Here is a 57,384-nt window from a genome sequence, read left to right on the forward strand (position 1 = left end):
TTCAGCGGCTCCGGAAAAACCTATCACATGCTGATGGAAGGGCAGTCGCTCAAGGAAGAAGGAATCGATGTCGTCATCTGCGCCGTTTCGACGATGCAGCGTCCGGAGACGGTCGAGCAGATCGGCAATCTGGAGCGGATCCCGAGCATCCACTGGTTCAAGGACGGCATGGAGAAAAAAGACTTGAACCTGGAGGCTCTGGTTAGCCGCAATCCGGAAGTGGTGCTGGTTGACGGGCTGGCTCACCGAAACCGCGAGGGGGCGAAATTCCCGACGCGTCTGGAGGACATTCATTTTTTGCTCGGGCATGGCATAAGCGTGATTACCACGGTGAATGTCTATGAGCTTGAGGGCGTGAACGAGCTTGCTCAGGAGCTAACCGGGATCAAGGTAAGCGAAGCGATTCCGGCGAATACGCTGGAGCTGGCCGACGAAGTGCGGCTGATCGACGTGACGCCGGAGACTCTGCTCGAGCGTTTGTCCAAAGGGCGGCTGCACAGCTCCAATCAGGAGATGTTCAAGCGCGGGAATCTGGGCAAGCTGCGAGAGTTGGCCCTCCGCCTGGTTGCCGAAGGCGTGAATGAATCGCTGGAAAAACACCGTGAAGAACAGGGGCTTTTCGGTCCGTCCGGGGCCGGGGAACGTATTCTGGTGACGGTCCAGTACCATTGGAACGGCTCGATTTATGTTCGCCGCGGACAACAGGTAGCCAAACGGCTTGGCGGCGACCTTATGGTTGCTTCCTTTGTGAGCGAACACCGACCGTTGTCCAAGGAAGCCGCCGCTTTCAAGCGTTCTATCGTTAAGCTTGTCGAAAAGGTCGGGGGAACCTTCGTGGAGCTGCCGCTTCACTCCCGCAGAGCGCTTCCGTATCAGCTTGTCCATTACGCGACCAAACACAATGTCACCCGGATCGTAATGGGACATTCTCGCCAAAGTCTATGGCAGGAATTGTGGAAGGGTTCTGTCTTGGGTGTGCTGCTCAAAAAAATGAAAAATATCGATTTGCTGCTTGTCGCCGACCGTGCGGAGCAGGAGGGAGAACGGATTCTGCCGACGCGCAGGCAGGATGAAGAAGAAAACGACCCTTATCATCGGCTTAGCGCTTTGGAGATGAAAAAGGAAGTGGCCCGAATCAAACGCGGCAAGCTGAAGGTTTATATCGGCGCCGCTCCGGGCGTGGGCAAGACGTATACGATGCTGCGCGAAGGCAACGACCTGCTCAAAAGCGGTGTCGACGTTGTGATCGGCCTTCTGGAAACGCATGGCCGAAAAGAAACGCTCGCTCAGGTGTGTTCGCTCGAAACCATCCCCCGCCGTAAAATCCGTTATCAAAATACGGAGCTCGAAGAAATGGACGTCGATGCGATTTTACGGCGCAACCCGGAACTTGTGCTGGTGGATGAGCTGGCCCATACGAATATACCCGGGAGTGAAAATACCAAGAGGTATGAAGATGTGCTGAAGATTCTGGACGCCGGAATCTCCGTCATATCTACGATGAACGTGCAGCATCTGGAAAGCTTGAACGACTCCGTCGAGCAAATCACGGGCATCCGTGTGCGGGAGACGGTTCCCGACCGGGTGATGCGCCTCGCGGACGAAGTGCAGCTGATCGACGTAGCGCCCAAATCGTTGCAGCAGCGGATGCGGGAGGGTAAAATATACGCATCCAATAAAGTAGATCAGGCACTGAACCATTTTTTCAAAATGGGCAATCTGATCGCGCTTCGCGAGCTTGCCTTGCGGGAAATCGCCGATGACGTCGACGATCGGCTGGAAGCGTGGGACCGCCGCGAATCGCTTCGAGGACCATGGCGGCGGGAGGAGCTTATTTTCGTCGGAGTTTCGCTCAGTCCCAATGCCGAACGGCTTATCCGCAGAGGTTTTCGTATCGCCTTCCGCCTCAAAGCGAAATGGGTCGTGAGCTATGTCCATGCGGGCTCCGCGATCCCGGAAGCTTTGCAGCCGCGGCTCAAACAGCTGGAGACGCTGACGGTACGGCTTGGCGGAAAGTTTGAGGTTCAGCGAACGGGGCGCTATAACGAGATCGCCGATCTTCTGGTCGATCAAGCTAATAAATTTAAAGGAACCCAGATGATTATCGGACAATCCGAGCGAAGCTACTGGGAGAAATTGTGCCGAGGATCGGTGGCTAAAAAAATTCTCCGGCTTGCCCGGCACATGGACGTGCTCGTAGTGGCCGATTACGATCCCAATGTCAAACTTCCGGGGGAAATATAAGTAGGAGGCTTGTGGAGCTCTCCAACGCAACATCATTTTATTATTGGAGGGATGACATGGACGTTTTTGCGGAATATTTGGCGCAAATCGATAACCCGCAGCAGCGGACCCGAATGGAGGAGATTTTTGTTTGGGTCATGGAAAAATTTCCGCATCTAACCCCTAAAATCGCGTGGAACCAGCCTATGTTTACCGATCACGGCACATTTATTATCGGCTTTAGCTCAGCCAAGCACCATTTGGCGGTCGCCCCCGAAAAAACGGTAATCCATCGTTTTTCCAATGAAATTGTACAGTCCGGCTATGATCACACCCAGCAGCTCCTGCGTATCCGTTGGGACAGCCCGGTTGATTATTCATTACTTGAGACAATAATCGAGTTTAATATTGCGGATAAAGCGAATTGTTCAACGTTTTGGCGGAAGTGAGAAATCGGAAGGTCATTTTATAAGGCCAACGCTGTGCTCGGCTGTGGCCCAAAAAACTTAGTTGTAAGAACCATTTTGAATGGATTCTTAAGCTAAGTTTTTTTATTTTTATACTTTTTTTAGATTTCGTTTAGAAGGTTTTTAGACGCAGCGGTTAAGCTTGAATATAGAAAGCTCGCTATACTGGCTTTCGGCATGCCCGTTCTTAAGAATAGGGCAAAAATCTAAAAAGAAGGGAAGAAAAAGATGAACAAGAAGTGGTTAAAGCTGGGAACGGTATTCGGCATTGGCGCCGCCATGCTGCTGGCCAGCGGATTGTCCGCCATGGCGGGGACGTCGGCTTACGATACTTATGCGGACGCACTGCAAAAAACGTCGACGGTATCCAGCCTGGCGGACACGGGCAAGATTGTCGTCACGGACAACGGGAAAGTGATTCTAAGCGCCGATCTCAGCTCGAAAATGAACCGGGACAAGGATGCCATGAGCGCACAGGTAGCGCTTGCCGGAGGTACCGAACAGCATGCTGTTCAGGTGTTCAAGCAAGGGGACAAAATGATTTTCTCCGAAGATGCCTCCGAGGCGTACAAGGTGCTTGAGTTGGGCGAAGAACAGTTCCATCAAGGCACTCCCGATCCTAACGAGATTAAGCAAGTGAAGCAGATTTTCGAAGCGCTGCTCGGCAATTTGAAAGAGCTGGCGACCGTAGAAGATTTGCCTTCGGGCGGGGAACGCGCGTCGCTGCACTTGACCGGGAGCCAAATTCCCGCCATCGTGCAGGCCGTGGGTTCCATCGCGGCTTCCCACATGGCCGATCAGGATAAATGGAGCGGACATGAAGGTTTGACGGGAAATCCGCATCCGTTTGACATTGCACTGCCGAAGCTGACCGATAACGTAGCTGTAACCGACATTTCGGTGGCTGCCGACATCAACGCCGACCGTTACATCGAGCATCAAACCGGGAAAGTAACGATTAAGGGAACCGATGAAACCGGCCAAAGCCATGAGATCGTCATTTCCGGCGATCTGCAGTTGTCGGGCTATAATCAAACTACGCCGGATACCGTAGATTTGACCGGCAAAAAAGTTGAAACTATCGAGCGGGACGCTCACGCACCGGCTTGGCATCATTAATCGGTAAGTCAAACAGGCCGGGCATCCCTGCCCGGTCTGACTTCCTAAAAAGGAGATGAAGACAAGACCATGGAACCCGTATTGGAGGTCCAAGACATCACCAAGCTTTTTCGGAACGGCCGCGGTATTCGCGGAATCAGCTTTTCGGCGAACGCCGGAGACATCGTAGGCTTGTTCGGCCAAAACGGAGCCGGCAAAACGACGCTGCTCAAAACGATCACCGGTCTTATCCGCCCGGATCAGGGAGCGGTGAGGATGTTCGGCTTCAGCACCGAGAACCAGTTCGAGCTCGCGATGAGACGCGTCGGCTGCGTAATCGAAGCGGCCGATGCGTACGATTACATGACGGCCCGGGAAAATTTGCGCCAGGTGGCTCGCTTTTATCCGGACCTGCCGAAGACAAGGATTGACCAGGTGCTGGATCAGGTCGGTTTATTGCCGTATAAAAAGGAACGCGCCAAAAACTTCTCGCTTGGCATGAAGCAAAGGTTGGCGCTCGCCGCCGCGCTGCTTCCAGATCCCAAGCTGATTCTGCTTGATGAACCGACCAATGGACTCGATATCGAAGGGATGGTCGAAATCCGCGAGACAATGCAGCGGCTCGCGCGTGAGCAGAACATCGCTTTTCTGGTTTCCAGCCATATGCTGAGCCATCTGGAATCGATCGTGACCCGGGTCGGCATCATCCGTCAAGGCGAGCTCGTATGCTACGGGGAGAAGAAAGAAATGGTGTCGTCCGGGATCAGTCTGGAGAATTTTTATCTGGCCCAAATTCACCAAAAGAAAGGGGACGGCTCCCATGAACAGTTTGCTCGCGAACTGGCGTAACGAATTGGAGAAGCTCTGGGTCCGCAAACGGACGAAAGCTTTTTGGCTGCTGACCGCACTCGTTCCCGTCATCATTGCTTTGATGCTGCGGTTCCTGAATGCGTCCATCGGACTGACCACGAGTGTCGGGAATCAGGTTTCGATGCTGTCCCTCAGCGCTTTTACCGCAATTCTGCTGCCGCTATTTATGTTTATTACCGCAGTGGATCTTTTTACAGGGGAAGCCTCGGCCCGTACCTTGAAGCTGGTTTTGGTCCGCCCGATTACGCGTTCCAAAGTTTTCGCCTCTAAAGTATTGGCGCTCGCCACGGCGCTCGCCGTTTTGCTTGCGACGGCTTGGCTGATCTCGGGCATTTGCGGCATGTTTCTGTACAGCGCCGATCCGCTCCGCGAATGGGGAGAAAATACGGCCGTTTACGCAGCCGCCTTTGTCCCAATGCTGGCGATTGCGCTGGTCGCCGTATGGATAACGCAGTATTTTTCGGGCAGTATTATCGCGCTGGGGTGCATCGTTTTGGTTTACGTGATTTGCAAGCTGGTACCGTTCGTTTATCCTCCGTTTGCTATCTGGTCCGTGTTTTCCTATACCGATTGGCATACGCTATGGGCGGGTGGCGGAGCATCGGCGGGGAAACTGTTTCAGACGTTTGTCATTCTGCTTGCTTATAGTATGATGGCATATGTAGGCAGCCTGGCCAGTTTCGAGCGGAAATCGTTCTAACGGTCTTTACAAACGGGAAGGAGTACGTGAGATTATGTCGATTCGAATGAGGCTGATCGTTTCTTATATTGCCATGGTGCTCGTGCCGCTCGTCTTGCTGTGCGTGATCGGCATTATTTTGACGCACCTGTTTTTCGGCGGAACGCCGGCCGAGGGACAGGAAGGGCGCCGGATTCATGGCATGCGGATTTCCGCGTTCTGGGAATCGATCGATCAACGGGAGCACATCATCAACGGGGTCAAATTCGTTGCTGAACGCGCTCCGCAGCTTCTGAGTGACAATGATTTTCTCGCGCAAACCGATCGCGACCTCGGTGAGCATGAGTCCGGCATGATGCTGGTCAAAGACGGCCGGGTCGTTTACGCCTCTTCCGTAGTGAGCCGCGAAGGTCTTGAAGAAAAGCTGAAGCAGGTCGAAAAAGAGACGGATCACAAAATCGTAGTTCATAGCGGTGGCGGCGATAAGGGCCGCTATAACGCGGAGCGGTTCGACTTTTCTTTTCCCGATCAAAGTCAAGGATCATTATTCTTCCTGTATGATATGGATCCGATTTTCAATAAAATGATTCAGTTTATCCCGCTTTTGTTCTTGTCGGTCCTGCTCGCCGTGGGCTTGACCAACGGGCTGCTGACGTTTTTCGTCTCCCGCAGCATGATTCGTCCGCTCTATACCCTGAAGCATGCGGCCGAACAAATCAAGGAAGGCGAGCTGAATCATCCGCTGGACCTGCAGCGCAAGGACGAATTCGGCAAAGTGGGCGAAGCTTTTGAAGAAATGAGAAAACGTCTGAAGTCTTCGATTCAACTGCAGCTTCAATATGAGGAGAATCGCAAGGAATTGATTTCGAACATTTCCCATGACCTCAAAACGCCGATTACCGGCATTCGGGCTTGCGTGGAAGGGCTGCGCGACGGCATTGCGGATACGGAGGAGAAGCGGAATAAATACATCAGCATGATCGACCAGAAAACGGCGGATATGGACCGGATGATCGAGGAGTTGTTCCTGTTCTCCAAGCTGGATTTGAGACGGCTGCCGTTTCAGTTTGAAAAAGTGGATATTTGCGGCTATTTGCGCGACTGTGTAGCGGAGCTGCAGGCGGATCCCCGGTTTAAGGGCGTTGTCATGTCATTCGAGACTGATGTGACGGGGCCGTTATACGTTACGGCGGATCGCGAGAAGCTGAAGCGGGTCATGATGAACATTGCCGAGAACAGCTTGAAATATATGAATAAACCGGAGAAAAGATTGCAAATCGAACTGGAAATGGGCAGCAGGAATGTGCGCGTCAGTGTGAAGGACAACGGCTCCGGAATCGACCCGGAGGCGATTAGCCGCGTGTTTGAACGGTTTTACCGGGCGGAACCGTCGCGGAACCCGCTGACCGGAGGCAGCGGCTTGGGTCTTGCCATCGTCAAGCATATTGTCGAAGAGCACGGCGGAACCGCTCAGGCGGAAAGCGCGATCGGGGAAGGAACGACCATTTCGTTTATCCTTCCATGGCAAAGGCCGAAACAATCGGAGGGTGGTGAAGAGGCGTGAAACGCATTTTGATTATCGAGGATGATCCGGTGATCGCAGAGGTGGAAAGAGATTATCTCGTTGCGGGCGGTTATGGGGCGGATATCGAAAGCAGCGGCGATGCCGGGCTGCAGCTTGCGCTCTCCGAGGACTTTGATCTGATCATTTTGGATTTGATGCTGCCGAAGGTGGACGGGTTCGAAATCTGCAAGCGGGTGCGCGAGGTCAAGGATATCCCGATCCTGATGGTCTCCGCCAAAAAAGAGGACATTGATAAAATCCGCGGTCTGGGACTTGGCGCGGACGATTATATCATCAAGCCGTTCAGTCTCGGCGAGCTGATGGCGCGGGTCAGAGCGCATTTATCCCGTTACGACCGGCTGACCCACCGCACCCAGCAGCCTCGCGATGAGCTGAGCATCCGCGGCATCCATATCGACAAGCTGTCGCGGAAGGTGAGCGTAAACGGGGAGGAGCTGAATCTGACCTCCAAGGAATTTGATTTGCTGCTTTTTTTGGCGCTGCATCCCAACCGGGTGTTCGCGAAGGAAGATTTATACGAAAAAATTTGGGGTATGGATTCGCTGGGGGATTTGGCATCCGTTACCGTTTATATCAGCAAATTAAGGGAGAAAATCGAGCGCGATCCCTCGAAGCCTCAATATATCGAGACCATTTGGGGCGTAGGGTACCGTTTTAATTTATAAGTTTCGGGGCTGGTGCTTTTATAGAAGTTACTATATAATTTTTAGCGGACTAAAAACTATAAAGGCGAGGTACAACATGGCAGCCATAGAAGTACGAGATTTGCGCAAAACGTTTAAAGTGCAGAAAAACCGGGAAGGCCTGAAAGGCGCTTTTCTCGATTTGTTTAAACGGGAATACAATGAAGTGGCCGCCGTGAAAGATATTTCGTTCAGCATTCCGCAGGGGGAAATCTGCGGATATATCGGCGAGAACGGGGCCGGGAAGTCCACGACGATCAAAATGCTGACGGGCATTCTTGTTCCGACCTCGGGGCATTTGTCCGTCGGCGGTTTTGTCCCTTATGCCGAGCGCGAGAAATTCGTGCAGCACATCGGCGTGGTCTTCGGTCAGCGCAGCCAGCTGTGGTGGGACATCGGCGTGATCGAGTCGTTCCAACTGCTGCGCAAGGTGTATAAAGTGTCGGAGCAGGATTACAAGCGTCGCCTGGACGAGCTGGTGGAGCGGCTGCAGCTGCAGGACCTGCTTAACCGTCCGGTACGCAAGCTGAGTCTGGGACAGCGGATGCGCTGCGAGCTTGTGGCCGCGCTGCTGCATAATCCTTCGATCGTTTTCCTCGACGAACCGACGATTGGCCTTGACATCGTGGTGAAATCGGAAATCCGTGAATTTCTGAAGGACATGAACCGCGAGTACGGGACGACAATCCTGCTGACGACCCATGATTTGCAGGATATCGAAGCGTTGTGCTCCCGGGTGATCATGCTGGATGACGGTCAGATCATCTATGACGGCGGGCTCGAAGAGCTCAAAAACCGTTGGGGCACGGGCCGGGAGGTGCTGTTCCAGTTCGGCACGGCCACAAAGCTTCCGCTGCTTCAGTCCTGGACGGGCGATCTGCCTGTGATCTGGACGGCGGAGAACGACCTCAACGCCAAGGTGTGGATTCCGCTGGAAATCGGCGTTTCCGACGTATTGAGCCAAGTCGTGGGAAAAGCGGATATTACGGATATCAAAATCGTCGAGACGAACACGGACGAAATCGTACGCAGCATCTACCAGTCCGGCTCGGCCGACAACAAGGCCGCAGAAGAGGAAGGCGCGGACAGCGGGGAAGCGGTGATCCATGTCTAGCAGGGCAGGGGCTTACCTTGATTTCATTCGCATCCGATTCCTGACCATGCTTGCGTATCGGGTGAACTATTACTCGGGGATTTTAATCTATACGTTGAATATCGGCGTGTATTATTTTACATGGAGGGCGATTTACGGCGGCAGCGGCGAGCTTGGCGGATTTACGGCTTCGCAGATGACGACTTATCTGGCCGTCTCTTGGATGGCCCGGGCGTTTTACTTCAACAACTTGGACCGTGAAATCTCCACGGATATCCGCGACGGCAGCATTGCCATCCAGTTTATCCGTCCGTACAATTATTTGTTCGTCAAAATGATGCAGGGCTTCGGCGAGGGCTTATTCCGCTTCATGCTGTTCATGATCCCGGGCATGGCGATCGCGCTGCTGCTGTTTCCCGTCAAGCTCCCGACTTCGGTGACGGCATGGTCGGGTTTTCTCGTGATGCTGTTCTTCAGCTTTCTGATTAACTCGCAGCTTAACATTATTACCGGTCTCATGGCCTTTTTCGTGGAAAACAACGAAGGCTTCATGCGGATGAAAAGGGTCGTCGTCGATCTTTTCTCCGGCCTGATCATTCCGATCAGTTTGTTTCCTTCCTGGCTTGCCGGAATCATGACTTTCCTGCCGTTTCAGGCGATTACGTATCTTCCGGGCTCCGTGTTTACGGGCCGGATTCAAGGCGTAGGCATCTGGAACGTGCTGGGCATTCAAGTCGTCTGGTTCGTGATACTGCTCGTGCCGATGATTTGGCTGTACCGGGCGTCCCGGCAGAGACTGTTCGTACAGGGAGGTTGAGAAGGCGTGTATTATTTGGGCCTAATCGGCGAATATTTGAAAAATTACGTGAAAACGCGGCTCACTTACCGCGCCGATTTTTGGGTGGAGGTGATCTCCGACCTGCTGTTTCAGGCGACGAATCTGATTTTCATCTTCGTCATCTTTATGCATACCGACAGTCTGGGCGGATGGAGCGAAAACGAAGTCGTGTTTGTTTATGGTTTTTTTATGGTGCCGTTTGGCGTATTCAGCTGTTTCATTAACTTATGGGGTTTTAGCGAACGGTATATCACCAAGGGTGAAATGGACCGGATCATGACCCGGCCGGCGTACAACTTGTTTCAAATTTTTCTGGAAAACGTTGATCCGCCGTCATTGGTCGGTTCGTTTATCGGGGCAATCATTATGGCGATCAGCGGCTCGCAGCTGGATTTGGTCTGGGAATGGTGGACCATCCCCGCTTTGATCCTGCTGACCATCAGCGCAGTTGCGATTTATACCGGCATTTACACGACGCTGACCTCGATATCGTTTTATTCGGACGCGCCGACCGGCATTCTGCCGCTGATGTACAACATCCAGGGCTACGGCCGATACCCGGTGACGATTTATAACCGCGCGATTCAGGTGCTTTTAACGTGGATCGTACCATTTGCGTTTGTCGGCATTTACCCGGCGGCCTTGTTTTTGCAAAGGGACGAGTTCAAGACAATGGCTCTGCTGACTCCGCTTATGGGGGCGATCTTCTTGGCCATCGGCCTCACGGCCTGGAATTACGGGGTCAAGCGTTATCGGGGAGCGGGCTCGTAGAAAGGGCCTTGAAAAGCTCGGCGGTACTGCGGAACCGTAAGCAGCAGGGACTAGTAAGTTTGGGGGACAGCGGAACCGTAGGCAGGAACTAGTAAGTTTGGCGTGACTGTTGAACCGTAGGCAGAAACTTGAAATGTTTTGGCGGGACAGCGGACCGAATGGCGGCACATGAACCGGAAAAGACAGCACGTGGCTGAGTAGATGGAACGCTGGAGTTGAATTTCGTTTTTCTACTGATGTGGCGAATTTATCCATCTATTCTATATGCCCCTTGCAATGCCGTTTGGCCCCTTAATTCCGGAGTCCCGCCCTACAAGATTCTGCTGTCGCAGGTTTGGAGGCCAGTCTAGGAAATGTTGTATTTCATACAACAATTGGGGGATGAATCGAGTGAAACAGCCGAAATGTTGTATTTTATGCAGCATTTTTGGCCCTTTTGCCCATTTCTCAACCGATTTACAGGGAAATGTTGCAGCTTTTACAACATTTACTTGCACTAGCCATCCAGCCCACTCAAAATGTTGCACATTATGCAACAATTCATACGGTGGACTTCAGTTTAATTATGGGGACAAGCCCATACTGCTGAATTAACCGCATAATTTTCCGTTATTTTATGGCGGAACGCAAAAAAAGCCGATCTCCCGTTGCCGGGGATCGGCTTTCTTGCTAACGGCAATCCCTGATTAGAGGACGGCTTATTGATGGGCAGCGACTCGGTTTTATTGCTTCGGTCTGGCAAACCGCCCGAGAATTTCTGTGGACTGAACCACGTTCATAAAGGCGTGGGGATCCGTCTGGGCGACGGTTTTGCGAACGGCTGCAAGCTCGTAACGGGTGGTTACGGTCATCAGCGTATAATTCTCTTCTTCGCTGTACCCGCCTTCGGAGTGGAGGCAGGTAATGCCGTGGTGAAGCTTGCGCATCTGGCAGAGCATCTGGTCTTTTTTCTTCGTAATGATGAAGCAGGTAACTTTGATATGACCGACATGGATCATATCGACGACTTTGCCTTTGACGAACGTGGACAGCATAGAGTATAGCGCCAGATCCCAGCTTTTGAAAAAGCCGAGCGAGAGGATGACCACGCCGTTCAAAACAAACAATATATTGCCGATCGGCACGTCGTGCCGGCGAGTGACGATCGATCCAAGGATGTCGAAGCCGCCGGTGGAGCCGCCCACCCGAAGCGAGAAGCCGATTCCCGCCGCGGAGATAATCCCGCCGAATACGGCGGCCAGAATCGGATCTTTGGTAACCTGAATGGGGGGAATAATAGCCATAAACCAGGTGGTGCTGACAACGGAAATGCAACTGAGAATTATGTATCGTCTTCCTACGGCTTTCCAGCCCCAAATAATCAGAGGAACGTTCAATAGAAAATAAAAGATGGAAATATTCCAGCCCGTCAGATAGCCAACGATCGATGCTACGCCGGTTACGCCGCCTGATAATAGCTGGTGGGGAACCAGGAACAAATTAAGTCCGATCGCGAGCAGCAATGCCGATACGAGAATCACGCCAACCTCCTGTGCGGGCTTCAGCGTAGCCTTAATCGGTTTGCTAATCATGGGCGAATACTTGTCCAAATTCATGTCAGAGCCTTCTTTTCTAAAATGGTGTGTTATAAAACATTATTATCGGCTTAAATTATCTTTTCTATCAGTATACCAAACTATGATTAATATCACGATATGCGGGGTAAACTTTAATTTGCTCGCACTCATTAAATGTGCTATAATTTGCACATTAAAACATCCCCCAAAAGGAGGCCGCTTTCGCGGACGGTTATGGCACAAGTAAAACGTTTTGGATTCGGCCTGCAGGCTTTGTTGGTACTCGCAAAACACACGGAGCAATGCTCCAGCGGAGAGATTGCCGAATATCTTCAATGCGAACCGACCGCGCTGCGCAAAATTTTGTCCCAGCTCTCCGAAGCGGGCCTGGTGGACGCGAAGCAGGGAAGAACCGGAGGATATCGGCTTGCCAAACGGCCGGAAGACATCCGATTGTCCGAGGTGTACCGGTCTGTATTTGAGGAAGAACCTTTGTGGGGACGATTGCTGGACTATTCCGGGAACGGTCTGTTTGGGAAAAAATCGCTTGCGGCGTTTGACGGCATCATGACGGATATTAATAGACAAGTGGACAAAACGTTGGACAGCTATACGATTGCCGATCTGTTGGAATGAGCTTTTTTTACGTTAAACTGTGCAAAAATTTGCACAAAAATAGAACTGCAGAAAGGATGTTCACTTATGAAGCTGAAATGGTTTGGACAATCCGCTTTTCATTTGATTTCGCAGGAGGGCGTTTCGATTTTGATCGATCCTTACGATCATTTTCTCGGGTACAGAATGCCCCGCGTGGAGGCGGACATCGTAGCGGTGACTCACGATCACAAGGATCATAATCAGATTCAGGTCGCTACGGGAAATTATTTGCTCGCGAACGAGCCAAAGGAGTATCTTAAAGACGGCGTTGCCATTAAAGGCGCAAAGACCTTTCACGACAACCAAAACGGCGCGAAAAGGGGCGACAACATCGTATTTGTTTTCGAAATTGACGGGTTAACCGTTTGCCACTGCGGCGATTTGGGGCATTTGCTGAAGGAAGAGCAGCTTCGTGAAATCGGACATGTGGATATTCTCCTGGTTCCCGTTGGCGGCACCCGACTCCTTCCCGTGCTGGACGGTGAGCGGGCGGCTCGGGTCATGCGGCAGTTGAAGCCGGCGATTACGATTCCGATGCATTATCGGACGAAAGCGCTGGGATTGGCGCGCCCGTTGTTCGGGAAGCTGGGGACGTTTCTCGCGGCTGCGGATCAGGGGAGCACGACCATCAAAGAATTGGATGTGACCAAAGAAAAACTGGCCGAAATAAACGGGATTGTGGTTATGCAGTATGAATAAAGGAAACAAAAGCGGGTCCTACGCAGCCCGGGTAGCCTTGACCTTTGTGACGGCTGTGATCGGAGGGGCGGTATTCGAACTGCTGCATTTGCCGATTCCATGGCTGCTTGGCCCTATGATCGCGAACCTGATCGGCTCTAATATTTGGAAGGAAAGCTACGCTTGGCCTCCGCAGGCGAGAAATGCCGGGATGATCATTGTGGGATATACGATTGGACTGTCCATGACGGGTACCGCTCTTCGGTCGATGTCTCATCAGCTTCCCTTTATGCTGCTGATGACGACGCTGCTGATGCTGCTTTGCGCCGGAATTGCGTATGCCGTAGCCAAGCTGTCGAAGACTAATTATAAGACCGTATTAATGGGGAGTATTCCCGGAGGCTTGACCCAAATGCTGACCTTGGCGGAAGAAACGAAAGGGGTCAACCTGACCGTCGTCACGGTCATTCAGGTTGTCCGGCTCATGATCATTATCATCAGCGTGCCGCTGCTTGTGTTTAGCCCGATCCTTGGCCAACAGCATGACGCGGCTGCGGCTGCGCTTGCCGCGGTCCGCTCTCCCGGATGGGACGGACTTTTTCACAATCTGCTTATTTTCGCGGCCGTATCCATCGTTTGCGCCTGGGGAGGAAACCGGATCAAATTTCCGACCGCTTATTTGCTTGGCCCCGCGATCGGCACCGCCATTCTGATGGCCTGCGGTCTTCATGGCCCGGCGCTGCCGAGCCTGTTCACGAATGCCGCCCAGTTCCTGATCGGCTCCTATGTGGGGCTGCTTCTCAAACCGGGAAGCCTGCCGAATAAATGGCGCACGATTTCGCTCGCGATTGCCAGCGCGGTTGTGCTCGTCATCGGTGCGCTTGGCCTAGGCGCGCTGCTGACTCTCTTCCAGCCGGTTTCACGATCGACGGCCTTGCTGAGCCTGGCTCCGGGAGGCATGGACCAAATGGGCATCATCGCGCATGAAATCAACGCCGATTTGGCTATGGTGGCAGGTTACCAGCTGTTTCGCACCTTTTTTATCTTTTTCCTGATCCCGCCGCTGCTGCGGCTGCTTTTTAGAATGGGAGATAAACAAAAAAAGCGGCAGACTGAAGCTTAGTCCGCCGCTTTTTTTGCTTATTCCATGAATTTCACGCCGGTCAATTCTTCGCTGAGCTGCCATAAGCGTTCGGCGAAGTCCTGGTCGATCGCCCACGGAAGCACTCCCGTCAGCACCTGGGCGACGCCATCCAATGAGAAGGCGGGCTCGGCTTCCGCAATATCCGCATCCTGGCAATAAACGCCGCCTTTTCCGGATAACTGGGTATTCGCCGCGCACCAAACGCTTGTCGCCGCTCCTTGCTCTACGGTTTTGTATCCGGCGGGAGTGGCGGCAATACGTTGCCCCTGTTCGTCGAAAGCGCCCATGGCCTGCAGCTCGTCATCCGACATAAAACGGGCCAAATCGGTCAGAATTCTCCCCGGATGAACGGAGAAAGCACGAACTCCGCTGGCATAACCGCGCTTATCGAGGCCGACCGCAAACAGCGCGTTAGCGGATTTGGCCTGCCCGTAAGCCTTCCACTTGTCATATTCCTTGCGTTCGAAGTTGGGATCGTCAAAATCGACGCCTCCAAAGCGAATTCCGGCGGAGGAGAGAGAAACGACTCTGGCGTCTCCGGATTGTTTTAATGACGGCCACAGCCGTACCGTCAATTGAAAATGGCCCAGATGGTTGGTGGCGAATTGGGATTCGTAGCCGCGCGCGTCCCGCGTTAACGGGGCGGCCATAATGCCGGCATTATTGACGAGGATGTCCAGCGAACGGCCGGAATCCAAAAAACGCTGTGCAAAGGCATCGATTGACGCGGGGTCGATCAGGTCGAGCGCTTCCAGTTCGACCCGCGGGATGCCGGCAAGCGCGGCCCGGGCCTTCTCCGGAGTACGCGCGGGTACGATTACCGCCGCGCCGGCTTCCGCCAGCACACGGGTTGTCTCCAAGCCGATGCCGGAATACCCGCCGGTCACGATTGCGGTTTTTCCGCTCAGATCGCGTCCGCCAAGGGCCTCCTGCGCGGTTGTTTGCGGGCCGAAGCCCGAAGGGATCGGATTTTGGGGTGTTATTTGATAATCATGGTTTGTGTTCAATGTTTCATCTCCTCCGTAATTTTCAGGGTAATTTCGTTTCAAATGCATCCTAACACCTGGAGTTTGCTCCATGTCAATAGCTCGAATAATAGAAAACTCAAAGTTTTATTATGATCTCACAAACCGGCTGCTATCATTATGCGAATGGAATATCTCCTCTTCGGGGAACTTAGAAACAGGCCATGATGAAAGGAGTGGGCGGCATGTCCAGAAAAAGATCGCGGAGTTCGGCTTCCCCGGGAGGGTCGGATCTGAGCGGCTTCAAAGCGAAGGTGATGCAAAACGAAGGTTATAAAGTGGATCCGAGGCATCCGGACGACGTCAAATACGAGGTGGCGAAGTCGCTGGGGGTTCCGCTGAAACCCGGAGACAACGGGGAGCTGAAATCGGAGGATGCCGGAAAAATCGGCGGCGCTATCGGCGGTTCGATGGTCCGCGAGATGATCCGGCTTACCAAGCAGCGCCTTACGGAACGGCAGTAATCATTACTGCCGTTCTCTTTTTTGGCGGATAAGGTATAATGATTGTTGGCTGGGGGAGATACATATTTTCGAGTTTTTTTATAATAAATCGTGCATCGCTCTTATATAAACTTTCATTTTGAATCGGTACTATAGGAGATGCAAACAGATATTTACGATTCAGAAGGAGGTTTACACAATGTTTGGTTGGAAGCGTTTACTAAAGGTAGCAGTAACAGCTTCACTGGTAGGTTCGTTGGCCGCGTGCGGCGGCGGGGGAGGAAATTCGGCGGATAATGCTCAGGCCGGAAACTCCGGCAACACCGGAAAAACCGAAAACGCGGCGGCAAATACCGGCAGCAACGAACCAGTTAAGCTTCGCATTATGTGGTGGGGGTCGCAGGATCGTCATGAGGCTACACTGGCTGCGCTGGACTTGTACACAAAAAATCATCCTAACGTAACTTTTGAACCGGAATATTCCGGGATGGACGGTTATCTGGACAAGTTGTCCACGCAAGCCGCGGCTAAAAATGCGCCGGACATCGTTCAGCTTGATCCAGGCTGGGCGCCGGACTGGGCAAGCCGGAGTCAATTGGCTCCATTAACGGATGTGGACGTATCCAAAATCGATCCGAAGCTGCTGGCAGGCGGGCAGTTTGAAGCAACCCAATACGCGGTACCGCTTGGTTCGGTTGCTTTCGGTATGATTTATGATAAGGCGGCCATGGATAAACTCGGCATTCAAAATCCTGCCAACGGCTGGACATGGGACGATTTCTTCGCTTTGGCCGAAGCGTCCAAAGCCAAATTGCCGAAAGGCCAATATTTCACGAAAGATTACGCGGCCAACTACTTCATGTACTCGGCTTATCAATACGCTAAAGGCAAAGGCATGGTTATTACGGAAGACGGTCATTTCAATATCGACCGCGACACCTTCCTTGACTGGACGAACCATTTTGACAAGCTCCGCAAGGATGGTCTAGTGCCTCCGGCAGACGTGAACTCTTCCGATAAAGAGTTCGATCCGCAAATGGACTTGATGGTAGCCGGCAAAATCCTGTTCCGCTACAGCTTCTCGAATAACTACGGTTCCTGGGACAGCATGAAGAAAGGCGCTTACGCGCTTGTCACCATGCCTCGTGCGGATCAAGCAGGCGGCTGGCTCAAGCCTTCCATGTACCTGTCGGTTTCCGAGAACTCCAAGTATCAAAAAGAAGCTACCGAGTTCGTCAACTGGTTCGTTAACGATCCGGAGGCCGCTAAAATTTTGGGTACCTCGCGCGGTATCCCGGCCAACAGCGACAGCGCGAAGCTTCTGGAATCCAGCATGAGCGACACTGATAAAATCGGTTTGGAAATGTACAATGCTTCCGCTCCGGATGCACAAACCTGGACGGCAGGCGCAGGCGGCTGGACCAACTTTATCGATAAGGACTTCCCTTATGTTCACGACCAGCTCAGCTTCGGCAAAATCACGCCGGAACAAGCCTTCGATCAATTGAAGGATGCTTCCACAGCTTACGAAAACTAATCTTGAAATAGGAAAAAGCCCGGAACAACGTCCTTGTTCCGGGTATTATATTATCCGCTTCAGGGATAGAAGGGATAGAAACCATGCCGATTCGAATCAAGGATGTCATTCGTGAACTCATCAAGCCGGTGGGTTCGCTTGAAACGACGGTGGATGTGCTTGAATTCGGAGACCCGTCCGCGGAAGTCAAAGGAATTGCCACGGCGTTTGTGGCCACGCATGACGTGATTCGTCAGGCCGCCGAGCTGGGGGCGAATTTGCTGATCAGCCACGAGGGAATCTTTTTCAGCCATCATCCTAACGAAGAAGCTATTCAAAACGATCCCGTCGCCCAAGAGAAACGGAAATGGATCGAAGAGACGGGACTGGCGATTTTCAGGTTCCATGATTATTGGCATCGATACCGGCCCGACGGCATCATGGTTGGACTTATCGAGCAGCTTGGCTGGCAAATGTACATTGCGGAGTATCATCCGGCATCAGCCATCGCAAGCATCCCGGCGGCAAGCGTCCGTGAAATTGCGGAACATCTAAAAAGCAAGCTCGGGATACCTTATGTCCGTGTCGTTGGCGATCCGTCCATGGCGTGTACGCGAATCGGCCTGCTCGCAGGCTACCGAGGCGGCGGCTCCATGGCGATTCCGCTTTTTGACCGGGAAAACTTGGATTTGATTATATTGGGAGAAGGACCGGAGTGGGAGACTCCAGAATATGTAAGAGATGCCGTCAATCAGGGCAAACGCAAGGCCATAATTGCACTCGGTCACGCACAAAGCGAGGAGCCTGGCATGAACTATTTGGCCAGTGTACTGAAAGCCCGCTATCCTGGCCTTCCCGTTCATTTTATTGCTGAAAAGCCTCTTTTCCAAATTATTTGACAGGAGAGTCATTGATGAGTCATACACCATTATTCGCAAAAAATACGGGTTATCAAGCCTGGCTCGGGTACAACCGTTTGGCCTCCGGCAAACGGCTTGAACCGCACGCCGATTATCGCCGCATTGTCGTTACGGAGAAGAACGAAGTCATCGATTCCGCCGTGACCGAGCTTGTCAGCGGTCTGGAGGGCATGCTGGGGCAAAAAGCCGAAGCTGCCCCGACGTGGGACGGGCTTTGCGGCATCGTCCTCGGGACCTTTGGCGGCAATCCGCAACTGCAGGAATTCATTGATGCGGGAACCGCCTCCACAATCGGACCGGAGGGATATGCCATCCAAAGCGACCCGTCCACCGGCCGCATCGCCGTCGGCGCGGCATCTTCCGCCGGCGTGCTGTACGGCGTTTTCCACCTGCTGCGGCTGATCGGCACAGGGAGTCCCGTCAGCGGCTTGCACATTGTAGAAAACCCCGTCAATCAGCTGCGCATGATCAATCAATGGGACAACATCGACGGGAGCATCGAACGCGGATACGCGGGTAAGTCGATTTTCTATAATGATGATCGGATTACGACCGATATGACGCGAATCCGGGATTACGCGAGACTGCTCGCTTCGTCGGGAATCAATGCCATTTCCATCAATAACGTCAACGTGCATCAATGGGAAACGATGTTCATTACGGAGCGGTATTTGCCGGATGTGGCAAGAATCGCCGATGTATTCCGGGCTTACGGAATCAAGCTGTTCCTCAGCGTGAACTTTGCGAGCCCGATCGAAATCGGAGGCATGAATACGGCCGATCCATTGGAGCCTGCGGTACGCGAATGGTGGCAGGCCCGCGCAGCGGATATTCACCAAGCGATCCCGGACTTTGGCGGCTTCCTTGTGAAAGCCGACTCCGAAAATCGTCCGGGGCCGTTCACTTACGGCCGCGATCATGCGGACGGCGCCAATATGCTGGCCGAAGCGTTGAAGCCCTACGGCGGCATCGTTATCTGGCGCTGCTTCGTGTACAACTGCAAGCAGGACTGGCGCGACAGGAAAACGGATCGGGCCCGCGCGGCCTACGATCATTTCAAGCCGCTGGACGGCCGGTTCATGGACAATGTCGTGCTGCAAGTGAAAAACGGTCCGATCGACTTCCAGGTTCGCGAGCCGGTCTCGCCGCTGATCGGCGCCATGCCGTCGACCAATCAAATGATCGAGTTCCAGGTTACGCAGGAATATACCGGCCAGCAGCGCCATGTATGTTATCTGGTGCCGCAGTGGAAAGAAACGCTTGAATTCGAAACCTATCTCAAGGGCGCAGGCACACCGGTTAAACGGATCGTCGACGGTTCGGCGCACGGCAACCGGTACAGCGGGTTTGCCGCCGTATCCAATATCGGGGACAATGCGAACTGGACGGGACATCTTTTGGCTGGGGTCAATCTTTACGGCTACGGCCGGCTTGCTTGGAATCCGGAGCAGACCGCCGAAGAGATCGCCGAGCAGTGGATTCGCTTAACCTTTGGCGGCAGCGAACAGCTGGTTTCGGTGGTCAAGCGAATTCTGCTCGACTCCTGGAGCGTGTACGAATCCTATACCGCCCCGCTTGGCGTTGGTTTCATGGTCAATCCCGACCATCATTACGGACCCAACGTGGACGGCTACGAATATTCGATGTGGGGGACATATCATTTTGCCGATTGCCACGGTATCGGCGTAGACCGTACCCAAGCGACGGGAACCGGTTATGCCGGGCAGTATGCGGGAGCTAACGTCAATTTATACGACTCTTTGGCAGCCTGTCCCGACGAGCTTTTACTGTTTTTCCACCATGTTCCTTATACGCATGTCCTTCATTCCGGCAAAACGGTCATTCAGCATATTTACGACACCCATTTTGAAGGCGTAGAACGGGCGAAAGGGCTGCAGGCGGCATGGAATACGCTGGACGGAAGCATGGATCCGGGGCTGCACAAGCAAGTGGCGGAACGCCTGGCTGAGCAAGCGGAGCATTCCAAAGAATGGCGCGACCGCATCAACACGTATTTTTACCGGAAGAGCGGGATTCCGGACCAGCAAGGCAGACGGATTTACTAATATATAAGTTGAACAACAGAAAGTGAACCGGCAAGAGTGTGAGATGATCTGGAAGAAGCTAAAAGCTTTCTGAATGAAAGCTGCATCGGAAGTATAGGCTTCGTTCGCCTTTGTGATCGGAAGAACATTTCACACGGCTGCCACTGCACGCTCGATCATTAGTTCAACTTATATAGAGGTGCGCACTTATAAATATTCAAGCGGAGAGGAGCGGCGGCAAGCCGCTCTTTTTTCGTGATATTTTAAAAGAAATCGAGGATTACCCTCATTTAACCGCCTCTGGGACACATCTATACTTAAGCTATTAGACAAACTACAGAGGTGATCGCATATGAATCGTTCTACACCCGTAGCCGTCAGTCAGGAGAGGATCGCGAAAAAGAAGCGTTCTTCTTTGAAAAGATGGAATGATCCCGTCGCCGGCTACTTGTTTATTTCGCCTTGGCTGATCGGATTTATCGGACTCACGGCGTATCCGTTATTATTATCGCTGTACTATTCGTTTACGAATTACACGCTGCTTAGACCCATCGAATGGGTAGGCGCCAAGAACTACGTCAACATCTTTACCTCGGATCCGAAATTCGAGCAATCCTTACGCGTGACGTTCCAATATGTTATCGCCTCGGTTCCATTAAAATTGATCGCGGCGCTGCTCGTCGCCGTGCTGCTGAATAAAGCGGTTCGCGGGATTGGCCTCTACCGCACGGCGATTTACTTTCCATCGCTGATCGGCGGCAGCATCGCCGTGTCTATGCTGTGGCGGAACATTTTCGGCGTAGACGGCATCTTCAACAAAATTATCGGCGTCTTCGGCTTTGAAGGCAAAGGCTGGATCACAAGTCCGGATACCGCGATGGGAACGCTCGTCCTGCTCACGGTTTGGCAATTCGGTTCCTCGATGGTTATTTTCCTGGCGGGACTCAAGCAAATTCCAAACGATTTGTACGAGGCTTCTTCCGTCGACGGGGCCAATAAATTCGTGCAGTTTTTCCGGATTACGCTCCCGATGCTGTCGCCGATTTTTTACTTCAATCTAATCATGGGCGTTATCAACGCGTTCCAAATGTTTACCTCGGCCTTTATCGTTACCAACGGCGGACCGATGAACTCCACTTACGTGTACGCCCTGTATCTGTACGAACGAGCGTTTAGTCGGTATCAATTGGGTTATTCCTCGGCGCTCGCCTGGATCATGCTGGTTATCATCGTTGCCGCCACATTGATCATCGCCGGAACATCGAAATACTGGGTGTTCTATGAAACCGAAGCGGAAGGGAGCAAGAAACGCAAATGACGACTAAAACGAAATCCTACATCCGGCATATTTGCATGATTCTTTTCAGCTTCCTGATGGTATACCCCGTGCTTTGGTGGATTGGCGCATCGCTGAAATCCAATACCGAGCTGGGCTCGCCGAATATTTTTCCGAAGGTCCCGCTCTGGAGCAATTTCTCAAAAGGCTGGAATTCGGTTCCAGGCCATACATTTACGGACTTTTATCTTAATACGTTCAGTCTGGAGCTTGGCGTACTGATCGCAACCTTGATCTCCAGCACGCTGGTCGCCTTTGGCTTCGGCAGACTGAATTTTCCGCTGAAAGGTTTTTGGTTCTCCCTGTTTATGCTAACCTTGATGATGCCGGGCCAAGTATTGATCATTCCGCAATATGCCTTGTTCCACCAACTGGGTTGGGTAAACACGTACTTGCCGTTTATCATTCCTCACTTGGTAGCGGCGGGTTCGGGCGGCACGTTCTTTGTCTTCCTGCTGATCCAATTCGTGCGGGGCATTCCGAAGGAACTGGACGAATCGGCCAAAATCGACGGCTGCTCCTGGTTTGGCATTTATTGGCGAATCGTCATGCCGCTCACCAAACCGGCGGTCGTTACCGTACTGATATTCTGCTTCCTCTGGAATTGGGACGATTTCCTCGGCCATTTGCTGTATATCAATTCGGTTGACAAGTACACGGTCAGCTTGGCGCTGCGGATGATCAACGATTCCCAGTCCGCCCAGGAATGGGGCCAATTGCTCGCCATGTCGCTCGTCTCTATTTTACCGGCAACACTGGTCTTTATGTTCCTGCAAAAATACTTTGTAGAAGGAATTGCCACAACCGGAATAAAGGGATAAGACTGGTCGATCACAAATATATAACGGTAGAGCTTTGTCGAAACGAATCGCTTTCGCAGCTTTACCGTTTTTTCTCCTTAAGTATCTGAAGGGGGCACCCAGAGAATGATCAGTCCTTTTAAAAAATTCCGCGTCGACACCTTGTTTTTTCGCAGTTTTGCCGTAATCATCGTGATCGTTGTCGCCTGCATTGCTTGGGCCAGTTATATTATCTCGTCCAACGCGCTCGTCAAGACCAGTTCCCTTTATCAACAGCGGCTGCTGGATGAGCTGAACAATGAGATCACCACACAATTAGTCATGATTGAGCAGATTTCACTGTCTACCTCGCGCGACAACGAGGTCATCAATTTTCTTAAGGATCGGCAGGACAAATTTAAAACTTACCGCGGATCGGTCAACGTGGTATATGCGCTGGCCAACCTGACCTATTCGATCCCGCTGATTCAAGGCATTGATTTATATATGGATAACCCGCTCCCCCGGGATGAGGACAGCTATATTCAGTTTCGGGATCTGAGCAAGCTGAACCAGCAGGCTTGGGCCAGCACGCTTGTGAACAATGATTTTGCCTGGTCGACCGAGCACGAAATCAACAGCTTCCAGGGAGACGTTCCCGTGCTCAGCTTTGGCCGTAAAATCATGTATAACGATAAATATCTCGGCGTGCTGATTATTCATATCAAATCCAAAGAAATCGAGAAGATGCTGGCGGGACATACCTCGAGCGCCAATCGGCTGATGGTGGATTCCCAAGGCCGGGAATTCGTGAAAACCGGCCAAATTCTGGATCATACGGAATTGTCCGAATGGGCGGATGTGAAGGAAGGGGAATCCGGTTATGTCCGAATCCGCGGGAACGCCAAATTGGGGGATTCTCTGCTCGTTTATTCCAAAATGCGCGATTCTGACTGGACCTTGGTGGAGTTCTCCTCCTGGAAGCAAATCACCGAGGGCAGCTTTACGCTGGCCATGGTGATTGGGCTCATCGGCCTCGCCGCGATTTTGCTGGTGCTCCTGATGACCCATTATCTCAGCAGCCAGTTTACGAAGCCGATCAAGCAGCTCGTTACGGCGATGCGGTTATATTTCGTGGAAGGCAACAAAGTGGAGCTGCCCGGCGATTACGAGAACGAATTCGGGTACCTGTTCGCCGGTTACCGCAAGCAGAACGAGCGGATCGAAGAATTGTACCGTTCGCTCAAGAAGCGCTACGAGCAGCAGCGCAAAGCAGAAATCGAAGCGCTCCAGGCCAACATAAACCCTCACTTTCTCTATAACATGCTCGACCAGCTGAACTGGATGGCGATCGAAGCGGGACAGGATGAGCTCAGCCGCATTCTCGAACTGATGGGCCGCATGTTCCGCATCGGCTTGTCGAACGGCAACAGTTTCATTTCGGTCGCAGAAGAGTTGGAGCATATTACATGCTACTTGGAGATCCAGCAGCTTCGCTGGGGAGAAGGGCTTGAATACGAGATTAAGGCTCCTCCGGAGCTGCGTGAATTGTTCGTTCCGAAGCTCACGCTGCAGCCGTTCGTGGAAAATTCCATCGTTCACGGCTTTAATGCCCGAAACCACGGCTTTATCCACATCCGGCTTGAAGAGAAAGCCGATCAGCTGCAAATTACGATTGAGGATGACGGGACCGGCTTAAACCGGGAGGCAGACAAGAAACAGCATCGCCGCACCGGCGGGTACGGAATGCGTAATGTCAAGGAAAGAATCGCCGGCTACTTCGATAGCCGCTATGGCGTCAAGCTGTCGGAGCGGGAAGAAGGCGGAACGCGCGTCATGATCGATTTGCCCCGCCTGACGGAGCCTCCGGTGATAACGGAGAAGGAACCGTCTTAAAAGCACTGGTCATCGGGATTAAGTAAGACGTTAAGGAGGACTTCAAAATGTGGAAAATTGCCATCGTTGATGATGAACGTCAGGTGCTGCAGGGGATGAAGCGGGCAATTCCATGGGATCAACTCGGCGCCGAATGGGTGGGGGACGCCATGAACGGAGCCGACGGATTGGAGATGATCCGCGAGACCGAGCCCGACATCGTGATCACGGATATCTATATGCCGTCCATGAACGGCCTCGACATGATCGAACAGCTGAGAAAAGAAGGATATAACGGCAAAGTCATTATTTTGAGCGGGTATTCCGACTTCGAGCACGCGAGGCAAGCGTTAAGATATAACGTAAGCGATTATGTGTCCAAACCGATCAGCGTTCCGACGCTGAAAACCATCTTATCGAAGGTCATCGGTGAGCTTGCGGAAGAGGAAGAGAAGCGCTTCAAACAGGGCGAGGCCGAGCAAAAGCTCAGACTTTACGAGCCTTTTATCGAAAAAGAATGGGTAAGATCGGCGGTGGTCGGAACGCTGGACAGCTCCTACCGCTCTCCCGAAAGCCTGCCGCATCCGTACCGCTACTGGTCGAAATGCAACCATGTCGTAATCGGCATCGATACCGTCCGGGATGTCCGGGCAAACCAATTTACGCTAACCGACTGGAACCTGTTCCGGTTTGCCGTCAGCAATATTGCCTGCGAGGTTGCGCGCAAAACATTCGCAAGCATCGAATACACCGAGCTGCATAGCTCAAGAGCCGTGCTCATTGTTCATCCCGATCCGGAGGAGAATCCCGGGCAGCTGGAAGATCGGCTGAGAGAGCTTGGCACGAAGCTGATCGATAATGTCAAAAGCTATTTGAAGCTCCAAATCCGGCTTGGAATCGGGGGATTGAAACAGGAATGGCTGCGTATTCCGGATTCGACCGAAGAAGCGTTCCGCGCCATAGATTCGAGAAACCTGCGGATTACCGCGCCTTATGAGCTGTACAAGTACGAGAAAGCAGGCAAAGAGAGCGACAATCAGACCGCTGTTGCGCTGTTCCCGGTGAAATTTTACGTCGAGCTCGCAGGCGCGATCAAATCCTCGAAGGAAGATGAAGCGAAAGAACTGGTTTCCGGGCAAATGAAAGCGCTTGAGGAGCAAAAAGCGATCACGCCGGAATATATCCAGATGCAGGCCGGCGAAGTTTGGGGAGTATTTACGTACAGCCTTTATGAAGCCGGAATTTTGCTGGACGATATTTTTCCGAGCGATCTCGTCGCCCAGGAGCTTCTTTTGTTGACCGACCCGATGCAGCTCGGCGAATGGCTCTCCTCCAAGATATCCATGATCTGCAGCAGCCGCCAGCTTCGCGGCAACAGCAAACACCGGCAGGTCGTCGATTTCATGACCCATTATATCCATGAGCATTACGCCGAAGAAATTACATTAGCCGAGCTTTCGGACAAAATCTTTATTTCCCGAAACCATCTATCGATCATTTTTAAGAACATCACCGGGGAAACCTTCAACAATTATCTGACCCGCGTCAGAATCGAGAAGGCCCGGGAGCTGCTAATGGAACGAAACATGCTGGTCTATGAAGTGGCGGAGCGGGTTGGTTACAAGAATGTGCCGTATTTCAGCACGTTGTTCAAAAAGATTACGGGGCTGAACCCGACGGATCTGATCAAATAAAAATATGAGTATTCAGCAAGGAGTGGACTTGATGATATATGTAGCCGTAATCGGTACGGGTTCGATCGCAAATGCGCATCTGGAGGCGTATGCCCGGTTTGGGGACCGCTGCAAGGTGATCGCACTGGTGGATAGCCAATTGGAAAAGGCGGGTTTGCTGAAAGACAAGTTTCAACTGGACTGCGAGCTGCAGCAGGATTACCGGCAGTTGCTCCAAAACGAGCAGCTGGATATGGTTTCGATATGCACGCCGCCGCACACGCACGAGTCGATCGCTTCCGATTTTCTAAAAGCGGATAAGCATGTCCTCGTCGAAAAGCCGATGGCCATGTCGCTGGAGGAATGCGACCGGATGCTGGAAGCGGCGGCTGCGTCAAAGGGAATATTGTCGGTTGTCGGTCAGAATCGGTTCTATGACGGGGTGCAGCAGGTGAAGCATGCCGTGGATTCCGGGCTGCCGGGTAAAATCGTTCACGCCGAGGCCTCTTCCCTGTGGTGGCGGGGCCACAGCTATTACGACAAATGGTGGAGAGGCACCTGGGAAAAAGAAGGCGGAGGGTGCGTGCTGAATCACGCCGTCCATCATATCGACATGCTGCAGTGGATCATGGGCATGCCTCAAACCATCCAGGCCGTTACGACGAATACGTCCCATAACAACTCCGAGGTGGAGGATTTGTCCGTTGCGATATTTACCTATCCGAACGGAAGCCTGGCGCAGGTCACCAGCTCTGTCGTACATCATGGCCAGGAGCAGCGGCTGATCTTTCAAGGGGAACAAGCCAGCGTGGCATCCCCCTGGAAGGTACTTGCGTCCACCGAACTACCGGACGGGTTTCCCGAACGCAATCCCGAGTTAGAGAAAGAGATCGAACAGCATTGCGCCGGATTCCAGCCGCTGCAGCATACGGGACATGCCGGACAAATTGACGATATTTTTGGAGCGATCGAAAGCGGCTCCAAGCAGGTACTGATTGATGGTGTTGAAGGCAGAAAAACGCTTGAGCTTATCATGGCGATTTACGAAGCGTCGCTCACCGGGAAACCTGTGGAGCTGCCGCTTGCAAAAAACAGCACGTTTTATTCGCGGGAGGGTATTCTTGCCGGAGCGCCGCGTTTTTTTACGAAATAAAGTCATTTTTGTTCCGAAAACCACAAAAAAATCACTTGGTTTATTCATTGAATTTGCCGATAATTAATGTGAAATAAGAAAATAAGGTGGGAAAATGGGCATGCCGGTAAAATTCAGCATTGTTGGCGGAGCGGGCTTCCGGGCCCAATATTATTTAAGAATTGCCAGAGAGCTGCCGGAACAGTTTGAGGTCAGCGGACTGGTTGTGAGAGACGAAGCGAAGGGCAAAGCGATGGAGGAGAAGTGGGGTGTTCGCACTTACCGTGCGGTAGAAGATCTGTTAAGTCACGAATCTCCCGATTTTGTGGTTCTGTCGGTCAACGTATCGGACAATCCGGGTTATATTTTGAAGCTTGCGGAAGCGGGCGTTCCGGCGCTGTCGGAGACGCCTCCGGCCACGGATATCCAGGGGCTTGAGCTGCTTCACGAGAAGCTTTCCGCTTCGGGTGCGCGCGTTCAGGTGGCGGAGCAATATCACCTTCATCCCGTGCAGCAGGCTCGGCTTAAGCTGATCGAATCTGGAAGACTCGGCAAGATTACGGAAACGAGCGTTTCGATTTCACATTTCTATCATGGCGTCAGCCTGATCCGGAAAATGCTGGGCATATCTTTTGAAGAGGTGCGGATTGTGGCCAAGCGCTTCGGGTCCCAGTGGGTTCAAGGACCGACGCGCAGCGGCCCCCCGACGGAGGACAAGTTGGTTCCCTTGAAAAGAGATATAGCGTGGCTGGATTTTGGCGGCCAGCTCGGAATTTACGATTTTACCTGGGATCAGCACCGTTCCTGGACCCGATCCAATCATTTAAATGTCCGGGGGGAACGCGGCGAAATTTTTGATAACCGCGTCATCATTCAGCAAGAGAACCTGGTGCCCCTTCAACTTGACCTCAAGCGGGTCAACAAAGGGGAATGGGAAAACGCCGAAGGGTATTTTCTGCAGGGGATTTTGTGCGGGAACGAGTGGGTTTACGAGAATCCTTTTGCACCCGGCAGATTGTATGACGACGAGATCGCCATCGCCGACTGCCTGTGGAAGATGGGCCAATACGCCAAAGGCGGGCCGGATTTCTACAGTCTCCGGGAAGCGTCTCAGGATCATTATATCGGCATGATGATCGAAAAAGCTCTTACAACCGGCGAAACAGTAGTTGCAAAGCCGCCAATCTGGGCTTGATCCGTCAGGGGATCGCAAATAACTGCATAAAGAGAAATGCGGTGTGTTATAACTAAAGATTACAAAACCTAATGAACCGTTCCGCTATCGCTTTTTGATTTCGGGACGGTTTTTTGTGAAGAAAAAATGATTTGACCTTCACGTTACGGCAAGGTGTAGAGTGAGGTTGTCAGGAGGCGAAGAACATGGAATACACCGTACAGAAGCTGGGACGGCTGGCCGGAATCAGCACCCGAACGCTGCGTTACTACGACGAGATTGGCATTCTTAAGCCGGCAAGAATGAGTTCGTCGGGGTACCGGATTTACGGCCAACGGGAAGTGGATCGGCTGCAGCAGATTTTGTTCTACCGGGAGCTGGGTCTGAGCCTCGATAACATCAAAGCGATCGTCACCGATCCGGACTTTGACGGAGTCCATGCGCTTCGGGAGCACCGCGAGCAGCTTCTCGACAAGAGACAGCAGCTCGACATCCTGATCGCCAACGTGGAAAAAACGATTGCCGTAAACGAAGGGAGAACGACGATGAGCGATAAAGAGAAATTTACAGGCTTTAAACAAAGCATGATTGACGAAAACGAACGGAAATACGGGAAGGAAATCCGCGAGAAATACGGTGATGAGACCGTAGACAAGTCCAATAAGAAACTGAAGAACATGACGCCCGAACAATACGAAGAGGTGACCCGGCTGGCGAATGAAGTGCAGTCCACGCTGGCGGAAGCTTTCCGAACGGGCGACCCGGCAGGGGAACTGGCGCAAAAAGCCGCGGACTTGCATAAACGCTGGCTCACGTTTTATTGGGACGAATACAGCAAAGAAGCGCATGCCGGTCTTGCCCAAATGTATGTGGATGATGAGCGTTTCAAGGCCTACTACGATAAAGATCAGCCGGGTGTGGCCGAATTTTTAAGAGATGCGATCCGGATTTACACCGGTGTGCCGAAAACGCCGTAAGCTTTTGGTAGCCATGATGCGCAGCAAATAGGTCGGCGTGCGGTTCGGCCTTGCCGGCAGTTTGGCTAGCCGGAGCGAGCTTAGCATCGGGGATGGCAGCCGATATGCCGCCGAGTTCAGCCCTATCGGGTCGGGCCCGGCGGCATGCTGTGCTTTTGCCGTGCAGAGGAGGCGGGCGCTGAACGGGCTCGTCCTAGTCCTGTCTGGGGTCAACTATAACCGGCGATTCTTTAAATGATTTCTCGAATAGCGCCACAAAATGGTCTTATTTCACTCCAAAACTGCATTTTCCTGAAAATAGCGGCGCAAAAGGGCCCTATTTTCGGGCAAACGTCCAATACCGGGGAAAAAGGAACCCATCCGAAGAAATAAGGCCATAAAACGGCGCTATTCATTCAGGTTGAGCCTTCTCCAGTGGAATAAGGCCCTTAATGGCCGCTAATTTAAGTGTCGAAGGATGCGGGGGATGTGGTATCATGGTGACGCCGTTGACGGGAGCAGCCCAGCCCCTTTGTTCTGACTCGTTCTGACTTGTTCTGACGCAAATCCTCGAAGTCGATTTTGGTAGACCTGGCAGTGATCTAATTGGGGTTTCGTCGTCAAGTCCTGATTTCTAGTTTGAGCCCTATTTATGATAAGTTTTAGAGGGTGCCTATTGTCAGAGCGGCTTATTCATACCTAAAGGGATGTGGTGGAATTGATGAATCAAGCAGCGGTTTTACCGGAATTTATAGCCGATTATTTGAAGCGAATCGAATACAAAGACGAGATATGCGCCGATCTGGTTACTCTACGCAAACTGCATGCGCAGCATCTGACCCATGTACCGTTTGAAAATTTGGACATCATGGCGGGGAAAGCACTGCGGCTGGACACGGATTCTTTATACGAAAAAATAGTTCGAAAAAAGCGTGGAGGAATCTGCTATGAGCTTAACGGCCTATTTGGGGAACTGCTGAGAACAATAGGTTATGACGCCGTTTATATATCGGCAGCGGTTCCCGGTTGCGACAATGAGTTCGACCATCTTTTATTGCTGGTTAGGCTTGAAGGAGTGTCCTGGCTAGTCGACGTAGGATTTGGCGACGGCTTCTTCCATCCGATTCGACTTGCGGAAAACGGTCCGCAGCCCGATCCCGGCGGGGTATTCCGCATCGAAAGACGAGAAGACGCCTATCGGCTGTTTCGCGGCACCGATGAGAGCGAGTCTTTGGAATTTACGTTTTCATTGAACGAAAGAAAGATGGAGGATTTTGCGGAACGCTGTCTGTTTTTTGAAACATCCGAGCAATCCAGATTCGCCAAACATAAGGGCTGTTCTTTACAGACTGCTGCGGGCAGAATTTCATTGAATGAAACGAGGCTTCTATACAACGAAGCGGACAAGCAAACGAGAATCGAAATTCGGAGCAATGAGGAATTCGAGCGGCAATTAAATGAAATATTTAAAATTGAGAAATGATTTACAAGGCGGAATCAAGTGTGGTAGATTATTTCTATGAATGTAGAAATAATCGGCGAAAGGAGAGGATATGCATGGAAGAGAGTCGGGAAGCACACCAGGCCGTCAAAATATATAAAGCGCTCGGTGAGCCCACACGCCTGAAAATCGCTTTGATGCTGGCCAAACAGTCCGATCAGTGCTGCATCCAGCTGGGAGAAAAGCTGAAAACGGTAGCCAACTCGACGCTTTCGCATCATTTGAAGCAGCTGTCGGAAAGCGGTCTTCTCGATTCCCGCAAAGAAGGCACCTTTATCTACTACAGCTTAAACCGTGATGTGGCTGGGCAATTTGCGCCTTATTTAATGCAGTAATTTTTTTGAATATTATTTCTATATTTCTAGAAATATAATATATAAGCTTAAGGAGTGGGTAACAAATGAGCAATTCGCTCAGAATTTACATTTTGGCGATGATCAGCTTTTTGGTCGGGACTTCCGAATACGTGATTTCGGGTATTCTGGATCAGATTTCCGGCTCGATGGACATTTCGCTTGCGGCGGCGGGCCAGCTGATCACCGTCTTTTCTCTGACCTATGCCCTCGGGACGCCGGTTATGATGGCAATCACGGCCAACATGGACCGGCGTAAGCTGCTGCTGGTTTCGCTCGGCATGTTTGTCATTGGAAACATTTTTTCATTCGTTTTGCCTGGCTTCGGCCCCTTCATCGCCGCCCGGCTCATCATGGCGCTGGGAGCGGGGATGGTGGTCGTCACTGCGCTGAGCATCGCGGCTAAAATCGCTCCCGAGGGCAGACGGGCGAGCTCAATCGCCACGGTGATCACGGGGTTTACCGCTTCGCTGATCGTCGGCGTGCCGCTAGGGAGAGTGATTGCTACCGCCTTTGGCTGGAAGGCCGTCTTTATGGGCATCGCCTTGCTCGGACTGGTTGCGATGCTGATTATTTATTTCACGATTCCGCGGATGAATGGCGACCAGCATGTGCCTCTCGTCAAGCAGCTGGCGCTGTTTAAAAATCCTAAAATCGCGCTTGGGCTGACCATCACTTTCTTTTGGCTTGGCGGCTATTCGATTGCCTATACTTACATTTCGCCTTATCTTTTGAACGTCACCGGCATGAGCAGCGGGTTGCTCAGCACGGCGCTATTGGCCTTCGGGCTCGCCAGCCTGGTCGGATCCAAAGCGGGAGGCTTCAGCACGGATAAAAGGGGCGTTACCTTTACGCTCACCTCAGGCATGATCCTGCATATCGCTGCGCTGATCCTGCTGTCGCTGGTTTCTACTTCTCCGGCACTGGTGTTTGCGGTGCTTGTATTGTGGTCGTTTGCGGCTTGGTCAACGGGTCCCACCCAGCAATACAATCTCATTACGCTGGCCCCTGAATCCTCGTCGGTGATGCTGAGCCTCAGCTCCTCCATGAACCAGCTCGCGATGGCCGCCGGGGCTGCGTTCGGAGGCCTGGCCGTGGAACGGGTGTCTTTGACGTCCACGACCTGGTTTGGAGCGCTTGGGGTCGGGCTGGCTATCTTGGCGCTGCTGGGTCTTAACCGGTTGAAACGACGCGGAGGAAGTCCGGCAAGCACGGCAGTCGCAGCTGCGCCAAAGGCTTGTCCCGAGCTTGGCAAGCAGCAAGCCTGAGTATATTAAAAAACCTGGTCCGCTATCATCGGACCAGGTTTTTGTTATGGATCATCGCGGTTGCTCAAGGAAAATCCGGACTTTAGCGGAATGATTCATTGGGATTTGCAGTATTATTTATGCAGTGATTTACAGGCTCCTGATGAATGATTAAATTATCAAAGCAACTGGCAGCAGGTATTAAGCCCAATTTCCCTTCCGAAATACCGGCTCCAGCGTCCCGTCCGGCAGTTCCCCGTCAATTTCAAGTTCTGCGGAGCCGACCATGAAATCGACGTGCGTAAGGCTGACATTGGCTCCTCTGGCCAGCAATTCTTCCTTGCTCAGCTTCGTGCCGCCGTCGATATTCACCGGGTAGGCACTGCCGAGCGCAAAGTGGCACGAGGCATTTTCGTCGATCCCCGTGTTATAGAAAACCCGGTTCAATCTCGAAATCGGCGAATCGTGGGGAACCAGAGCGATTTCGCCCAGATAGGAGGCTCCTTCATCCGTTTCCAGCAGGGAAGTCAAATGCTCCCGTCCGGATTTTGCTTCATAAGAAACCACTTTTCCGTCTTTAAAAGTCAGCTTGATGCCTTCAACCAGCTGCCCGTTCAAGTTCAGCGGGAGCGTGCTGGCGATGGTGCCGTTCACGCCCGTGCGCAGCGGCATGGAATAAATTTCCTCCGTCGGCATGTTCGCCACGAAGTAATCGCCAGCCGCATTGTAGTCTCCGCCGCCGAGCCACAAATGGCCTTGCGGTAGCTGGACGCGCAGGTCCGTGCCCGGAGCGCGGTAATGCAAGGTCTTGTACCGTTTGGCGTTCATGTACTCCTGCTTCTCTTTCAGCTGTCCGATATGCTTGCGCCAAGCGGCAACCGGATCTTCTCTGTCGGCGCGGTTCATCCGGAAAATCGCTTCCCACATCGCACTGATCCGTTGTTCTTCGGGAAGGTCTGCGAACACCTTATCAGCCCAAGCCCGCGTCGGGGCTTTTACCAGGGACCAGGTGATTTGATTGCTGCGAGTTGCGGCACGGGATTTTTCGGTGTTCAGCGCGGCTGTTTTGACCACCTTGGATACTTTCCACGATTCGATGCCCCGAAGCAGCTCCGGATCGGGCACTTTGATTCGCAAGGTAGCGCCGCCGCATTCCACAAGCTGCTCCATCATATCGGACTGCCATTTCGGATAATAATCAAACGAATCCTCCGGCGCTTTTTCGTAACGAATGCGTGCGATTTGTTCATCTTCCCATTCAACTTGAACGTATTTGGCTCCGGCCTCATACGCTTTAGCCACGAGCAGACGAGTGAATTCCACCGTTTCCAGAGGAGCATGAACGATCAGGACCTGTCCCTCCTGAATGTTGACTCCGACCTTGATGACCAGCTCCGCATATTTCCCGAGTAAAACCGCGAATTTTTCCATAGGTAAATTCCCCCAAACATATTTGTCAGCTCTATTGTAACACCGATTTGCGGAAAGGATGAGCCCCGGCGTTGAATTATCCAGCGATTCAAGTTTATGCCCGCTTAATATACATGTGATATATTTGACTTATATTTTACAAGAATCCAGAGGAGGTCTATTTCAGATGAGAATCATGGTCGCAGGCGGTGACGGATTTTGCGGATGGCCCACCGCGTTATATTTATCCCGGCAAGGGCACGAGGTAGCCATAATCGATAATTTATCGAGACGGAAATGGGATACCGAGCTCCATTCCAATTCGTTGACGCCGATCGCTTCGCTGCAAGAACGGGTGGAGCGCTGGAAAGAAATCACTGGAAAGACACTCCGTTATTATATCGGGGACCTTAATCATTACGATTTTTTATGTGAAGCGATTCGCCAGTTCCAGCCTGAGGCTTTCGTGCATTTCGCCGAGCAGCGTTCGGCGCCCTATTCGATGATCGATCGCGAGCATGCGGTGTTCACCCAGGTCAATAATGTGGTAGGCACGTTAAATGTGGCTTACGCGATTCGTGAACTGGTACCTGACTGTCATCTGATCAAGCTGGGAACAATGGGAGAATACGGTACGCCGAATATCGACATCGAAGAAGGTTATATCGAAATCGAACACAACGGCCGCAAGGATGTATTGCCATATCCGAAACAGCCGGGTTCTTTTTATCACCTGTCCAAAGTGCATGACAGCCACAATCTGATGTTCATTTGCAAGATTTGGGGCCTGCGTGTGACCGACTTGAATCAAGGCGTCGTTTACGGGCTGGATACGGACGAAACGCGTCTGGATCCGGTGCTCACGAACCGTCTGGATTACGATGCCGTATTCGGCACGGCTCTGAACCGGTTTTTGATCCAGGCGGCGATCGGCCATGACTTGACCGTGTACGGGGAAGGCGGGCAAACTCGCGGTTTCCTCAACATTACGGATACGGTGCGCTGCATCGAAATTACGGCCGAAAATCCGGCCGACCGCGGCGAATTCCGCGTTTTCAACCAATTTACCGAAGAATTCTCCGTGATGGACTTGGCGGAAAAAGTGAAACGGGTAGCCGGGATGTCGGGCCATTCCGTAAATATTGCGCATTTAAGCAACCCGCGGGTCGAAAAGGAAGTCCACTACTTCCACGCCAAAAATACGAAGCTGCAAAACCTCGGTCTAGAGCCGAATCTGCTGACCGATCAGGTGCTGCACGATATTTTCCAAACGGCGCTGAAACATAAGGATCGCGTGATCCTGAACAATGTTCTCCCCGAAATCAAGTGGGGATAAATGAAAGGCGGACGTGATATGAAAATTGCCATCATTACGGAAACGTTCTATCCATCGACCAACGGCGTGGTAACGCGCCTTATCTCGACGATCCGCTGGCTGCTCCGGGACGGGCATGAAATTGTCGTCATCGCTCCGGACCAGGGAATTACCGAATTCGAAGGAGCCAAGGTATACGGGATTCCCGCGTTCCGGTTCTTCCTGTATCCGAATTTGCCTTTGTCGCTGCCAAGCCGGCTTGTCGGAAAAAAGCTGCGAGCGTTCGAACCGGATGTGGTTCACGTCGTGAACCCTGCGGTGCTTGGCGTGGCGGGGATTTGGTATGGCCGGCAGTTTCCGCTTGTGGCTTCCTATCATACTCATGTCCCGCAATATGCCGACTTTTACAAGCTGCCCTGGCTGAAGCCGATCCTGTGGGGGTATTTGCGGCTGCTTCATAACCGCGCCGATCTTAACCTGTGCACTTCGGGCGCGGTGCTCGGGCAGCTGAATTCGCGGAAGTTCCGCAATGTGCAGCTGTGGAAGCGGGGCGTCGACACGGATTTGTTCGGTCCGTGGAACCGAAACGAAGATATGCGTTTTCGCTTGTCGGGCGGCGAGCCGGGGAAAAGGCTGCTGTTGTATGTAGGCCGATTGGCGGCGGAAAAAGAGATCGAACGGATTCGCGAGGTGCTGAGCGCATCGGACGACATTAGGCTTGCCGTCGTCGGCGACGGACCGCACCGGGAAATGCTGGAGTCTTATTTTGCCGGAACGGGGACGGTGTTTACCGGATTTCTTCACGGCGAAGAGCTGGCGCAAGCTTATGCATCCGCGGATGTGTTCGTGTTTCCGTCCACGACCGAAACCTTGGGACTCGTCCTGCTGGAAGCGATGGCGTCGGGACTTCCCGTCGTTGCCGCGGCCAGCGATCCATCCCGGGAACAAATCGCTGAGGGAGACAACGGCTTCCTGTATGAGCCTTTGATTCCGGGCAGCCTGGTTCAAGCCGTACTTCCCCTCCTGGACGAGGAGGTTTTGGCCCGCATGGGCGAATTGGCGAAGGAAACGGCGGTGTCATTCGGGTGGAACGGCCCCAGCAAACAGCTGCTGGAGCTGTATAGATCCGCGACGAGGCAGGAGAACCCGGTGTTTGTACCAACCCGGAAACGGGCTAAATGAATTGGATATTGCTCTTTAGGTTATGGCAGCTATTCTATTTTCCCGCCGCAATTTCAGGGAAGGATAGTTGCCATATGTATAAATCCGCGTTGACAAATTGGAATTATATGAATAATATTATGATGCAGCTTGTGAGGGATTTACTTAAAATTTGTAAATTCGAGTAGAGATAGACTCACTTGCATGGCTATGCTTTGTTTTAAAGTATAGTAAATCGATGTGTTTATATTATTTTAAAAATCATAGATCATCACTTCAAGAAAGAAGGTTTCTCTTATCATGAGTTTCAGTTATTTATCGCATTTGGAGTGCCCGTCTTGCGGAAAAACCTACGAAGCGGATAAGGTTCAGCAATTGTGTTCCTGCGGTTCGCCGCTGCTCGCCCGTTACGATTTGGAGGGGCTGCGCAAGGAATGGAGCCGTGAATCGCTCGAAGGCCGCGAAAAATCGCTGTGGCGTTATCATGAGCTGCTTCCGGTGCGGGAGCGGGAATCCGTCGTTTCTTTAGGAGAAGGATTAACGCCGCTGCTGGAGTTGCCGCAGCTTGGCGCGGATTACGGAATCACCCGCCTTTATATGAAGGATGAAGGCCTGGTGCCAAGCGGAAGCTTCAAAGCGCGCGGAGCGGCGGTAGGCGTCTCGAAAGCCAAAGAACTAGGCGTCGCGAAGCTTGGCATGCCGACGAACGGAAACGCGGGTGCGGCTTGGGCGCTGTACGCGGCCCGCGCGGGGATCGAAGCGACTATCGTGATGCCGAAGGATGCGCCTTCGATTACGCGCAGCGAAGTGGCTCTGGCCGGCGCTCATTTGTATCTGGTCAACGGGTTGATTAGCGACGCCGGTAAAATCGTCGCTAAGGCCGTGGCCGAAGACGGGTTATTCGACGCTTCCACCTTGAAGGAGCCATATCGGATCGAAGGCAAAAAAACGATGGGGATCGAAATCGCCGAACAGCTCGGCTGGAAGCTGCCGGATGTGATCCTCTATCCGACCGGAGGCGGCGTAGGGCTGATCGGGATTTACAAAGCGCTGCAGGAACTGCGCGAAATCGGCTGGATCAGCGGCAAACTGCCGCGGCTCGTAGCGGTGCAGGCGGAAGGATGCGCTCCGATCGTCAAGGCGTTTGAGGAGAAGAAGGAACGCTCGGAGTTCTGGCCGGATTCGACGACCACGGCGTTTGGCATTAACGTGCCGAAGGCGCTGGGCGATTTCCTGGTGCTCCGGGCCGTTTATGACACGGATGGAACGGCTGTAGCCGTCAGCGATGAGGAGCTGTTGCGCGAGCAGTGGAAGATCGCGCGTCTCGAAGGCTCCTTCATCTGCCCGGAAGGCGCGGCGGCTTTCGCTGCGGCGAAGAAGCTTGCGGAGCAGGAATGGATTAAGGAAGGCGAGTCGGTTGTCGTGTTGAATACGGGAGCCGGCATCAAATATCCGGAGACGGCGCAGGTCGATCCGCCGCTGCTGGAAATCGGAGAGTTCATTCCGTCCCGGGGCCGCTGATCTTTAGAAAAATGGCGACCGCGGAAGGGAGTATACCATGAAACTCGACACGGATTTTATGATCCAGCATATCCCCGATTTTGCCAAGGCGGCGGTTCTTACCTTAAGGATCGGCGCGATCGCGATATTGCTGTCGCTGGGCGTGGCCGTCATTTACGCGGCGATTCTGTATTTCCGGGTTCCCGTCTTGAAAAGGATTGTACGCGCCCATGTGGAAGTGGCCCGCAATACGCCGCTGTTGATTCAGCTGTTTTTCCTCTACTACGGCTTGCCGTCGCTTGGGATCAAGTTGCCGGGAATAACGGTTGTCTTTATCGCCATGGCTTTCTTAGGCGGCGGTTATTTTACGGAGGTGTTTCGCTCCGGACTTGAAGCGGTGGCCCAAAGCCAAGAGGAGTCGGGGCTTGCCATCGGATTGTCCAAGTGGCAGCTGTTTCGATACATCGTTCTGCCGCAGGCCGTCCGCATCGTAATTCCGTCGTTGTTCGCGAACTTTATCTTCCTGCTCAAGGAAACCACGATCGTTTCGGCCATTGCGGTGCCTGAACTTTTGTACACTACGACCAGTTATATCTCTTTGTACTATAAAACGTATGAAATGCTGCTTATGATGACTATCTGTTATTTGATCATCTTCTTGCCGCTGTCCTTCGGACTGAGCTGGATCGAAAGGAGGTTCCGGCATGGAGCGTACGGGAATTGATCTGCTCCTGCACAGCCTTCCCGAACTGGGGAGAGGCGTATGGAAAACGGCTCTGATTTCGCTGTACACCATCGCGATCAGCACGGTTGGCGGCATCGGGTTCGGCGTCCTTCGCACTTCGCGGCGGTTATGGCTGCGGCTGCTGACGCGAACGGTTCTGGAGCTGTTCCGCTGCGTGCCCGTTCTGGTCTGGCTGTTTTTCTTCTTCTTCGGCCTGCCGATGTTTTTCGGGATTAACGTTCCGGCTTTCACCTCGGCAGTGCTTGTTCTCTCGCTTTGGGGCATTACGGAAATCGGAGAGGTCGTGCGCGGAGCGCTGCAGTCGCTTCCCAAAGGACAGCTCGAAGCCGGTAAATCCATTGGTTTGAGCATGGTTCAGTTATATGTTTACGTGCTGGTTCCGCAAGCGGTTCGCCGCATGATTCCGCCGAGCATCAACGTATTCACGCGGATTGTGATGACAAGCTCTTTGACGGTGCTGGTCGGCGTTACGGAGATGATCAAATCGGGGCAGCAGGTCATCGAACGAAATTATAAATACGGTTTTGCCGCAATCATCATCTATGGAGCGTTATTTGTACTTTATTTTCTGATTTGCTACCCGTTGTCCGCGTATTCGCGGCGGCTGGAGAAAAGATGGATAGAGTAGGAGGGACGGAAATGCCCGAAAGTTTATTAAGCCTGAAAGGCGTCGTGAAGGTATTCGACAAACATCCCGTCCTGAAAGGCATCGATCTTGAAGTGGCGCCGGGCGAGGTCGTCGTGATCCTGGGCCCAAGCGGCTGCGGGAAAAGCACTCTCCTGCGATGTTTAAACGGTCTTGAGCCGGTGCAGGAGGGAAGCATTCATTTTCAGGGTGAAGACCTGACCTTGGGCAAGGTATCTTGGCAGGCGGTTCGGCAAAACATCGGGATGGTTTTTCAAAACTATCATTTGTTTCCGCATATGACGGTGCTGGAAAATATTTTGCTGGGACCGCTGAAGGTGCAAAAGCGCGCTAAGGCCGAAGCGACGGACGAAGCGCTTCAGTTGCTCGAGCGGGTGGGCCTGTCGGATAAAAGAGACGCTTATCCGCGCCAGCTCTCCGGCGGACAGCAGCAGCGGATTGCGATCGTTCGCGCGCTTAGCATGCATCCGAAGGTGATGCTCTTTGACGAGGTTACGGCCGCGCTTGACCCTGAGATGGTAAAAGAGGTGCTGGAGGTGATGCGCGGGTTGGCGTTAGCTGGAATGACCATGCTGATCGTGACTCACGAAATGGGTTTTGCCCGCTCGGTAGCGGACCGGATCGTGTTTATGGATCAGGGGGAAATTCGCGAGATCGCGGATCCGGGCAAATTTTTCACGGAGCCGCAAACCGAAAGAGCGCGGCAGTTTTTAGGACAATTTTATGAAATTGAAACCGGGAAAGGAAGTGGGAGAACATGAAGAAATCTTGGATTTGGGTATTGTCCGTCATCTTGCTCGTGGGGGTGCTTTCCGCTTGCGGCAACAATTCGGGCGGAGGCAGCGGCTCGGAAGGAGCGAATGGTGCCTCCGGCACTCTTCAAGCCATCAAGGACCGGGGGAAATTGATCGTTGGGGTGTTCTCCGACAAGCCGCCATTTGGTTTTACGGACGAACAGGGCAACTTCATCGGTTTCGATAACGATTTGGCCAAACGGTTTGCCAAAGACCTGCTCGGCGACGAATCGAAAATCGAGTTCGTTACGGTGGAGCCGGCGAGCCGGATTCCGTACCTGCAAAGCGATAAGGTGGATCTGATCGTCGCCAACATGACAGTGACGGACGAACGGGCGGAGCAGGTTGATTTCACCAATCCGACCATGAAAGTGGCGACCCAAGTGCTTGTGTCCGATAAGAGCGGCATTCAGACGCTGGACGATCTGAAAGGGAAAAAGATCATCGTCACCAAAGGAACAACCGCGGATATTTTCCTGACGGAGAATCGTCCGGATGTCGAATTGGTGAAATACGATAAAAACACCGAGTCGCTGCAGGCCCTGAAAGACGGACGCGGCGACGGCTATGCCCAGGATAACTTCATCTTAATCGGATGGGCCAAAGACAATCCCGGCTTTCATTTGATCGACGAGAAGCTCGAAAAGGAAGCGCCGATCGCCCCGGCCGTGAAGAAAGGAAATACGGAGTTGAAAGACTGGGTAAACACCGAGCTTGAAAGTTTGGGGAAGGAGCATTTCCTGCTTGATTTGTACAATAAGTATGTGAAAGACGAGCTTGGACCGGACACCGATCCCAACGAGGTGATCACGGAGGGGGGAAAACTGTAATTCGGGCTGGTCGATCGAGCCGGAAATAAAGTGGTTCATCTGCCGGTGGTATCTCCATGGCTAATGGTCTCCCATCAAAATAGCGGCACGTTGTGGTCTTATTTTCCGGATTTCAGCGTGTTGCGCATGAATAGGGGAATGGATGGGCCTTATTTTTGAGCAAACGGTGTAAAAAGCGGTGATTTCCCGGTGATTCGAGAAAATAGCGCCCTTTCTGTCCTCTATTTCACGCAAAGTGAGGGGGATCGCCCTAATAGCGGCATTTTGTTCCCTTATATAGGCTTCTGGGATTTTTAAATGTATTCTGTCCAACCAGTCCGTAGTCTTAAGACCTGTTATGAGCGTGTTTACCGCTCACGGCAGGTTTTTTTCTCGTTGTCCATCGTTTTGTCGATTATTTTTTACGAATATTTAGAACCTGGTACTATAACGTGGTATAATGAGTAAATGAAAAGAGTCGCATTTTGATTTTCAAAGGGGATAGGATACGGTGAATTACGGGCAATGGACAGCTCCGGAGCATTACAACCTGACAATGGAGATGGAACGTCACGATCCAAAAAGAACCGCACTCAAGTGGCTTAGCGAACAAGGGGAATACGAGGAAATCACTTACGGCGAATTAATTGCCAGGGCGAACCGGCTTGCCGGCGGGTTGAAGCAACTGGGTTTAAATAAAGGGGACCGGGTACTTGTCATGATGCCGCGCCGGATCATGGCTTATTGCATATATTTGGCTTGCTTGAAGCAGGGCATTACGATTATCCCATCTTCCGAAATGCTGCGTGCGAAGGACCTATCTTACCGGCTTCGCCATTCCGAGGCCAGAGCGGTAATTTCCTGGTACGATGTTACAGCCGAAATGGACAAAATCAGCGAAGACTTGCCTGCGCTCGATTACAAAATTGCGGTTTCGGGCGGAGCCGAAGGCACGCCAAACGGCTGGCTGGAGCTGGAAAAGTTGATGGAAGGGCAGCCGGATACCTTTGCCGCAGTGGAAACTCATCGCGACGATATGGCTATTCTCGCCTACACCTCAGGCACCACGGGAAATCCGAAAGGCGTCGTACACAGCCACGGCTGGGGGTACGCCCATTTGCGCATTACGTCCGGCTGGCTTGATATCCGGCCTGAGGATATGGTTTGGGCTACCGCGGCTCCCGGCTGGCAAAAGTGGATCTGGAGCCCGTTCTTGTCGGTGCTTGGCAACGGTGCTACGGGTTTTGTGTACCATGGTTCCTTCCAACCGAACCGTTATCTGAAATTAATCAAGGAGTACGGCATTCAGGTGATGTGCTGCACCCCGACCGAATACCGCATCATGTCCAAGACGGACGGTCTCGAGCATCATGATTTGTCCAGCCTGCGCAGTACCGTATCCGCCGGGGAGCCGCTGAATCAGGAGGTCATCAACAAGTTCAAAAAGGTATTTGACATCACGATTCGCGACGGCTACGGGCAAACGGAAAGCACCTTATTGATCGGCAACCTTATAGATTCTCCGATCCGCCTTGGCTCGATGGGCAAATCGATTTCACCGGGAGTCGCCGAGGTTGTCGACGATTATGGAAATCCGCTGCCCGCGGGAATCGTAGGAGACATCGCCGTTAACGTGGATATGCCAGCCTTATTTAAAACCTACTATCTCGCTCCGGAACGGAAGGAAATCAATGTCCGCGGCAATTATTTCATTACCGGGGATCGCGCGATGAAGGATGCGGACGGATATTTCTGGTTTGAAGGACGAGGCGACGATATCATCATCAGCTCCGGTTATACGATCGGCCCGTTTGAGGTGGAAGAAGCGCTTATGAAGCATGAGGCCGTCAAGGAATGCGCCGCCGTGGCCAGTCCCGACGAGCTCCGCGGACATGTGGTCAAAGCGTTCATCGTGCTTAAAGACGGCGTGGAAGGGACTCATGAGCTCGTCAAAGAGCTTCAGGCCCACGTGAAAAATTGGACGGCTCCGTACAAATATCCGCGGAAAATCGAATTTATCGCCGACTTGCCGAAAACGAATACCGGCAAAATCCGGAGAGTCGAACTGCGCGAACGCGAAAACCGGGCGGCTCAGGAGAACGAATAAGGATTTGCCCGCCGATCTGCCGAATCAGGAATATTATCCAAGGGTTTTCCTCAAATTAGAGAAGTAGAGCGTGTCCACCACTTGAACTTCGAAATGAGGAGGCTTAACATGGAAAATCCATTCTCCAGCATGCAATCGCAAAATCCAATCTCGCTGGCCCAGCAGTCGGTCAAAAAGGCTCATCGTGCCGTAACGCAGGCTCAGTCGCACCCGAGCGAAGAAACGGTGACGAATGCCAATAACGCGATCTTAAAAGCGGAAAGCGCCATTGCTCAGGCCGATGGCCGGATGAATCCGGAGCCGATGGAGCGGGCGAAGGAGGATTTGCGGGAGGATCGGCTGGATCTTGAACAAGCGGAAGATCCGCGCCAATAAATGAAACAAGCCTATGGAGATATGCTTCATAGGCTTGTTTTTGCGAAAATTGTAGGATGCAAATATACGTTATAGCGAAACCGGCGCACAGCATTTTTCCGACTTCGCCATCGCTTCGTTAAAAAGCTTGACGGATCGCAGCAGCGTATCTCTTTCGAATGGCGTCATATGAGAAAAAACGTCGTCAAGATACTCGTTCATTTGCGTATCGATCGTTGTGGCGATATATTTTCCTTCGGTCGTAAGCGACAGGGTTTGAATTCTGCGGTCTTCCGGGTTGGCCGTTTTTTGCACCAAGTTCATTTTGATGAGCGACTGGACCTGCCGGCTGAATGTGGTGATATCCGTTCCCAGCGTTTCGGCGATTAGCTGCATGGAAGGTTTATGTTGATGGTCGATTTCGTACAAAATATGGCTCTGAGTTACGGAAAGGTCGCAGCCGCCCACCGTACAGCAATTTTTCCCGAGTAAACCGAGGCGCCTTGTCATGATCTGAAACAGTTCGCGCGGATTTTCCATATGTGATTCCACCTCTTGTATCCGTTATATTCTGTATTGTTGCAAAATACAAGTGAAAAGACAAGTCCCCTCTCTTAAGATATACTTGGATCAGACTCTATATAAGTTGAACCCATGAAAAAATAACTTGCATGAGTGTGAAGTGTTCTGGCAGAAGCTAAAAGCTTTCTGAAAGAAAGCTGCATCGGAAGCATAGGCTTCGTTCGCCTTTGTGACCGAATTTCTACTTCATTTGAATTTAATGAATCAAAGAAATCCGGGAACAACAGCGATCGAAAGAATATTTCACACGGCTGCGTTATGCGTATTCATTCTTTAGTTCAACTTATCTAAGCGGGAGGCGGATGCATACATGTACATGGCTCTCATTTTATTTATTGCGGCGGGACTTACTGAAATCGGCGGGGGCTACCTGGTCTGGTTATGGCTGAGAGACGGGAAGCCGGGCTGGTACGGTTTGCTTGGGGCGGCGATTTTGGTTGTCTACGGAATCATCCCTACCCTGCAGAAGTTCCCGAATTTCGGACGGGTGTATGCCGCTTACGGGGGCGTATTTATCGTGTTGGCGGTATTGTGGGGTTGGGGCATCGATAAGAAAACCCCTGATTTATATGATTGGATCGGAGCTCTGATCTGCATTTTGGGCGTGGGCGTGATGTTATGGGCGCCGAGACATTAATAATGGTCACGATTCCGGATGTTAACGCGTACAGCTCTTAACAACTTCTTCATCAGCCGCAAATCAATTCTTCATAACTTTAGGTTACATTGATGAAGAAGGAGATGAGCGCATGAAGAAAACCAAAAAACTGTGGATTGGAATCACGGCGGCCGTTCTGTTGATGGGAATTGGCACTGCGGGAGTTTACGCCGAGGCAAATAACTCCGGGTCCGGTAACGGAACAAGTCGGGGCTGGTTCGAGCAAATGCTGCCGCATATGAAGCAAGTGCATCCGAATTTAACGGACGAGCAGATCAAGCAAATGTACAACAGCTGCCATAACGGCACCGGCAACGGCACGGCCGGAAAATCCATGATGAACAATCCGCAGCTTCGCGGCAGCATGATGAATTTCTGATCTTCGCGTGATAAGATAGACCTCGCAAGCAAAGTGAGGTCTATCTTTTTATGTCTATAAACAGAAAGGACTTTCGTATGACGGAACACGCCAAAATATTAATCGTCGATGACGAAACCGATATTCTGCAGGTGATTAAAGCTTATCTTGAGACTGAACAATATATTGTTTACGAAGCGAATACGGGGAGAGCGGCGTTGCAGCTGTTCGATCGGCTTCAGCCCGACTTGATCGTGCTGGATTTGATGCTTCCCGATATGTCAGGGGAAGAGATCTGCCGAACGATTCGCAAGTCCAGCGGTGTTCCGATTCTGATGCTGACCGCCAAAAGCGGCGAGGACGATATGGTTCACGGACTGCTGATCGGCGCCGACGATTACATGTCCAAGCCTTTTAGCCCAAGGGAGCTGCTGGCCCGGGTGGTCAGCCTGCTTCGAAGATCGCGGCTTTCCGCAGGGCAAGGGCAAGGAGCAGCCCGGGCGCTGACATTCGGAGAGGGGACTCTGGTGATTAACGAAGAACGTCACGAAGTCGAAGTAAACGGAGATCCGGTCATGCTGACGCCCATCGAATTCAAACTCCTGGAGATTCTGGCCAAGCATCCGGGAAGGGCGTTCAGCCGCCTTGAGCTGGTTAACCTGATTCAAGGAGATACGTTCGAGGGCTTTGAGCGGACCATAGACGTTCATATCAAAAACATCAGGCAAAAGATCGGCGATGATCCCCGCAAGCCTACTTTTATCGCAACGGTGTTTGGCATAGGTTATAAGTTTCAGGTGAAGCCGGATGAATAGAGGGGGCATACGCAAAAAGCTGCTGCTGTCGCATATGGGAGTGGCGACCGCATCGCTGCTCACGATTTTGATTCTCGTCAACCTGGTCATGGCTTTTTCGTTCGGCAAATACACGCAGGACCAGCGGCGAATGGAAGCCGACACCCTGCTTCAGGACCTGGAAAGCTCTTATGATGCAGCCTCCGGTTCATGGAACATGGATACCTTGATGCGCATTTCGCATCAATCGATGCTGCGCAATTATACCGTCAAAATATACGATACCGCGCACAAGCTGGTGTGGGATACCGCTTCAATGGACATGTCCATGCATGGATCGGAGCAAGGCGAGGCCGGAAGCTCGGATGGTTTAAATCATGCGAATAGTTCCAATCTGGTTCAGCGAACGATCAGCATCGAGGGACGCACCGTAGGCACCTTGGCGATCGAAGGGCTCGAAAATACGTATGCGTCTCAAAACCGGGAATTTTTGCGGATGTTCAATATGTTGCTGTGGGCTGCACTGCTCTTGGCGGCTGCCGGCAGCGCGCTGTACAGTTTGTTTGTAGCCAGGGGGATTAGCCGTCCGTTGATACGTATCAAGCATATTGCCGCACGGCTAAGGGATGGGGATTTATCCCCGCGCGTACCGCTTCCTTCATCGACCACGGAAATCGGAGAAGTGGGGCTTGCTTTGAACCATCTGGCGGATGCTTTGGAGCGGCAGGATAAGCTAAGAAAAAATCTGACCGCCGACATCGCTCACGAGCTTCGTACTCCGTTAGCTACGATTCAGAGCCATATCGAAGCTTTTCAGGACGGGATATGGGAAGCGACTCCGGAGAAGCTGGAAGTCTGTCATGAGCAGGTGATCCGATTAGTTCAGCTCATTAACGATCTGGAACATTTGTCGGCAGTGGAAAATCCGATGCAAAAACTGAATCTCAAGCCGGTCAGCTTGAACGAGGTTGTCCGCCATTCGGCGAAGTCGATGGCCGCGCAATTCAACGCCAAAAATATTGTTCTGAATATCGAGGAGCGGGATTCCGTACAGGTGTCAGGCGATTATACGAGACTCGTCCAGGTATTTGTTAATGTGATTAACAATGCCTACAAATATACCAATGAGGGCCATATCCGGATTGTAATCATGAAGGAGAATGAAGAAGCAAAAGTAATGATCAGCGATACGGGGATGGGGATTGCTGCGGAAGAGCTTCCGTTTATTTTCGAACGGTTTTACCGCGGCGAGAAATCCCGGAGCCGCAAAACGGGCGGCGCCGGGATCGGCCTGGCGGTCGTTAAAGCCATTGTAGAAGCCCACGGCGGGAAAATCGGCGTAAAAAGCGCGGTGGGCGAAGGAACGGAGTTCAGTTTTTCGTTTCCAATAGCTTCTCCATGATCATGACATCGATATATTGCTGATCGATTATGCCCTGCTTTGCAAAAATACCCACTTCGCGGTAACCCATTTTGCGATACAAACCTTGACCGGGCGCGTTAAAGGGAAACGTGAACAAGACGATTTTCCGAAAACCTCCGGTGGCAGCTTTGTCTTCCAAGCCGGTTAGAAGAGCGCTTCCGATTCCCCGGCCGCGATATTCTCTGTCGATATAAATCGACATGTCAGCTACTCCGGCGTAAGCACAGCGGTGTGAGTACGGGTTTAAGGCCGCCCAACCGACTACCCGCTCTTCTAACTGGGCGACCAATGCTCCATATCTTCCCTGATGCTCGGAGAACCAGCCGTTCATGTAAGCTATGTCTTTGAGATCCGTCTCCAGCGTAGCGATCCGGTCTTCAATCCCCTGGTTGTAAATGCGAAGCACAGGCGCAAGATCCCGCTCCTTAATATCGCGGATTTCAATGCCTTCCACAATCAATCCCTCCATAAGCGCGTGATGATTCGTTTCATGGTTTGACGGCTTTAATGACTGCGGAGGTGATGAAGTGATCAAGCCGCATGCCGGGAACCCACTCTCTAATCAGTTCGGCGGTTTTATCCTTGCTAAGCTGCTTGGGTTCGATGGATATCGCGGTAAAACCGCTTGACTGCAGCATGGTTGTCAGTTCCTCCATGGAAGAAGCGCCGGAGATGCAGCCGGAATACAGCTCGTTTAAGTCGTTTTTGATGTCAGGAGGCAACTCGGCCGTGGTCACGACATCGGAAATCGCCAAGCGCCCGCCGGGTTGCAATACGCGGAAAGCCTCGTCAAAAACCCGCTGTTTATCGGGAGACAAATTAATCACACAGTTTGAAATGATTGCATTTACGGTCCGATCCGCCACCGGCAAATTCTCGATTTCGCCCAAGCGGAACTCGACGTTGTCCGCGTTGGTCTTCTCGGCGTTGCCTCGAGCGCGACTGATCATTTCAGGCGTCATATCTACGCCGATCACATGTCCGCTCCCGCCAACCTGACGTGATGCTAGGAAACAATCGAAACCTCCCCCGCTGCCGAGATCGAGTACGGTCTCACCCGGCTTTAGTTCGGCAATGGCTTGCGGATTGCCACAGCCCAGTCCGAGATTCGCCCCTTCGGGAACGGCAGCGAGCTCTTCCTCCGAATAGCCGAGCTTAGCCGAAATGGCATTAAAATCGGCGAAAGCTCCGCAACAGCCGGCTGAGGAGGGGCCGGGAACGTCGGTGGAACAGCCATCGCCCGAACGGGCCTCCAGAGTTGCCGCTTTCTTATAACGAGCCCGGACCGTCTGACGAATTTCATCGTTTTTAAGCTGGTTCATTTCTTAAACACGCTCCTTATTAATATTGCAAATTGCAATTAATTAAATTAAACCTTTCAATCAGTGAGAATTGCAACAATGAGAATAGTTTATTAGTATGAGAGGACTGTAACGAAATCGCCGGCAGATTTTCGTACCAGTGTTATCCATCTCTTAGTTATGTTATAGATCAAATTATTGCACATTGCAAGTAAATTTAAAAAAATATTTTGACTCAAGGGCCATGATATGCTTGAATAAACATATAAGCATTTGATTATGCATTTATTGCATAGGATTTGGAGGTGGGGGCTTAATGGATCAAATGGATACTCTTGCCGAAACTTTTAAGCTGCTGGGAGATAAATCCAGACTTACTATTCTCGGGTTGCTGAAAGAGAAAGAATTATGCGTGTGCAATATCGTGGATGTTTTGCAAATGTCCCAACCCGGCGTCAGTCAGCATTTGCGAAAAATGAAAGCGGGGGGATTGGTTCGCGAAGTTCGCAGGGGGAAATGGGCTTACTATTCATTGAATACGGAGGATAAGCCGTATATCAAGGATATCATAGAGCATATTCCCTCGCAGGCCTCGGAGCTTGAGAAATTATGTTGTCAGGGAAAAGCCTCATCTTGTGATTGATGGTTAGTGAACGGAAGGAGCTGTGTGGAAAAATGGGCCAAGGCAACACTCCAAGACTGTCGTTTTTGGATCGTTATTTGACGGTTTGGATCTTTGCGGCAATGGCTGTCGGACTACTGATCGGATCGTTGATTCCGGCTTTTGCGAACGATCTTTCGAGTTACGGGTCAGGTACAACTTCGATCCCGATTGCCGCCGGGCTCATCGTGATGATGTATCCGCCGTTAGCCAAAGTCAGATACGAAAAGCTGGGCAGGGTATTCAAAGATTGGAAAGTGCTGCTTCTATCCCTGGTACAGAATTGGATTATCGGGCCGGTGCTGATGTTTTTTTTGGCGATCTTGTTTTTGGGCGACCTGCCGGAGTATATGATCGGCTTGATCATGATCGGTTTGGCACGTTGCATCGCTATGGTGCTGATATGGAGCGATTTAGCCAAAGGAGACCCTGATTACACCGCCGGATTGGTGGCCTTCAATTCGATTTTTCAAATTTTGTTCTATTCGGCGTTCAGCTATGTGTTTGTCACCGTCCTGCCCGGCTGGTTTGGGATTCGGGGAGCGGAAGTGCAGGTTTCGATGGGGCAAATCGCCGAAAGCGTCATGATTTACTTGGGCATCCCGTTTTTGGCCGGGCTGGTGACGCGAATCATCGGAATCAAATTAAAAGGGACGGCGTGGTACGAAGAAGTTCTCCTTCCGAAGATCGGTCCGCTTGCCTTGATCGCCCTGCTGTACACCATTATTTTGATGTTTTCGCTCAAAGCCGGTTTGATTCTTTCCTTGCCGCTGGACGTACTCAGGATAGCGCTGCCGATGGTCATATATTTTGCGGCGATGTTTCTGCTCTCTTTCTTTTTGTCGCGAAAAGCGGGGGCTTCCTATCCGGTAGCTTCTTCCCTCTCCTTTACGGCGGCGAGCAACAATTTCGAACTGGCGATTGCGGTCGCGATCGGGGTCTTCGGACTCGGCTCAGGCGTCGCTTTTGCGGCGGTCATTGGACCGCTTGTCGAAGTTCCCGTATTAATTGGCCTTGTAAACGTCTCCTTGCTATTTAAACGCAAGTATTTTGACACAAAATCATCTCATTCATAAAGGAGCATGCAGTTATGTCGAAAAAATCCATTTACTTTTTGTGCACCGGAAATTCCTGCCGCAGCCAAATGGCCGAAGGGTGGGCGAAAAAATATTTAGGCGAAGCTTGGGAGGTCTACAGTGCGGGAATCGAAGCGCATGGGTTAAATCCGAACGCCGTCAAGGCGATGCGGGAAGTCGGCATCGACATTTCCGGGCAAACGTCGGATATGATCGATCCACAGCTTTTGAATGCCGCGGATATGGTCGTAACCTTATGCGGCGACGCAGCGGAACGGTGTCCTGTCACTCCGCCGCAGGTGCGGCGCGAGCATTGGGGGTTCGATGATCCCGCCAAAGCTCAAGGAACCGACGCAGAAAAATGGGCCGTATTCCAACGGGTGCGGGATCAGATTGGTGAACGAATCAAAAAATTTGCTGAAGAAGAGTAACATTGAAACGAAAAATGCCGTTATATATTAAAGGGGCCGTCCAAAGGTGATCACCTGCGGGGCGGCTTTTTTGCGAGATGTGACCTATTTGCGGAGTGAAATTCTCGTTTTTCGAAACACTAAGATGATCGGCATTGGATTACCTATAGAGAGGATGTGTATCCGTGGCCATTTTTCACAATAACCCGGATCATCCATTTAGCGAAAACCCGGAGCTTCATCTTAGCTACTGGGGAAAAGAAAAATGTGCTCCCGGCCATTTCTTTGGCCCAGGGGTCCGAGATATCTATAAAATCCATTTCATTCATTCGGGTCATGGAGTGGTGCGTGTAGGGGAGGAAACTTACACACTTGGGGGCGGTCAAGCCTTTATCGCTTATCCAGGAAGAGTGATTTTCTACCAGGCCGATAACGACGACCCGTGGACTTACTCTTGGGTGGGTTTTTACGGCAATATCGTAGAGGAGGTTCTGTCCCGAACCCGTCTGGATCCCGAACACCCGGTATTTCCGATGGATACCCGTCTCATGCCGAAAATGTTTGAGCTGCTGAATGAAGCTGGCGAACACTCCGGCAGCCGCGATCTTAGGCTCATTGCAAGATTAAGCGAGCTGTTGTCTTTGCTCGTGGAGCTTGCGCCTTCCTCCGAGCGTGGCACCGGTACTTCCCATACCAAAGATGCGTATATCCATCGCTGCCTGGATTTCCTTCATGGCCATTATTGCGAAAATTTGTCCATCCGAGAGCTTGCGACGATGGTGGGCCTTGACCGGAAATATCTGTCCGCCATTTTCAAAAATGCAACGGGTTACCCCCCGCAGCAGTATTTGCTGCGTTACCGTATGGAGCGCGCCTGCGTTCTCCTGCAGCAGGGCCAATATACCGTTGCCGAGGTTGCCCGATCGGTAGGGTATCAGGATGCCTTGCTGTTTTCGAAAATGTTCAAAAAAACGGTTGGAGTATCTCCAACCGAATATAAAACCTCACCTTCCTTCATGACATTAACGACATAGTGACATATTCTTCATCCATGTTGACATTGGGTTAATCCATCCGATGAATTATAGTAGGGTACAGAATAGAGAAGGAGGTATTTCAATGACTTATTTGGCAGAGAGCAGCAGATACGAATCTATGACATATCATCGCGCAGGAAAAAGCGGCCTGAAGCTTCCGGCCATTTCGCTTGGATTATGGCATAATTTCGGAGGAATCAATACTTACGAAAACGGCAGAGCGATGCTGCGCAGAGCATTTGATTTGGGAATCACCCATTTTGACCTTGCGAACAACTACGGTCCTCCGGCCGGCTCCGCGGAAGAAACGTTCGGACGGGCCTTGCGGGAGGATTTGCGGCCTTATCGCGACGAGTTGATCATTTCCACGAAGGCCGGATATTATATGTGGCCCGGGCCTTACGGCGAGTGGGGCTCCAAGAAAAACTTGGTTGCCAGCCTGGATCAGAGCTTGAAGCGGATGGGATTGGATTATGTCGATATTTACTATCACCACCGTCCGGATCCGGACACGCCGCTCGAAGAAACGATGAGCGCTTTGGATTTGCTGGTGCGTCAAGGGAAAGCGCTGTATATCGGGCTGTCCAACTACCGTCCGGAAGAAACCCGCGCTGCTTCGGCAATCCTCAAAAAGCTGGGCACTCCATGTTTGATCCATCAGCCGAACTATTCGATGATGAACCGCTGGATCGAGGAAGGGCTTCAGGACGTGCTTGAGGAAGAAGGAATCGGGTCCATCGCGTTTTCGCCGCTTGAAAAAGGCATTTTGACCGACCGTTATCTGAACGGAATAACGCCGGATTCCCGCGCGGCGGGTCCAAGCGTTTTCCTGAAGCCTGAGGATATCAGCGAGGAACGGATCGAGCGGATTCGGCGCTTGAACGATTTGGCGGCGGAAAGAGGCCAAAAGCTGTCGCAAATGGCAATCGCGTGGGTGCTTCGCGGCGGCAAGGTTACTTCGGCGCTGATTGGGGCCAGCAAAGTGAGCCAAATAGAAGACGCCGTCGGCGCCTTGAAGAATACGAGCTTTACCGCGGAAGAATTGCGGCGGATCGACGAGATTTTGGGCTTCTAGTTCATAGATATGCAAAGGGCATTTTTCCTTCAAAGGGGAAGATGCCCTTTTTTATGGATGGAAATTTCTTTTTTTTAAATCCGTATGGAGTTGTCGCGTTTTAGCCTTTATAATATGACGAGTACAAAGTATAAAGGAAAAGGTGTTTATTTCATGAGCATATTAAACGTAGAACGGCTGAGCCACGGTTTCGGAGACCGGGCGATTTTCAGCGACGTATCCTTCCGGCTGCTGAAGGGCGAGCATATCGGCCTGATCGGCGCCAACGGCGAAGGAAAGTCCACCTTCATGAACATCATTACAGGCAAACTTCAGCCGGACGACGGTAAAATCGAATGGGCCAGACGCACGCGGGTCGGCTATCTGGATCAGCACGCGGTGCTGACGAAGGGGCAAACGATCCGCGATATTCTGCGCGGGGCGTTTCAATATTTGTTCGACTTGGAACAAGAGATGAACGACATGTACGGCAGAATGGGCGAGGTGTCCCCGGAAGAACTGGAGCAGCTTTTGGAGGATGTCGGAACGATTCAGGACACGTTAACGAACCAGGATTTTTACATGATCGATGCCAAAGTCGATGAAACCGCCCGCGGATTGGGACTTACGGATATCGGCCTCGAGAAGGATGTCAACGATCTTAGCGGCGGCCAGCGTACGAAGGTGCTTCTTGCCAAACTTTTGCTGGAGAAGCCGGACATTCTGCTATTGGACGAGCCTACGAACTATCTCGACGAGCAGCATATCGAATGGCTGAAGCGGTATTTGCAGGAGTACGAAAATGCCTTCATTTTGATTTCGCATGACATTCCTTTCCTGAACAGCGTCATTAATCTGATCTACCATATGGAAAATCAGTCGCTGACGCGTTATGTGGGGGATTACGATTATTTCCAGCAGGTGTACGAGGCGAAAAAGCAGCAGCTTGAATCCGCCTACAAACGCCAGCAGCAGGAAATCGCCGATTTGAAGGACTTCGTTGCCCGGAACAAAGCCAGCGTAGCCACGCGGAATATGGCGATGTCCCGGCAGAAGAAGCTGGACAAGATGGATGTTATCGAGCTCGCCAAAGAGAAACCGAAACCGCAGTTTAACTTTAAGGACGCCCGGACTTCCGGCAAGCTGATTTTCGAAACAAATGATCTCGTGATCGGCTACGATTCGCCGTTGTCGAAACCGCTCAATCTGCGTATGGAACGGGGGCAAAAAATCGCGCTCGTCGGCGCCAACGGCATTGGGAAAACGACGCTGCTGCGCAGCATTCTCGGTCAAATTCCGGCCATTTCCGGCTCCGTGCATCTTGGCGATCTGCTGGAAATCGGTTATTTCGAGCAGGAGATGAAGGACGCCAACTACAATACGTGTATTGAAGAGATTTGGCATGAGTTCCCGTCCTTTACACAGTTTGAAGTACGGGCGGCTTTGGCGAAATGCGGCCTGACGACCAAGCATATCGAAAGTAAAGTCGCGGTCCTGAGCGGCGGCGAGAAGGCGAAGGTGCGCCTCTGCAAGCTGATCAACCGCGAGACGAATCTGCTTGTATTGGACGAACCGACCAACCACCTCGACGTGGATGCGAAGGACGAACTGCAGCGGGCTCTCAAAGCGTACAAGGGCAGCATTTTGCTGATTTCCCATGAACCCGAATTCTACCGCGAAGTCGTAACGGAAACGTGGAACTGCGAATCGTGGACAACGAAAGTGTTTTAAACGACTTGAATTGAGGGTGTCCTAAAAGTCATCATAGATGATCTTTGGGACACCCTTTAAAATTGTCTTAACAAACGGAGCGGAAAACCCTTCCAGATCGCCGCCGGGTACTGGATCGGGCTTCAAGGATTTGCGGTAGAACAGATTGTCTGGTCAACGAGGTCCCAAAGAGCCGCATCTCCTCCGTCACTTAAAATAGCAGCCTTTTTTGGCCCTATTTCCACTGGAGAGGCCCCATTTTAAAGAAATAGCGCCTTTTATGGCCTTATTTCTCCAGAAGTGCTCCTTTTTTCCTCGGTTTTGGCCGGTTTTCCGAAAATAAGGCCATTTTGCACCGCTATTTTCGGGAAAACGCGGTTTCGGAGTGAAATAAGGCCATTTTATACCGCTATTCGAGAAATCGCCGTTTGCCGTTTATTGTTTCTTCAGGCCGGGTTGGCTCCGCTTAACGCCCGCCGCCCCCGTGCAGCAAAAGCAAAGTATGCCGGTCCCGAACCCGATGGGGCTGAACCCGGCTACGAGCAGCTCATCCTCGAGGACGAACTCAGTCCGGCTTGCCGAACCGCCGGCAAGGCCGGCCACACAAGGACCTGCGTGCCGTGCATCAAGGGCGGCCGAAGCTTACGGCGTTTTCTATTTTTCGGAACTTGCCAAAATCAACCCCGGAGGTCGGATCGTTTTCACTTGCCCGGCACCTCCTTTTCTTTCACTTTTGATTCCCCTCAAAACTAAAAGTCTCGACGATTCTTTTTTCAAAGCAGATGGCTTTAGGGTTGTTCCGGTATTTACCGTAGTTTTCTATCTGAGAATAACCCTGCCGTATGTAAAAGGTCACCGCCCGTTCATTGATCACTCGGGTTTCAAGCCACAGTGACGTGTATCCCGATTGCCGTGCCTCTGCCTCCAAATATGCTAAAATTCGAGTTCCCACCCCTTGGAATGCTGTCCTGGCGTACATTCTTTTGATTTCGGCAATACTATCGTGTCCGCGAACAGGACGAATAGCCCCGCATCCCAGAGCTTCTCCACCCTCGTCATAGGCGATAGCAAACAAGGAACCGGTAACACACACATCCTTGGCGTCAAAGGAGCTTTTGCCGCTGTCGCCCGTTATTCCTTCCAAAATGCCCGACAGTTCTTCCATCAACAATACGGCTTCCCGGTCAAAAGGACTTTTCTTTAAGATTTCCATACTGTCCTCCTATACTCGAACGTTATTAACAAATTAAGTATATTGCAACCTTGACAAAAGGGATATGCTTCGATTATATGGTAAGTATACATATAATAAGTCTACATATTAATTTCGAGGTGAAAGGCAATGAAACTTCATGAGTCTTTCGGTTATCTTTTGAATTCGTCCGCCAAGAAGATCAAGAAACGTCTGGAAGCGGAGATTAAAGATCATGACATTACAACATCCCAATGGGCCGTGCTGAAGGTTTTGACGGAGAACGGGGAAATGACCCAGGCCGAAGCCGCGGAGAAATTAGCCGCGGATCGGGCTACAACCGGAGCCGTCCTCGATAAGCTGATTCAAAAAGGATGGGTTCATCGAGTCCAGTCGGAAAGCGACCGGCGAGCCAATAGGGTAAGCCCGACCGAGCAAGGCATAAACCTGGCGGAAGCCATCGGCAAAGCGGCGGTAAAATGCAACAGCATTGCGTTGGACGGTTTTGATGAGACTGAGATGGAGCAGCTGTTCCATTTTTTGCAGCGGGTAAGACGAAATTTGGAAAAGGAGCGAGGGTAATGTCATGGAAATTGGAGATTTTCAGAGCTTTTTTCGTCGCTTTCGGCATGTTCGAAATCCTCTCGAACGCCAGTTTTCTGATACTCAAGAACGGGATTAAGCGGGCGTTCAAACAGCATCAGGAGCTGCCTGCCGGGGTGACCGGACGGCAAATGAGGTTGAAAGTCCGGTTCATGCTTTTCTTTGGAGCGGTATTTTTCGCGCTGGGCCTGCTTTCGTATATTCTGGACTCCGTTAACCAGACGTATTATTTAACCGCGCTCCTGCTGTTTGCCTTGTATGCGGTGCTCGAGGGGGTATATTACCGTTATTGGAAAACCCTCGGTTTCTCCGCCGCAGGAGTTTTGTTCCTTCTAAGCTTTGTCATTTCATAAATTTGTCTCTTATTTCTTCCTAACTTTCTCAGAGATAGCGAGGGGAGTCCAAAATTGACGGGAAATCGGTTATAATATACAGGAAGTAAAAAAAGAAAGTGGGAAGAGTATGGGGCGCAAATGGAACAATATTAAAGAAAAGAAAGCATCAAAAGACGCCAACACCAGCCGGGTTTACGCGAAGTTTGGGGTCGAAATCTACGTGGCGGCCAAGAAGGGCGAGCCGGATCCGGAATCGAACCGGGCATTAAAAGTCGTACTTGAACGGGCAAAAACATATAACGTGCCGAAAGCGATCATCGATCGCGCCTTGGATAAAGCGAAGGGCAGCGGCGAAGAAACTTATCAGGAGCTTCGTTACGAAGGATTTGGACCAAGCGGGGCCATGGTCATTGTGGATACACTTACGAATAACGTGAACCGTACCGCTCCGGAAGTGCGTTCCGCTTTCAACAAAAACGGCGGAAATATGGGGGTCAGCGGGTCGGTTGCCTATATGTTCGACGCAACGGCCGTTATCGGGCTGGAAGGCAAAACCGTGGATGAAGTGCTGGAAGTCTTGCTCGAAGCGGACGTTGAAGTGCGAGATATCCTGGAAGAAGACGAGTCCGTCATCGTATATGCGGAGCCCGATCAATTCCATGTCGTGCAGGAAGCGCTCAAAAACGCCGGGGTTACCGAGTTTACCGTAGCCGAGCTGACAATGCTGGCGCAAAATTACGTGACGCTGCCGGCAGATACTCAGGCTCAATTCGAGAAACTGATTGACGCGCTGGAAGATTTGGAAGACGTGCAGCAAGTTTATCACAACGTGGAATTTGAAGAATAGGAAGTCCCGAAACCAGGTACATACTTGGAGCGGAATATGATACAAACAGGCCGACAGGTACGTTCCCTTGCCGGTCTTTTTTTTTGTATGCTGATTAGCTGCGGGTGACCGGTACACTATTGATTATTTTCGTATAATTTAGTTCAACGAATGGCGTATCGGCAATAATTCCTTTTTTTAACCAA

Annotated in this window: 58 protein-coding genes (2 of these 58 only partly in view); 49 read left to right on the forward strand and 9 right to left on the reverse strand. The window is 51.8% G+C overall.

Going from position 1 to position 57,384, the window contains the following annotated elements; all coding sequences use genetic code 11:
* The 10 genes from ACI48K_RS08725 to ACI48K_RS08770 form a co-directional block, all read left to right on the forward strand.
* Positions 1-2,244 carry the 3' portion of a universal stress protein gene (locus tag ACI48K_RS08725; protein ID WP_475027190.1) on the forward strand. Its footprint begins 90 nt before the window's first position, so only the last 2,244 of its 2,334 coding nucleotides appear in the window; its start codon lies off the left edge, out of view; the stop codon is at positions 2,242-2,244.
* Positions 2,245-2,300: 56 nt separating this feature from the next.
* Positions 2,301-2,672, forward strand: a complete 372-nt coding sequence (locus tag ACI48K_RS08730; RefSeq protein ID WP_475027191.1) for an iron chaperone — start codon at positions 2,301-2,303, stop codon at positions 2,670-2,672.
* Positions 2,673-2,918: 246 nt separating this feature from the next.
* Positions 2,919-3,809, forward strand: a complete 891-nt coding sequence (locus tag ACI48K_RS08735) for a hypothetical protein (protein WP_475027192.1) — start codon at positions 2,919-2,921, stop codon at positions 3,807-3,809.
* 69 nt (positions 3,810-3,878) lie between these two features.
* Positions 3,879-4,637 carry an ABC transporter ATP-binding protein gene (locus ACI48K_RS08740; protein ID WP_475027193.1) on the forward strand — a complete coding sequence of 253 codons (759 nt, stop codon included), beginning with the start codon at positions 3,879-3,881 and terminating at the stop codon, positions 4,635-4,637.
* On the forward strand, positions 4,609-5,358 hold the full coding sequence (locus ACI48K_RS08745; protein WP_475027194.1) for an ABC transporter permease: 750 nt from the start codon (positions 4,609-4,611) through the stop codon (positions 5,356-5,358). Before ACI48K_RS08740 ends, ACI48K_RS08745 begins: the two co-directional genes overlap by 29 nt.
* 34 nt (positions 5,359-5,392) lie before the next feature.
* A complete protein-coding gene (locus tag ACI48K_RS08750) occupies positions 5,393-6,901 on the forward strand; it encodes a sensor histidine kinase (protein WP_475027195.1) in 1,509 nt (502 codons plus the stop codon).
* Positions 6,898-7,587 (forward strand): response regulator transcription factor, encoded by a 690-nt coding sequence (locus tag ACI48K_RS08755; RefSeq protein ID WP_475027196.1) that lies wholly within the window; start codon positions 6,898-6,900, stop codon positions 7,585-7,587. The genes ACI48K_RS08750 and ACI48K_RS08755 overlap by 4 nt, the downstream gene beginning before the upstream one ends.
* Positions 7,588-7,663: 76 nt before the next feature.
* Positions 7,664-8,719 (forward strand): ABC transporter ATP-binding protein, encoded by a 1,056-nt coding sequence (locus tag ACI48K_RS08760; RefSeq protein ID WP_475027197.1) that lies wholly within the window; start codon positions 7,664-7,666, stop codon positions 8,717-8,719.
* A complete protein-coding gene (locus ACI48K_RS08765; RefSeq protein WP_475027198.1) occupies positions 8,712-9,515 on the forward strand; it encodes an ABC transporter permease in 804 nt (267 codons plus the stop codon). Before ACI48K_RS08760 ends, ACI48K_RS08765 begins: the two co-directional genes overlap by 8 nt.
* Before the next feature lie 6 nt (positions 9,516-9,521).
* The gene (locus ACI48K_RS08770) at positions 9,522-10,307 is read left to right on the forward strand and encodes an ABC transporter permease (protein WP_475027199.1); all 786 of its coding nucleotides are present in this window, start codon (positions 9,522-9,524) and stop codon (positions 10,305-10,307) included.
* Positions 10,308-11,029: 722 nt separating this feature from the next.
* Here the strand turns inward: ACI48K_RS08770 and ACI48K_RS08775 are convergent.
* Entirely contained in the window at positions 11,030-11,902 is an 873-nt protein-coding gene (locus ACI48K_RS08775; protein WP_475027200.1) for a YitT family protein, read from the reverse strand.
* Between the two features lie 195 nt (positions 11,903-12,097).
* On the opposite strand from ACI48K_RS08775, the gene ACI48K_RS08780 reads away from it, so the two are divergent.
* The 3 genes from ACI48K_RS08780 to ACI48K_RS08790 all read left to right on the forward strand — a co-directional run bounded on the left by ACI48K_RS08780 (position 12,098) and on the right by ACI48K_RS08790 (position 14,321).
* Positions 12,098-12,499, forward strand: a complete 402-nt coding sequence (locus ACI48K_RS08780) for an Rrf2 family transcriptional regulator (RefSeq protein ID WP_475027201.1) — start codon at positions 12,098-12,100, stop codon at positions 12,497-12,499.
* 66 nt (positions 12,500-12,565) lie between these two features.
* On the forward strand, positions 12,566-13,219 hold the full coding sequence (locus ACI48K_RS08785) for an MBL fold metallo-hydrolase (RefSeq protein WP_475027202.1): 654 nt from the start codon (positions 12,566-12,568) through the stop codon (positions 13,217-13,219).
* On the forward strand, positions 13,212-14,321 hold the full coding sequence (locus tag ACI48K_RS08790) for an AbrB family transcriptional regulator (protein WP_475027203.1): 1,110 nt from the start codon (positions 13,212-13,214) through the stop codon (positions 14,319-14,321). Before ACI48K_RS08785 ends, ACI48K_RS08790 begins: the two co-directional genes overlap by 8 nt.
* Before the next feature lie 17 nt (positions 14,322-14,338).
* Here ACI48K_RS08790 and ACI48K_RS08795 read toward each other — a convergent pair whose 3' ends face one another.
* Positions 14,339-15,349, reverse strand: coding sequence for an oxidoreductase (locus tag ACI48K_RS08795; protein ID WP_475027204.1), 1,011 nt, complete (start codon positions 15,347-15,349; stop codon positions 14,339-14,341).
* 203 nt (positions 15,350-15,552) lie between these two features.
* Here ACI48K_RS08795 and ACI48K_RS08800 point away from each other — a divergent pair, with 203 nt between their 5' ends.
* From ACI48K_RS08800 to ACI48K_RS08865, 14 genes are all read left to right on the forward strand, one after another.
* Entirely contained in the window at positions 15,553-15,831 is a 279-nt protein-coding gene (locus tag ACI48K_RS08800) for a small, acid-soluble spore protein, alpha/beta type (RefSeq protein WP_475027205.1), read from the forward strand.
* A 178-nt stretch (positions 15,832-16,009) separates the two neighbouring features.
* On the forward strand, positions 16,010-17,347 hold the full coding sequence (locus ACI48K_RS08805; protein WP_475027207.1) for an ABC transporter substrate-binding protein: 1,338 nt from the start codon (positions 16,010-16,012) through the stop codon (positions 17,345-17,347).
* An 83-nt stretch (positions 17,348-17,430) separates the two neighbouring features.
* Positions 17,431-18,225 carry a Nif3-like dinuclear metal center hexameric protein gene (locus ACI48K_RS08810; RefSeq protein WP_475027208.1) on the forward strand — a complete coding sequence of 265 codons (795 nt, stop codon included), beginning with the start codon at positions 17,431-17,433 and terminating at the stop codon, positions 18,223-18,225.
* Between the two features lie 14 nt (positions 18,226-18,239).
* Positions 18,240-20,312, forward strand: coding sequence for an alpha-glucuronidase family glycosyl hydrolase (locus tag ACI48K_RS08815; protein ID WP_475027209.1), 2,073 nt, complete (start codon positions 18,240-18,242; stop codon positions 20,310-20,312).
* A gap of 331 nt (positions 20,313-20,643) precedes the next feature.
* The gene (locus tag ACI48K_RS08820) at positions 20,644-21,609 is read left to right on the forward strand and encodes a carbohydrate ABC transporter permease (protein ID WP_475027210.1); all 966 of its coding nucleotides are present in this window, start codon (positions 20,644-20,646) and stop codon (positions 21,607-21,609) included.
* Entirely contained in the window at positions 21,606-22,448 is an 843-nt protein-coding gene (locus ACI48K_RS08825; protein ID WP_475027211.1) for a carbohydrate ABC transporter permease, read from the forward strand. The genes ACI48K_RS08820 and ACI48K_RS08825 overlap by 4 nt, the downstream gene beginning before the upstream one ends.
* Before the next feature lie 105 nt (positions 22,449-22,553).
* A complete protein-coding gene (locus tag ACI48K_RS08830; protein WP_475027212.1) occupies positions 22,554-24,302 on the forward strand; it encodes a cache domain-containing sensor histidine kinase in 1,749 nt (582 codons plus the stop codon).
* Between the two features lie 47 nt (positions 24,303-24,349).
* Complete coding sequence (locus tag ACI48K_RS08835) at positions 24,350-25,975, forward strand: response regulator transcription factor (RefSeq protein WP_475027213.1); 1,626 nt, start codon at positions 24,350-24,352, stop codon at positions 25,973-25,975.
* Between the two features lie 31 nt (positions 25,976-26,006).
* Positions 26,007-27,107: a Gfo/Idh/MocA family protein gene (locus ACI48K_RS08840; protein ID WP_475027214.1), complete on the forward strand. Its 1,101-nt coding sequence runs from the start codon at positions 26,007-26,009 to the stop codon at positions 27,105-27,107.
* 100 nt (positions 27,108-27,207) lie between these two features.
* Complete coding sequence (locus ACI48K_RS08845) at positions 27,208-28,281, forward strand: Gfo/Idh/MocA family protein (protein ID WP_475027215.1); 1,074 nt, start codon at positions 27,208-27,210, stop codon at positions 28,279-28,281.
* Positions 28,282-28,466: 185 nt separating this feature from the next.
* A complete protein-coding gene (locus tag ACI48K_RS08850) occupies positions 28,467-29,237 on the forward strand; it encodes a MerR family transcriptional regulator (RefSeq protein ID WP_475027216.1) in 771 nt (256 codons plus the stop codon).
* A 700-nt stretch (positions 29,238-29,937) separates the two neighbouring features.
* On the forward strand, positions 29,938-30,699 hold the full coding sequence (locus tag ACI48K_RS08855; RefSeq protein ID WP_475027315.1) for an arylamine N-acetyltransferase family protein: 762 nt from the start codon (positions 29,938-29,940) through the stop codon (positions 30,697-30,699).
* Positions 30,700-30,773: 74 nt separating this feature from the next.
* Positions 30,774-31,052: an ArsR/SmtB family transcription factor gene (locus tag ACI48K_RS08860; protein ID WP_475027217.1), complete on the forward strand. Its 279-nt coding sequence runs from the start codon at positions 30,774-30,776 to the stop codon at positions 31,050-31,052.
* Between the two features lie 65 nt (positions 31,053-31,117).
* Positions 31,118-32,338: an MFS transporter gene (locus ACI48K_RS08865; protein WP_475027218.1), complete on the forward strand. Its 1,221-nt coding sequence runs from the start codon at positions 31,118-31,120 to the stop codon at positions 32,336-32,338.
* Positions 32,339-32,518: 180 nt separating this feature from the next.
* On the opposite strand, the gene ACI48K_RS08870 is transcribed toward ACI48K_RS08865, so the two are convergent.
* Positions 32,519-33,748, reverse strand: coding sequence for an aminopeptidase (locus ACI48K_RS08870; protein WP_475027219.1), 1,230 nt, complete (start codon positions 33,746-33,748; stop codon positions 32,519-32,521).
* Positions 33,749-33,914: 166 nt separating this feature from the next.
* Between ACI48K_RS08870 and ACI48K_RS08875 the strand changes: the two genes are divergently transcribed.
* From ACI48K_RS08875 to ACI48K_RS08915, 9 genes are all read left to right on the forward strand, one after another.
* Positions 33,915-35,063 carry an NAD-dependent epimerase/dehydratase family protein gene (locus tag ACI48K_RS08875; RefSeq protein ID WP_475027220.1) on the forward strand — a complete coding sequence of 383 codons (1,149 nt, stop codon included), beginning with the start codon at positions 33,915-33,917 and terminating at the stop codon, positions 35,061-35,063.
* A gap of 18 nt (positions 35,064-35,081) precedes the next feature.
* Complete coding sequence (locus ACI48K_RS08880) at positions 35,082-36,224, forward strand: glycosyltransferase family 4 protein (RefSeq protein WP_475027221.1); 1,143 nt, start codon at positions 35,082-35,084, stop codon at positions 36,222-36,224.
* A 279-nt stretch (positions 36,225-36,503) separates the two neighbouring features.
* Entirely contained in the window at positions 36,504-37,724 is a 1,221-nt protein-coding gene (locus tag ACI48K_RS08885) for a threonine synthase (RefSeq protein WP_475027222.1), read from the forward strand.
* A gap of 37 nt (positions 37,725-37,761) precedes the next feature.
* Positions 37,762-38,427: an amino acid ABC transporter permease gene (locus tag ACI48K_RS08890; RefSeq protein WP_475027223.1), complete on the forward strand. Its 666-nt coding sequence runs from the start codon at positions 37,762-37,764 to the stop codon at positions 38,425-38,427.
* Positions 38,408-39,076 (forward strand): amino acid ABC transporter permease, encoded by a 669-nt coding sequence (locus tag ACI48K_RS08895; protein WP_475027224.1) that lies wholly within the window; start codon positions 38,408-38,410, stop codon positions 39,074-39,076. Before ACI48K_RS08890 ends, ACI48K_RS08895 begins: the two co-directional genes overlap by 20 nt.
* An 11-nt stretch (positions 39,077-39,087) precedes the next feature.
* Positions 39,088-39,855, forward strand: a complete 768-nt coding sequence (locus ACI48K_RS08900) for an amino acid ABC transporter ATP-binding protein (RefSeq protein WP_475027225.1) — start codon at positions 39,088-39,090, stop codon at positions 39,853-39,855.
* Entirely contained in the window at positions 39,852-40,718 is an 867-nt protein-coding gene (locus ACI48K_RS08905; protein WP_475027226.1) for a transporter substrate-binding domain-containing protein, read from the forward strand. The genes ACI48K_RS08900 and ACI48K_RS08905 overlap by 4 nt, the downstream gene beginning before the upstream one ends.
* Positions 40,719-41,253: 535 nt before the next feature.
* Positions 41,254-42,804 carry an acetate--CoA ligase gene (locus ACI48K_RS08910; RefSeq protein ID WP_475027316.1) on the forward strand — a complete coding sequence of 517 codons (1,551 nt, stop codon included), beginning with the start codon at positions 41,254-41,256 and terminating at the stop codon, positions 42,802-42,804.
* 108 nt (positions 42,805-42,912) lie between these two features.
* The gene (locus ACI48K_RS08915) at positions 42,913-43,179 is read left to right on the forward strand and encodes a hypothetical protein (protein ID WP_475027227.1); all 267 of its coding nucleotides are present in this window, start codon (positions 42,913-42,915) and stop codon (positions 43,177-43,179) included.
* Positions 43,180-43,248: 69 nt separating this feature from the next.
* On the opposite strand, the gene ACI48K_RS08920 is transcribed toward ACI48K_RS08915, so the two are convergent.
* Positions 43,249-43,698, reverse strand: a complete 450-nt coding sequence (locus ACI48K_RS08920; RefSeq protein ID WP_475027228.1) for a MarR family winged helix-turn-helix transcriptional regulator — start codon at positions 43,696-43,698, stop codon at positions 43,249-43,251.
* 352 nt (positions 43,699-44,050) lie between these two features.
* Here ACI48K_RS08920 and ACI48K_RS08925 point away from each other — a divergent pair, with 352 nt between their 5' ends.
* The 4 genes from ACI48K_RS08925 (at position 44,051) to ACI48K_RS08940 (ending at position 46,952) form a co-directional block, all read left to right on the forward strand.
* The gene (locus ACI48K_RS08925) at positions 44,051-44,377 is read left to right on the forward strand and encodes a YnfA family protein (protein ID WP_475027229.1); all 327 of its coding nucleotides are present in this window, start codon (positions 44,051-44,053) and stop codon (positions 44,375-44,377) included.
* Positions 44,378-44,489: 112 nt separating this feature from the next.
* Positions 44,490-44,777, forward strand: coding sequence for an FAD/FMN-containing dehydrogenase (locus ACI48K_RS08930; protein WP_475027230.1), 288 nt, complete (start codon positions 44,490-44,492; stop codon positions 44,775-44,777).
* A gap of 50 nt (positions 44,778-44,827) precedes the next feature.
* Positions 44,828-45,571 carry a response regulator transcription factor gene (locus ACI48K_RS08935; RefSeq protein WP_475027231.1) on the forward strand — a complete coding sequence of 248 codons (744 nt, stop codon included), beginning with the start codon at positions 44,828-44,830 and terminating at the stop codon, positions 45,569-45,571.
* Positions 45,564-46,952, forward strand: coding sequence for a sensor histidine kinase (locus tag ACI48K_RS08940; RefSeq protein ID WP_475027232.1), 1,389 nt, complete (start codon positions 45,564-45,566; stop codon positions 46,950-46,952). Before ACI48K_RS08935 ends, ACI48K_RS08940 begins: the two co-directional genes overlap by 8 nt.
* Here the strand turns inward: ACI48K_RS08940 and ACI48K_RS08945 are convergent.
* Together ACI48K_RS08945 and ACI48K_RS08950 are read right to left on the reverse strand one after the other, a co-directional pair.
* Positions 46,921-47,427, reverse strand: coding sequence for an arsinothricin resistance N-acetyltransferase ArsN1 family A (locus ACI48K_RS08945; RefSeq protein WP_475027233.1), 507 nt, complete (start codon positions 47,425-47,427; stop codon positions 46,921-46,923). The two genes, ACI48K_RS08940 and ACI48K_RS08945, sit on opposite strands and share 32 nt — an antisense overlap.
* Positions 47,428-47,461: 34 nt before the next feature.
* A complete protein-coding gene (locus ACI48K_RS08950) occupies positions 47,462-48,295 on the reverse strand; it encodes an arsenite methyltransferase (protein ID WP_475027234.1) in 834 nt (277 codons plus the stop codon).
* Between the two features lie 295 nt (positions 48,296-48,590).
* Between ACI48K_RS08950 and ACI48K_RS08955 the strand changes: the two genes are divergently transcribed.
* The 6 genes from ACI48K_RS08955 (at position 48,591) to ACI48K_RS08980 (ending at position 54,243) form a co-directional block, all read left to right on the forward strand.
* On the forward strand, positions 48,591-48,917 hold the full coding sequence (locus tag ACI48K_RS08955; RefSeq protein ID WP_475027235.1) for an ArsR/SmtB family transcription factor: 327 nt from the start codon (positions 48,591-48,593) through the stop codon (positions 48,915-48,917).
* 32 nt (positions 48,918-48,949) lie between these two features.
* Positions 48,950-50,011 (forward strand): ACR3 family arsenite efflux transporter, encoded by a 1,062-nt coding sequence (gene arsB / locus ACI48K_RS08960; RefSeq protein WP_475027236.1) that lies wholly within the window; start codon positions 48,950-48,952, stop codon positions 50,009-50,011.
* A gap of 14 nt (positions 50,012-50,025) precedes the next feature.
* The gene (gene arsC, locus ACI48K_RS08965; protein ID WP_475027237.1) at positions 50,026-50,442 is read left to right on the forward strand and encodes an arsenate reductase (thioredoxin); all 417 of its coding nucleotides are present in this window, start codon (positions 50,026-50,028) and stop codon (positions 50,440-50,442) included.
* A 164-nt stretch (positions 50,443-50,606) separates the two neighbouring features.
* Entirely contained in the window at positions 50,607-51,455 is an 849-nt protein-coding gene (locus ACI48K_RS08970) for an AraC family transcriptional regulator (RefSeq protein WP_475027238.1), read from the forward strand.
* Positions 51,456-51,540: 85 nt separating this feature from the next.
* Entirely contained in the window at positions 51,541-52,533 is a 993-nt protein-coding gene (locus ACI48K_RS08975; RefSeq protein ID WP_475027239.1) for an aldo/keto reductase, read from the forward strand.
* Between the two features lie 153 nt (positions 52,534-52,686).
* Positions 52,687-54,243, forward strand: a complete 1,557-nt coding sequence (locus tag ACI48K_RS08980; RefSeq protein WP_475027240.1) for an ABC-F family ATP-binding cassette domain-containing protein — start codon at positions 52,687-52,689, stop codon at positions 54,241-54,243.
* 414 nt (positions 54,244-54,657) lie between these two features.
* On the opposite strand, the gene ACI48K_RS08985 is transcribed toward ACI48K_RS08980, so the two are convergent.
* Together ACI48K_RS08985 and ACI48K_RS08990 are read right to left on the reverse strand one after the other, a co-directional pair.
* Positions 54,658-54,825: a hypothetical protein gene (locus tag ACI48K_RS08985; protein ID WP_475027241.1), complete on the reverse strand. Its 168-nt coding sequence runs from the start codon at positions 54,823-54,825 to the stop codon at positions 54,658-54,660.
* 124 nt (positions 54,826-54,949) lie between these two features.
* Positions 54,950-55,435 (reverse strand): GNAT family N-acetyltransferase, encoded by a 486-nt coding sequence (locus ACI48K_RS08990; protein ID WP_475027242.1) that lies wholly within the window; start codon positions 55,433-55,435, stop codon positions 54,950-54,952.
* 129 nt (positions 55,436-55,564) lie between these two features.
* Here ACI48K_RS08990 and ACI48K_RS08995 point away from each other — a divergent pair, with 129 nt between their 5' ends.
* From ACI48K_RS08995 to ACI48K_RS09005, 3 genes are all read left to right on the forward strand, one after another.
* Positions 55,565-55,996 (forward strand): MarR family winged helix-turn-helix transcriptional regulator, encoded by a 432-nt coding sequence (locus ACI48K_RS08995; protein ID WP_475027243.1) that lies wholly within the window; start codon positions 55,565-55,567, stop codon positions 55,994-55,996.
* Positions 55,996-56,370, forward strand: coding sequence for a hypothetical protein (locus ACI48K_RS09000; RefSeq protein WP_475027244.1), 375 nt, complete (start codon positions 55,996-55,998; stop codon positions 56,368-56,370). The genes ACI48K_RS08995 and ACI48K_RS09000 overlap by 1 nt, the downstream gene beginning before the upstream one ends.
* Before the next feature lie 109 nt (positions 56,371-56,479).
* Positions 56,480-57,199 (forward strand): YebC/PmpR family DNA-binding transcriptional regulator, encoded by a 720-nt coding sequence (locus tag ACI48K_RS09005; RefSeq protein WP_475027245.1) that lies wholly within the window; start codon positions 56,480-56,482, stop codon positions 57,197-57,199.
* A gap of 94 nt (positions 57,200-57,293) precedes the next feature.
* On the opposite strand, the gene ACI48K_RS09010 is transcribed toward ACI48K_RS09005, so the two are convergent.
* A protein-coding gene (locus tag ACI48K_RS09010; RefSeq protein ID WP_475027246.1) for a phosphotransferase enzyme family protein crosses the window boundary here: on the reverse strand, positions 57,294-57,384 show its end. Its footprint extends 920 nt past the window's final position; only the last 91 of its 1,011 coding nucleotides appear in the window; its start codon lies beyond the right edge, outside the window; the stop codon is at positions 57,294-57,296.

Source organism: Paenibacillus terrisolis, from assembly GCF_056171975.1.

Coding starts and splice junctions, on each gene's coding strand:
- ACI48K_RS09005 (WP_475027245.1), top strand. CDS start 56,480: ATGGGGCGCAAATGGAACAATATTAAAGAAAAGAAAGCATCAAAAGAC.
- ACI48K_RS08775 (WP_475027200.1), bottom strand. CDS start 11,902: ATGAATTTGGACAAGTATTCGCCCATGATTAGCAAACCGATTAAGGCT.
- ACI48K_RS08765 (WP_475027198.1), top strand. CDS start 8,712: ATGTCTAGCAGGGCAGGGGCTTACCTTGATTTCATTCGCATCCGATTC.
- ACI48K_RS08950 (WP_475027234.1), bottom strand. CDS start 48,295: ATGAACCAGCTTAAAAACGATGAAATTCGTCAGACGGTCCGGGCTCGT.
- ACI48K_RS08815 (WP_475027209.1), top strand. CDS start 18,240: ATGAGTCATACACCATTATTCGCAAAAAATACGGGTTATCAAGCCTGG.
- ACI48K_RS08915 (WP_475027227.1), top strand. CDS start 42,913: ATGGAAAATCCATTCTCCAGCATGCAATCGCAAAATCCAATCTCGCTG.
- ACI48K_RS08835 (WP_475027213.1), top strand. CDS start 24,350: ATGTGGAAAATTGCCATCGTTGATGATGAACGTCAGGTGCTGCAGGGG.
- ACI48K_RS08830 (WP_475027212.1), top strand. CDS start 22,554: ATGATCAGTCCTTTTAAAAAATTCCGCGTCGACACCTTGTTTTTTCGC.
- ACI48K_RS08855 (WP_475027315.1), top strand. CDS start 29,938: ATGAATCAAGCAGCGGTTTTACCGGAATTTATAGCCGATTATTTGAAG.
- ACI48K_RS08925 (WP_475027229.1), top strand. CDS start 44,051: ATGTACATGGCTCTCATTTTATTTATTGCGGCGGGACTTACTGAAATC.
- ACI48K_RS08860 (WP_475027217.1), top strand. CDS start 30,774: ATGGAAGAGAGTCGGGAAGCACACCAGGCCGTCAAAATATATAAAGCG.
- ACI48K_RS08845 (WP_475027215.1), top strand. CDS start 27,208: ATGCCGGTAAAATTCAGCATTGTTGGCGGAGCGGGCTTCCGGGCCCAA.
- ACI48K_RS08760 (WP_475027197.1), top strand. CDS start 7,664: ATGGCAGCCATAGAAGTACGAGATTTGCGCAAAACGTTTAAAGTGCAG.
- ACI48K_RS08955 (WP_475027235.1), top strand. CDS start 48,591: ATGGATCAAATGGATACTCTTGCCGAAACTTTTAAGCTGCTGGGAGAT.
- ACI48K_RS08940 (WP_475027232.1), top strand. CDS start 45,564: ATGAATAGAGGGGGCATACGCAAAAAGCTGCTGCTGTCGCATATGGGA.
- ACI48K_RS08850 (WP_475027216.1), top strand. CDS start 28,467: ATGGAATACACCGTACAGAAGCTGGGACGGCTGGCCGGAATCAGCACC.
- ACI48K_RS08995 (WP_475027243.1), top strand. CDS start 55,565: ATGAAACTTCATGAGTCTTTCGGTTATCTTTTGAATTCGTCCGCCAAG.
- arsB (WP_475027236.1), top strand. CDS start 48,950: ATGGGCCAAGGCAACACTCCAAGACTGTCGTTTTTGGATCGTTATTTG.
- ACI48K_RS08865 (WP_475027218.1), top strand. CDS start 31,118: ATGAGCAATTCGCTCAGAATTTACATTTTGGCGATGATCAGCTTTTTG.
- ACI48K_RS08800 (WP_475027205.1), top strand. CDS start 15,553: ATGTCCAGAAAAAGATCGCGGAGTTCGGCTTCCCCGGGAGGGTCGGAT.
- ACI48K_RS08880 (WP_475027221.1), top strand. CDS start 35,082: ATGAAAATTGCCATCATTACGGAAACGTTCTATCCATCGACCAACGGC.
- ACI48K_RS08750 (WP_475027195.1), top strand. CDS start 5,393: ATGTCGATTCGAATGAGGCTGATCGTTTCTTATATTGCCATGGTGCTC.
- ACI48K_RS08875 (WP_475027220.1), top strand. CDS start 33,915: ATGAGAATCATGGTCGCAGGCGGTGACGGATTTTGCGGATGGCCCACC.
- ACI48K_RS08920 (WP_475027228.1), bottom strand. CDS start 43,698: ATGGAAAATCCGCGCGAACTGTTTCAGATCATGACAAGGCGCCTCGGT.
- ACI48K_RS08885 (WP_475027222.1), top strand. CDS start 36,504: ATGAGTTTCAGTTATTTATCGCATTTGGAGTGCCCGTCTTGCGGAAAA.
- ACI48K_RS08840 (WP_475027214.1), top strand. CDS start 26,007: ATGATATATGTAGCCGTAATCGGTACGGGTTCGATCGCAAATGCGCAT.
- ACI48K_RS08900 (WP_475027225.1), top strand. CDS start 39,088: ATGCCCGAAAGTTTATTAAGCCTGAAAGGCGTCGTGAAGGTATTCGAC.
- ACI48K_RS08790 (WP_475027203.1), top strand. CDS start 13,212: ATGAATAAAGGAAACAAAAGCGGGTCCTACGCAGCCCGGGTAGCCTTG.
- ACI48K_RS08735 (WP_475027192.1), top strand. CDS start 2,919: ATGAACAAGAAGTGGTTAAAGCTGGGAACGGTATTCGGCATTGGCGCC.
- ACI48K_RS08895 (WP_475027224.1), top strand. CDS start 38,408: ATGGAGCGTACGGGAATTGATCTGCTCCTGCACAGCCTTCCCGAACTG.
- ACI48K_RS08990 (WP_475027242.1), bottom strand. CDS start 55,435: ATGGAAATCTTAAAGAAAAGTCCTTTTGACCGGGAAGCCGTATTGTTG.
- ACI48K_RS08825 (WP_475027211.1), top strand. CDS start 21,606: ATGACGACTAAAACGAAATCCTACATCCGGCATATTTGCATGATTCTT.
- ACI48K_RS08780 (WP_475027201.1), top strand. CDS start 12,098: ATGGCACAAGTAAAACGTTTTGGATTCGGCCTGCAGGCTTTGTTGGTA.
- ACI48K_RS08785 (WP_475027202.1), top strand. CDS start 12,566: ATGAAGCTGAAATGGTTTGGACAATCCGCTTTTCATTTGATTTCGCAG.
- ACI48K_RS08870 (WP_475027219.1), bottom strand. CDS start 33,748: ATGGAAAAATTCGCGGTTTTACTCGGGAAATATGCGGAGCTGGTCATC.
- ACI48K_RS08745 (WP_475027194.1), top strand. CDS start 4,609: ATGAACAGTTTGCTCGCGAACTGGCGTAACGAATTGGAGAAGCTCTGG.
- ACI48K_RS08975 (WP_475027239.1), top strand. CDS start 51,541: ATGACTTATTTGGCAGAGAGCAGCAGATACGAATCTATGACATATCAT.
- ACI48K_RS08805 (WP_475027207.1), top strand. CDS start 16,010: ATGTTTGGTTGGAAGCGTTTACTAAAGGTAGCAGTAACAGCTTCACTG.
- arsC (WP_475027237.1), top strand. CDS start 50,026: ATGTCGAAAAAATCCATTTACTTTTTGTGCACCGGAAATTCCTGCCGC.
- ACI48K_RS08890 (WP_475027223.1), top strand. CDS start 37,762: ATGAAACTCGACACGGATTTTATGATCCAGCATATCCCCGATTTTGCC.
- ACI48K_RS08905 (WP_475027226.1), top strand. CDS start 39,852: ATGAAGAAATCTTGGATTTGGGTATTGTCCGTCATCTTGCTCGTGGGG.
- ACI48K_RS09000 (WP_475027244.1), top strand. CDS start 55,996: ATGTCATGGAAATTGGAGATTTTCAGAGCTTTTTTCGTCGCTTTCGGC.
- ACI48K_RS08910 (WP_475027316.1), top strand. CDS start 41,254: ATGGAGATGGAACGTCACGATCCAAAAAGAACCGCACTCAAGTGGCTT.
- ACI48K_RS08980 (WP_475027240.1), top strand. CDS start 52,687: ATGAGCATATTAAACGTAGAACGGCTGAGCCACGGTTTCGGAGACCGG.
- ACI48K_RS08730 (WP_475027191.1), top strand. CDS start 2,301: ATGGACGTTTTTGCGGAATATTTGGCGCAAATCGATAACCCGCAGCAG.
- ACI48K_RS08935 (WP_475027231.1), top strand. CDS start 44,828: ATGTCTATAAACAGAAAGGACTTTCGTATGACGGAACACGCCAAAATA.
- ACI48K_RS08930 (WP_475027230.1), top strand. CDS start 44,490: ATGAAGAAAACCAAAAAACTGTGGATTGGAATCACGGCGGCCGTTCTG.
- ACI48K_RS08810 (WP_475027208.1), top strand. CDS start 17,431: ATGCCGATTCGAATCAAGGATGTCATTCGTGAACTCATCAAGCCGGTG.
- ACI48K_RS08740 (WP_475027193.1), top strand. CDS start 3,879: ATGGAACCCGTATTGGAGGTCCAAGACATCACCAAGCTTTTTCGGAAC.
- ACI48K_RS08820 (WP_475027210.1), top strand. CDS start 20,644: ATGAATCGTTCTACACCCGTAGCCGTCAGTCAGGAGAGGATCGCGAAA.